Genomic DNA, 46,013 nt, shown 5'->3' on the forward strand with positions numbered 1-46,013 from the left:
GATTTATGCGGCTTATACTGTGCTACTGTATAGTTTGAAACTAGTCCAAGTCCTTTCATTAAACGTCCGATTCGGCGACGTGATACGTGTTTTGGATCTGGTAATTTACTTAGTTCTTTCTTAATTTTACGAGTACCATAATTGTTTCGGCATTCTTTGAAAATGAGTGCAATCTCTTTAGAAATCTCTTTATCTTCTGTTTTAAGCGCACGTTTACCACACAAATCTGCATGATAGTAATACGTACTTTTCGGAATATCGAGGACGTCACACATCGCTGATACAGGATATTTGTGAGTGTTATTTCGAATCACATCTATTTTCGTCCCATGATCAGCGCTGCTTGCTTTAAAATATCATTCTCCATCAGTAAACGTTGGTTTTCTTTGCGTAATTGAGCTAGTTCGTTATCTTCTTCAGAGCGATTATCTTTGGCAGCGAATGAACCGGTTTCTTGATGGTTTTTAATCCAGCGGTCTAAAGCCGAAGGCGTTATATCGTATTCTCGAGCAATATCTGCACGAGATTTTCCATTTTCATAAAGCTTCACTAATTGCAATTTGAATTCAGATGTAAAAGTTCGACGTTGACGTGACATAGTAGCACGCTCCTTTAAGTTGGTAGTCTAAGTGTACTAGCCCTTATTTTTTATGTCCAACTTAGTGTAGCCGATTCATGTTATCGCTCTTCATTCGCAGCTGGATCAATAAGGGACATGCCCGTTTCGTTCATATCATTAAGTACATCCATTTTAAACTCTGTTGAATAACTTATATAGGATTTCATGAAAGCTTCAGTGCCATGATGTTCATATAAACAAACCCAAGTCCTTAATTCTGGTTTATTAATCCCTGCTTCACGAGCAATATGATGGATACTTTGTTGTCCATTTATATAACGTATCACGATTCTTATTTTTCAGCTGAAGTAAATTTGGTCATAAAAAACACCCCGTAAAAGTTAGATTTTATGTCTAACTTTTACGGGGTAGTTCAAAATTTTTGGTGCATTATTTGAAGATATTATACTCAGTCTACCGGTGCTTTTAAAGGGTCAATGTATTTTTCAGGAGGGGGGTATGGTCCTTCAATATCTGGTGTTGCTGATATAAATGGCGTTTCTTTGACAAAAGGAGTTAGTTACCTTGCAAGATTTTCAGGAGAGGCAGTGGAATCCCCTTCTTTAAAAGTATACTATACAAGCCCTTTAGCATATAATAACGGAATAGCTTTTATATACTAGTAATAACTTTTGCTTGAACTATAAATAATAATATCATAATGTTAGGAAAGAAGAGTTCTTTAATATAATTACAATACTTTTGGTAAAATATTAACAATATAATCCAATAATTTTTTTTAAAAAAGAGTGAGGTGCGAATTCATGTTTGATTTAAATAATGCTAAAAATAATCAACTCCATTTAGAAACAATAGCTCCGTACTCTTTAAATTATCTAATATTTATACAAAACTTATTTTTAAATAATAATAGTAATAATAATCCACAGCCTTTATTTCCTGATTTTAACAGTTTGAGTTGGGGTATCTTGCCAAAGGGGAAATTTGACATTAAATTTAAAGAGATATGGAATGAAGTAATATATAAAAATGTGCAAAACCAATATTACGATAGTAATGGGGTTTTGGAAAATGATGGTTCATTCTACCGGCAACTGTTTGATAGAAATGTAAATGGAGAGTTTGGATTTTCAGAAAGTGTTAAATTATTTTTATCTTGGTGGAATGGATTCTATGGAAAAATAGCTATAGAAAGATTATTTGAAAGTGGAGGCGGACAAGAAATATATAATGAGTTATCAAAGTCTCTAAAATTATATAATCTAAATAATAGTCAATTTAAGATAAATATTATTTACGATAAACAACGATTATTTTCTACAACTTCTTCCTCATCTTATGCAGTTTTACCTATTCAAGAACTTTTTTTAAATAGAACAGAAATTGTGTCGAATTTATTAGAAGGGTTTAAAAACCCATAATAATACAAAAAAGGCATTGAGGAAAATTAATTCCCAATACCTTTTTTGTTTATTCCAATATGGAGTAGTTAATGGTAATAGTAAATTACGTACTTATCTAATGATAGAAGTTAATATAAATGTTTTCAACTATATCGTTATCATTATAAAACCAGTGTAAGTTGCTTAGTAATTCTTTAAAATACTCATTAACCTTTTGGTATTCTGTATTTTCCCTCAACCAAAGATAAAACTTATTAAATACTTCTTTAACTAATTCCGCTAAAATCGCTTGAAGCTCGGTTTCCGGAAGAAAGTTTTGAAGTAGCGTAAAAATCGTGTTATTCTTGGGCAAGAGAGATTCCTCATTTCGTAAACAGTTGTTGTGGTGACTACTATTTTACATGAGAATCTCTCTTTTTCTATGCGATTTTATTGGAAGAAACTAGATAATCAACAGGCGTAATTTTTTATATCACAATTTAATTACCTATTGGATTGGACATGGCTTTCCAGGAATACACTTAGGTGGAGGGGGACCACCACTACCTGCTCCTTCCACATTATAAGCACTTGCCACCGAACCAAATGACAAACTTAAAAGCAGAATAGCTGCTGTAGCAACTGAAAATATTGTTTTCTTCTTTTTCATAATTTATTTCCTCCTATATTCAAAATTAGCCTTACAATTGTTATATTCTGCATTATTTGTTAAATTCCTTTAATTTTAGGGATTCTTTTACGCAGTGAAATAGTTAAGACGAAACTTTCTCTAATCACATACTTTTCTTTTTCTTAATACGTTTATTCATATCTTCACCCCTGCACAATATCTTTCTAGTACGACGTATTATCTACGAACCGTTCATCAAAATGATATACTATTCAGAAAAGAATAATTTTAAGGAGATGAAAAGTGAATGTTTGATGCTAAAACCGTATTGTTAGATCAACTTCTAGCTAATGCTAATGATCGTAGTTGGTATATCTCATTCTATGAAGCAGTTGAAGGACTATCTGCAGAAGAAGCATTTTGGAAACCTGATGATTCAAGTCATAGTATTGCTGAAATTGTCCAGCATCTAATATATTGGAATGAAACTTGGCAATTATGGTACAAGGAAAATCAAGTTAATGCCGATTCACAAACCAATAATAAGGATACTTTTCTTGTTAAAGATGCGGATACTTTCGTTGAATTAAAAGAAAAGTTGTTAAAAATACTACTTCAATGGCAAGAACTCATTGAGGAAGAGCAACTTTTATCTATTGTAAATGGATATCCTGTGAAGGCTGAATGGTGGGCAATAATATCTAATGCCGCAACTCATAATGCATACCATATTGGACAACTAGCATATATTCGTAAAATGGAAAAATAGAAATTTATCTGTTATGCCTTTGGAAGCAAAAAATTTAATTCGTCCTAAATTAATAGCTGGCACTTCTATTTCATCAGTTAATAGCTTTTGCTTATTTACTACCTTAACTCGTTTTAGACCACCCATCATGAAGTGGGCTTTTTATGGATTATTTAACTTAATCCCCCTATGGCTTAATAAGCAACCCTTTATTTTCTATACTCGATTCTACAATTTAAAGGATTATTTCCAAAGAATGAAGAATATAAGATAAGAAAAGTCAGAAAAATTAAGGAGTGGCAACATGATTCATGATATAAAGGAATATGTAAATTATTTAGATGGTATTCATAAACGAACGATGCAATATGTGAAAGTAATACCTAATGAGCTCATAAGTTGGAAGCCTTCTGAAGATAAATTTTCTACAGGTGATTTATTGCGACATATTGCATCATCTCGATTGATGTTTCTTGGTATATTTGAACATGGTTCGTGGATATACACAGGACATGATACTAGTAAGGGTGCTTCTCTTGAGGATATTTCAAATTATTTAGAGGCATGTCAGATTAAACTAACAGAGGGTCTATTAAAAGTTGGCAACGATGTGTTGACAAAAAAGGTTTTAACCCTTCATGGTCATGAAGTTAGTGTGTGGAGAATACTTATGGCAATTCCAGAACATGAAATCCATCACCGCGGACAAATATCCACATATTTACAAATGAACAAAGTTGAACCACCTCAAATTTTCGGATTAAAAATTGAGCAAGTTAAAACATTATAATTTTATAAAAGAGCCTTGGACATCATCGTATATCCAAACATTACATTAACGAGTTAGAAAAAAGTAATAAACCTTGTACAGTCAGATTACTCCACAATTTATTTAAAATCGCTATCAATGCAGTACAAGAAGAAATTTTACTTCGAAATCATTTTACCAAAATCGCATTTGATGAAACAACTAACGTCTCCAATAAAGCAGATGAAAATTATTTAACCTGAAGAATTAGGGCTGTTTTTGAAAACTGCTAAGGACTAAATTTGGGGTACAATGTACTTTTTGTACCCCTAACCCTTGATATATCAACGTTTTAAAGACTATCTAAATATATTATGTTCATAAAGAAAATCATAGGAAAGATCGACAAACAGGTATTCATGTTCATTGATTGCAATCGAAAATGTGCGTGTAATTTCTCCTGTCTCAATATCTCGATACAGTTCAGAAATTTCTCCACTTTGATCATTTCGCATTTTAATAATCGTTTGGAGGAAATATGGACGCCAACTCCAGTTTTTATTAATAGCACTTGGTTGTAATTCCCACTGTCCTTCTACACGCATCACGTTGGGCGTTAGCTGAAACCCGTCTTCATTACAAATATATAATCGGAAAGAATAGCGATCTAACAGCTGTGCTAAATATTCTAAATGGGCAATGTCATCACTAGAAGGTTTGACACGGTGAACGATTGCCTCTAACTCTTCCTGTAACTTCTTAAGTTCAAAATACTGCGCCTCAAGCATTTTCTTTTCTGAGGTAATGAATCGTTGACATTCCTGTTTAAACCTTTCCTTCAGCACATCTTTTTCCACAAAATTTATGGCTGCATTAGCCAAGTAAGGTCCTTGATAGAAACGTCCCCCATTTTTCCAAGCAAATTGCAATTGATAGACAGTTCCGATACCTTCAAATAATAAGTTTGCGCCAATTTTATATGCTAAACTTCCAATTGCTGAAATCATGTCTGATTGGGCTGACCAGGAATCATAATTCAATTCACGAATATTCACTTTTAAAATCTGTGGAGAAAGTAGAGCAATATGCTCTAAATGACTTTCAGCTCCTACCTCTTGTACAGCAATTTTCACGCCGAAAGTTGTAAAATAACGCAGGGCATGATGTAATTTATTGATATCTCCTAAAAAGCGATGTTCAGATACAACCAACACTATGCGATGTAAATCTTCTTCACGTAAATATTGTTGTATAATATTAAAATGGCTTTCCCCAAAATCTTGCATCAATAAATTGGGGTTACTTGGAATATAGATGTCAATTTCATTTGCTACTTCCTCTATTTTTGCTAAAGCAGCATGCAAAATTTTATGTTCCATATCTATTCTATATTCTTCTGGAATATCCTCATTATTCACAAAATCTTTTAAGTTAATTTGTTGACCTTCAATTTGTAAATGTCCGGAAATTTCGTAGGCAATCACCGTATGCGCATCTGCGCTAAATATAGGTTGAAAATACCCATTTATTTGGTCTAAATTTGTTAACACTTCAATTGCATCCATTGTCGAAACCTCCATACTTGAATAACTCACCTACTGTTATTCAAAAATAACATCACATTCACAGTTCATTAAATGAAAAAGCTCTCTGACTGTATGATAATTTGTTTATCGGAAATTCGCAACTTCACATGCCTTTATTTAAGAAAATAAATGTTTCACTTATATTGTCACTAATTCTTTTTCCTGTTGCTTGTACGGAGCTAGCTCAGGTTGACATACCCAGCTCAAGCCAAGTGTGCCTTCCCCTGCATGAACACCAACACATGCACTCAATGGCAAAATATAAAAATTGATAAGAGGGTATGCTTTTTCAAGTAATGCCTTCCAACACACAGCACCTTCTTCATTGTTACAGTGAATGACAGCTACCTCAGGAATATTACTTGACTCTAAATCTATCATTAACAGCTTTTCTACATATGCTTTTGCTTTAGTTGCTGTTCGTATTTTTTCTTTCATCACAACTTTTCCATTATCAAAGGAAATAACGACTTTAATGTTTAAAAGGTTGCTTAAAAAGGCCTGTGTCCCTGTAACTCGCCCACTTTTGTGCAATTGCGATAAACTCGATGGGATAAAGGATAACTTACTATGGTCTGCAAGCTCATTAATTCTTTCAACGATAGCGTCTGGTTCAAAGCCCTCTCTTTCTAATTGCTGCCCAAGCTCAATCATTTTCATCATTGGGAAAGAGCCAATTTTTGAATCGACTGGATGCACTTCAAATTGTGCTTGCTCCGCTGCTGTGAAAGCGCTTAAATAAGTGCCCGATAAATGCTGCGATGTGTGAATAGCAATTGCACAAGCATAGCCTTGTTGCTTTAATGTTTGATATAATTCTACCACTTCACCAATGGCAGGTTGCGACGTCTTTGGGTGTGTTTTGGCATTGCGTAATTTATCGTAAAACTCGTCATGTGTCATATCAACAGTTTCACGTAATGCCCCTTCTTCAAATACAATATTCAGTGGTAGTACGTGAATTTGATTGTCCTGTATGAATTTTTCGTCTAACAATGCTGCTGTATCTGTAACCCATGCAATTTTCTTTTTCATTAAATGCTGTGCTCCTCATCTATCGTGAAATATTATTACCAGTATAGCTTATGCAACTATACATAGAGAGTACCGTGATGAATAGTGACATTTATCATACTCGCTTAATTTATTTACATCATTCGACATTATTTCGACAATTTTCTTCATAAAAAAAGCAATGTTCCCGCAGTATGTTAACCATACTGCAAGAATATTGCCATGACTATTCAGACATAAAGAAATACCAGATACATGCAATAACAATTAATGATAAGAGAACTGCAATGGTTACGCGTAGTGGTGAGATTGGTGCATCGCCGCCCACACGACCTGTTTGACCATTTACCATAAAGCGGTAAATTTTCTCTTTGTAGCGGAAGGAAGATAGCCAAATTGGTAACATTAAATATTTATATGTAATGTCATCATGGTTCGTAGAGAAACGCAAATTTGACACAACATCTGCGTGTTTTTCACGCCGAATTTTTGTTGTTATTTGCGCATGAAGGTGATCTTGAATATCATTCTTCGCTTGATGCCATCCATCCTGCAAACCGATGCTATATCGTTCTGACAGAAAACCGGTCACATATTCAGGCTTATAAGATTTATTATTCAGCAAATTAAATGGTTCGATTTTACGCATCATATCTCGATCATACCGTGTTGTAGCACTTACCAAATGATCGTCAATAAACTCTTGATAGAAGCCACTTGTCGAATACCAATCTGTCTCAGTACGCGTATTACCATCTTTATCTGTCACTGTTCGATGTTTACCATAGCTAGCCGAGTATCGTGAGCTTGTTTTTGTATCAAACGTCCAATAAGGTAGGTACACCCCCTTAAAGGAATCTGGCTTTGCACTTATTTTTGCAGCTTTTGGCGTAAACCATCTTCCTTTAATCCATTTTTGAAAATGATCGCCTGCTTGTTTGTCTGTCACCTCGAACGCACAAACCCCATTTGGCGCAAGTGTATTTTCTGCACTTGCCTCCATTACCTGATTAGAACCACAGTAAGGGCAACTGTCAGCGACTTGTAATGCATCGTAAATTGTCTCCGCCGCACAGGCTTTACAAATAACTGTTTTTTTCTCAACACCCCAATTAAAATTACCACGTTCCTCAGCTTGAGCAAAATCCATTTCCTGTGCTACTTTTTCTTCTTCTTTTTCTGGGGTTGCAATTTCTGTCTCGAAGCCACAATAAGGACAAGTTAACTTTCCTATGGCTGGGTTAAATTCAATGGATGCACTACATGATGGACATTCAGCGTCGAATTCAAGCTTTGCTTCTTTGACGTTTTCTACTTCTTGTGCCGTCATCATTAGTCATCCCCTTACTTCCTATCATTTTCATCGAAAACATCACCACATTCTGGACAGAATTTTGGTGGATTCTCCACATTTTCTGGCTCCCAACCGCATTTATCGCAAGCAATTTGCAATGCTCCAATCGGTTTTTTTGCACCACATTCACTACAAAACTTTCCCTTATTGACCCCACCGCATGTACATGCCCAGCCTTCTGCCTTTGGTTTTGATGCACCACAATTCGAACAGAATTTCCCTGTATTTTCATGCCCACACGCACATGTCCATGCATCTGGTGTTGCCGCCGATTGTGCCTGCGTGGATGCTTGTGCCATTTGCGTTTGTTTATTTTGCTCGTTCATTTGGAATAGCTGCCCTGCATTGACACCGCCTGCTTGCGTTGCCATGTTCAAACCCATAAAGCCAGCCATTGCGCCACCTTCATTTTTAGCAGCTGCAATCATTGCCTCAGCCTGTGCCCCTGTTAAATGAGCGGCTGCCATGCCAGGATCACGCATCACTGCGTTACGTTGCAATTGTTTCAACATTGCTTCATCTTCTTCAGACGCTTTTAAAGAACTTATTCCAAATGACACAACTGCCAGCCCACGTGTTGCTAGCCATTTTTCCGATAACACCTTGTTTAATGCATCGGCTAAGGCCATTGTATGTGCTGGTATTTCACTATAACGCACACCACTTGCTGAAATTTGGGCAAAGGCCGGTTGTAATGCTGTCATGAGTTCTGTTTTTAATTGACTATCAATCGCATCGCGTGTAAATTCACGTTCCACATTCCCACATACATTTGTATAGAATAATAATGGATCAACAATTTTATACGAATATTCCCCATGACAACGAATAGCAATATCAATATCCAAACCAATGTTTCTATCTATGACACGGAAAGGAATAGGTGCGGGTGTACCATACTTATTACCAATAATTTCTTTTTTATTGAAGTAATACACGCGTTGATCTTTCGCTGTTTCACCGCCAAAAGTAAATCGTTTTCCGATTTGTTTAAACGTTTCCATAATGTTCGAAGAAAGATCATTGCCATACATAATTGATGGTTCTGTTGAGGTATCATATACATATTCGCCAGACTCTGAAGAGAATTCTACTACTTTCCCTTGCTCAACAATCATCATACATTGGCCTTCATTAATCGCAAGAATGGAGCCATTGCTAATAATGTTATCATTCCCTTTATTCGTTCCACGTTTAGAAGTACGCTTTACACCCTTCGTTACAAGAACGTCTGCTGTTAGAGACTCACAATAGAAATACTCACGCCATTGATCTTCTAATACGCCTGCTAATGCACCAACGCCTGCTTTTAATAAACCCATATCTATTCCCACCTTCAAAAAATATCTTACGCTTATTTTATCATTAAAAATAACTTACTCACTACTGTATTACGCAAGAAAGGACATTTTGTTTCATTTTTTTCAATCAATCGATATAAATTTGGTTTTGCTTTCAACAGTTTCCCAATGAAATCAAAAAAAGATGCTGCACAAAGTGTACAGCACCTTCTGTTATGCAAGAGCTTTAATGGCTACAAGTATCCAAGCGACAATAAATAACATGCCACCGATTGGTGTAATAGCTCCTAGTTTTTTTACCCCTGTAACTGCAAGCGTATATAAACTGCCTGAGAAGAAAATAATGCCTGCGAACATGAAATAGCCTGCCCAAGAAAGCATACTAGATGTTCCTAAAAGTGCATCACTAGATAAAATACCAAGAACAAGTAGACCTAGGGAATGATACATATGATATTGTACGGCCGTTTCCCAAATGACCGCATATCGTGGCGTCGAAAATTTATCTTTTAATGCATGTGCTCCAAATGCTCCAAGTACCACCCCAAGACAAGCCATAACAGCGCCTAAACCTAGTAAAATTTCCATAAGTTGTTCACCTATTTTTGCTCAAGCGCAATTTCTTTATATTTTGCATCCCACACAGGATCAATTTTACTTAGCGAGACAGGTCTTAGCGTTTCTTTCTGAGCTAAAATATGTACTGACTGCGCCGTAGCAGCGACTGTTCCATCCTCATGTAAAATTTCATAGCCATATGTTGTACGTAAACGGTCGTGCTTTTCCACCCATGTGCGTACTGTTGCTACCTGTCCGTAATGCATAGCTGCCTTATATGAAATGGATAAATCCATCACTGGCGATACATAGCCTTCTTTTTCTAATGCCGCATACTCAAAACCAGCATCGCTCACTAGTTGTGTACGTCCAATCTCCATCCATATGATGTAGTTTGCGTGGTACACCACACCCATTTGATCTGTTTCGGCATAGCGAATCTCAATCTGTTTTTCACTTACTAACATTTTCTTCACCTCGTTTATCATTATAGCGTAAAAATGTTGATTTGGCGGGGTTTTTGCTCTAGGAATGATGAAACGTTGAAAAATGAAGGGGTGCTCTTTTTGGTATATAATTTAAAAATTGATTTACTTCACGTTCTCCTATAACGTTACTTGCTCGGTTTTGAATCTCTCTAACCTTCTACTCATAAGGTAATACACCATGTGGATAAAACTGCGCTGGTCGAGTAGCCTCATAGCTCACTGGATCACTGTTGCCCCCTCTAGCTTTTGGCAACTTAGCTTCGATACCCCAAATAGCGGTTTTAATACCACTGTATTCGACTTCTTTGACCTGTTCGTCTTTGTTTTTCGCTATTTTGTTGCAAGACCATCCAGGAATAATCCTTTAGCCATTGATCCAACATATATTTATTTGCCCATTAGGTTTGCACGCCTAAGTTGTGGTATAATGATGTTGATAAGCACCATCAAAAGGCATAATCAATTCTAGGCTGTAGCGTCTGATCACGTTGCGGCTTTTTTTATGTATTGGTAACCTTAATTTGCACACACTAATATTGAGTGTCTTCGCACACACTTATAGAGGCTGTGGCGTTGGTTGACCGCTGCGGCTTTTTTTTTATAGCAATAGGTAAGACTTTGAGGTTATCTCCATCTTTTCCCCTGCTCCACACCGTACGTGAACCTTTCAGCTCATACGGCGTTCCATCTTAATCTTTTAGACTAAAGCAACGAAATTGGTTTAATTTCTTCAATTGTTTACCATCCAATTGGAGAAGGCTCTTATATCGTTCAATCGTCTCTGTTCCTGTAGCGTGGATTAATTTGTGAACATTTCTATGCAAATGGGCATGTCTATTAGAGAAGATGTTGCCTTAATGTATGGTCAATTTCATACAAGCAAAACACAGCTTGGTGCCAAACTCTTACGTCTTAATAAAACTAAAGGTTGGTTAGTTCCACCACCATTACATGTAGATTATCCAGAAAAATAACTTTTATATAACCTGATAAACCGTTTTCCCCAGTATAAAACTGGGGATTTTTCAGTTTTTGTGTTTACAGATTCTCTTCTTTTTGTTCTTTTACTTCGTTTGAATTCTTAATTTGTTCCTTTGTAAGATCATTCTCTTCGCGTACATCTAAATCGTCAGGACTTAAATCATTCCCAAATTCTTCTCGATCTATGTCCTTATTTCTTTTTTCCCTCGTCATATTTATCACCTCCAGTAAATACACTTTCCCTTTTTGAGTGATTTATACTTGAAGGATTGTACAATAGGTAAGAGGTTGAAGTTATCTCCCTTTTTCCCCTGCTCCACACCCACCGGTGGCTTTTATATTTTCAATTTGAACATTTTTTAATCAATCAGCTACTAACAAAATGTCTGCAGGTAGGTTGTTCCATTGTCCTAAATAATCATTGTTTCTTCTTTGCTATTCTTAGGTAATCATAGGGCCTGCTCAAGAACTACCTCTGGGCGAAATCGTATTAGGGGCAGATTTGAAAATGATTCTTGCCATATCAACAATACAGTTCGTATGATTACTGTTGTTAAATCTCATTAGTTATATAGGTTACAGAAGCTAGGTACGGTCTGAGGTGCATCGAATACATATTAAAAGATTAAACATTGGTCAGGTGCGGCAAGAAGTCCTTCAAAGTAAAACTGAAGGGCTGCTCCGTACTCTTTAAGAGAAGTTTTTAATTACTCATAATCTTCTCGTTTTTTGTCCATGCTTAAAATGTATCAATTAAAGCCCTCAGTACATTAAGATTACAAAGGACTTCTAAAAAGTAGGGGAAAAAATGAAGAAAAAAATTATATTAATAATAAGTCTAACTGCAACACTTTTTCTTTCGGGATGTTGGGATGTATCGGAACCACAAAGAATGTATTATATTCTTGGAGTCGGTATTGATTTCAAGGATGACCAATATGAAATATTCATGCAAATTATCGACTTTGCAACTGTAGCTAAATCTGAGCAACCAAATCAAACTTCAACACAGGCTGAAATTGGACGTGCTAAAGGAAAAACGATGGAGGAGGCATTTTTTAAATTATATCGTTCCATCGATCAAAAAGTATTCTGGGGACATATGACCCACCTTATTTTGTCAGAAGAAGCAATGAAAAGTGAGCATGCTGTACCAATTATCGACAGTTTTCTACGTCATAGGGAAACAAGATATCAAATTTGGGCTTATTCCACACAAGATTCTATTGAAGAAATTCTTTTAATCACACCTATCATCAACAAATCTCTTACAGCTTCGAAACTGAGTAACCCACTCAATTCAGGTGCACAAGAATCATTTGTTGAACCCATTAATTTACGGAAGTTAATAGTTGGATTGAATGAACCAGGCCATGAAGTCAGTATTCCATTAGTGACTGTTAATAAAAAATGGCAGACAACAGACCAGTCATCCGTGGAAACTGCTTTAACAGGTGTAGGTGTACTTTCAAAAGATGGTTTTAAAGGTTTTATCAAGGATGATGCTGCGAGAGGTATGCAATGGATGCTGGGTGAAAAGAGCCGAGGTGAAGTAACCTTTAAATTAGAAGGTCGGGAAAATGATTACTTAACAGTAGATTTAGAAAAATTAAGTCTAGACGTAAAACCAATTGTAAAAAACAATCATGTTAAATTTGAAATAGCTATAACTTTTAATGCAATAGTTAATGGTTTCAAAGGAAAAGTAACCTCCGATGAAATAAGAGAGGGCATCGTTAAACAAATTAAAAAAGATATTAAAGCAACCTATGAAGAAGCATTAAAAATGGATATTGATATTTTTCGCTTATCAGAATATCTATATCGAAATAACGTAAAAACATGGAAAACATTAGAAGTAGACGGTAAGATACCATTGACTGGAGAGTCAATTAGCAAATTAGATATTCATGTAAATAAAGTTAGTCCTGGTAGAAAAACATTTGATGAAACAATTGAAGAATAACTTTGAACCACTCACGACTGAAGTCACGAGTGTTCTCGTCGAATCCATAAAAAGATCGATTTCCTAATTCATATGTAATCAGGCTTTTTGTTTATAGTGTTCGTTCCCCAACCGAAATCAGTAACCCTTAAAATGCCCAAATCATCTGGAAGAAAAATTTTAAAAATCCAGTATTATGGTGAATTAGCCCGATTGTATCTAGACTTGATCGGGCTAAACTTATTTTATTCTACTATCGTTACTATTGAATTGTCATATGTAAACCATCCAAATGGTCAATGGTCATCGTTTCATTCTATAAATTCTTTTACATGTTTATCACTAGCTATCGACAATATTGACGCAGCTATTTCTATCCACCTCACCTTTTTTTTGTTTTAACGTACAAAAAAGACATCACTTGGACGTCTTTAATGTTTTATCAATATCCTCAATTAACCGATCTACTTGTTCCTTCGTAATTTTAATGACATATAACTCTTTACGTTCTCCGATATGACGTCGTTTCTGGTGTTTGGGATACTGATAATCGAATGACGTATCTTTTTCCATAAACTCACCTCTTAAAGCTATATTCAATATAAAGTATAACAAACTTTCAATAAAAAGGAAATTAACTATATATATTATCACTCGGACCAACTTCTCATGCTCTATCTTTTTGCAACTCTTTGTTGATTACTACAAACTATTTTTGCGTAACTATCCAATCCAAGAGTCGAGCATCGATCAACATTTGATCTTGTATTTCTATAATAGTTACCATTAATTAAAAGGTGAATATGACCAAAAAGAACACAACGTTGAAAAACTTATCGCTGTTGTTCGATAAGTTTTGATTGACCATTTAAAAGCAATAGATGTTAATTGTTGTCAAATATTCAAGCAAACAAATGCCTTTTTGTATTGTTTTAAGTCATTACATTTATGTTTATTTTTTAAGAATATAGTTCCACTATTCGTTGATTAGTCAATGTATTATTATCAGTTAAATCGATGAAATATGGTAATTGCCATTTTTGAGTAGTCACTGCTTGCTTATTTTTTGGTTTATCCCAACTAGGATAGACTCTGATTGCCATCTTACCTTTTTTATCATCTGTTCTTAGAATACCTTTTTTCATCAGAAGTTCCTTTGGGAAAACAAACTGACCGACCTTATTATCTTTAAAGGTAGTGATAACTAATAAGTCTGGAAAATCTTTGGAATTATATGCCTGATTTTTATTGCCGTCATCTTTCTCCCAAAAAGTTACAAATTGTCCGATTTTAGTTGGAGTTATTTTAGCTACCCTAAAGCGAATAGGTTTCAAATTTAAAGTGAACTTCCCCGCTCCATATTCTGCGTTTTGTTGTTCCTCTTGAATGTTGCCAATGATTAGATTATTCGGTTCATATATCTTATTATTAATAAAAGTTACTGCATTATAAAAAGTGTTCATGATTTCTTTCTTCCTTGTTAAATGTATTTTGTATTTTCTTTGTCTAATATTATCATAGCCTTGTTATTTTTATTTTCAGACTGTTGTTACTGTGTATGTCTTTTTACATAACTTCCCTCTCATTAGCCAAACTTGAGTGTTAATGCTGTCTTTCGTTTCCCTCCTACGTTGTACTATAGTTCTTTTAATCGCATGATCAAATGGCATAAATCTATTCTCGCTGGATCGCCACACGCTACAGTCAGTTTACGGTACTCTTGCCTCTGGCTTCCTTAACAATACCTATCGATCACTATAATTAAATGATTTTAAAGATACAATGAGTGACAATGCAAAACATCCTATTAATACTAGTAGTGACTGTCCCCAAATACTAAAATTATTTAATAATGCCCCTTTAATACCGTTTAGAAACCATTCGAATGGATTTACTACACTGATATATTGTATAAGATTAGGTGCTTTTTCCATTGTGAAAAAGGCATTACTACAAAGTAGCATAGGTATCATTAGTAAATTCGCCGTCATACTTAGGTGCCCTTCATTCTTCACTAGACTTGACACAAAAAAACTTAAAAATACAAAGCTTAATGATGCTATCAGAATAATAGGTGCCATGAAAATTAGAGCCATTAATGACAAGTTCAATTGGTTAATGACTACAGAAAACAACAGCACTATATATGCAAGGGTAATGGCTATTAAAGACCATGAACTCGCAACACCCACGATATACTTCCATAAAGGCATGGGTGTTGCATGAAGTAAATTATAAACGCCCCTCTTTCTTTGGGACAACGACACAAAAGCTGTCGTCATGAATGAATAAAAGAATACGCTAACGGCAATAAGTCCATCTACATAGTTTTCTGAATAGCTTGGGACAAACATCCTTAAGGCTATAATCGCAGCAAATGGCATTAAAATCGACCAAAAAAGTAGATACATATCTTTCATACTTGATTTCAAATTTAACATAAAAACAGTCTTCATTCGCTCACTCCCTCAACTCGTTAATTCGAAAAATAGATCCTCTAGGTTTTGAGCATGATATTGCTCTAATAAATGATTCGGCGAACCATTTGCTATTATTTTCCCTTGGTTCATAATGATGATTCTGTCAGCAACTTTTGTTACTTCCAACATATCGTGAGAAGAAAATAGCACTGCAACCCCGTTGTCCTTCAGGCTTTTAATCATACGCTGTATGTCCTTTTGCCCCCTTGGATCTAATCCAGCAGAAGGTTCATCCAAAATTACTAGTTTGGGATTATGCAAAGTTGTTACAAGAATGGCTAAGCGTTTTTGTTGCCCTATAGATAACTTGATAGCAGGTGTCTTTTTAGCCTGTAACAAGTCAAAGGAGGCGAGCCTTTCATCAATTATCTTGTTTGTTAGCACAACATTATAAAATGCAGCGAATAACTTTAAATTATTTTCCACAGTATAGCCTTCGAAAAAAGGTGTTGATTGAAGTTGCGTTCCAATTTCCTTTTTGAAATCAGGTGTCCAATAAGCAATGGTCCCAGAGTCTTGCGGAAGTATACCAAGAAGCATACTGATAGTTGTAGTTTTCCCGGCTCCATTAGAACCAATAAGCGCAATAATTTCTCCTTCTTCGATTGCAAGGCTGATGTTATCAATGACACGTCTTTTCTTGTAACTTTTTGTTAAATGACAAGCATTAATTAATTTTTTCACCTTTTGCCCTCCTATTCAACATTGTATACTCAACTTTGAACATATAGATATTTTTTAACTCCCTCAATTGAGAGAGTTATTTTCATCTTTTCTTATTATTTGAATTGCTTGATTAACGAATTTTAACTGTACTTTCACTATTTCTAACATATTATCAAATGCTAATTGCGTTAACGTTGGAATCTCTCCTTGCATGGCATTCAATTTAGCTTGATAGCCTGCAGCTATTGCCTTTTCTTCACCTTCCAAGATTTTTTTCTGCTTTTCTAAGGCACAAACAGCTTTCTCATCTTGAAGTTTACATGCAAAAGCAACACCAGAATACAAGGTAGTAGGATAAACGACTGAAGATTTTTCAAGAGCTTCGATAATTAAATCTTGCTCATATGCTTTTCCCTTTTCAGTAATTTGGTAAATAACCTTTTGTCTATGTCCTGTGGATTCAATGCTTGCCACTTCTATATAACCTTCTCTTTCAAGCTTTTTCAATGCATTATATATAGAGCCGATTAGAACACCGCCCCATCTTTCAGCATCATTCATCTCAAGCATTACTTTAATTTCGTACCCTGTCATTGGTTTTAGTCCTAGCATAGCAAGTACTAATAATTTTGTCATTAGATCACCTTTTTATATTCAACGTTGAATAAATTGACTATAACTTTACTTTTATGGTTTGTCAATATGTAAAAAATTGGTTTATTGGACTTTGCTTGTCAGTGTATCCAATACGCTGGTACTTACTTTGTATTTGTCTGTTAGGCAAGGGATTACTTAGTAACACTTTCATCTGCTATTTTGCCCTTGAAAATATCCATCATTAATAATTTTAAAAAAGATCACTTCCTTATAGAAAGTGACCCAAAACAGGAGAGTTTTTTGTAAGGCTAGATTAGCTTTACACTTCTATTATTATGCGCTGAAAGCTATTTTTGACTAGTCATTTATCTGTGAAGTATTTAATTTACAAGAGATTAAAAAGGAAATTCCTTCGTATTAAATCTTTGTCGTTTATCGATAATATTGACTTTTATCTTTTTCTTTAACTGATACTCTTAGTTTCCAAAGCTCTTTAGCCAACTGAAATACTTCTTCATCCTCACTTTTTTCAATCGCTACTTTCCTAGCTTTTAATAAAGCATTAGCTGCTGGTGATAAATCAGGACAATCCACCACCCATTTTTTATAATCTTCTTTAAATGGATCAATATCACTCCATAGATAATTATGTTTTATAAAGGCAGCACTCACTGTATTTCTATTAAGCTCTTGCTTATATCGGAAAAGTTCTTTCTCATCGTTACCTAACACAACTATTTGTTTTCCATCCATAAATACAAGTGAGATATCTTCCTTTTTTAAGATAGTTTCATCCTCTCTAAGTTTAAAAATAACTTTCTCATCGTATAGAGTCATTTCTAAGCTTTCATGAAAAGACAATAAAGTCAATGCAATTCCCGCAATCAAACCAAGGACCAATGTTATCAAACCTACCCAAGCTCCATTATAGGATGCGATTAAGTTTAAAGGTCCCTGAAAGAAAGGCACCCACGGCAAAGTACTTGCCCATTTAGCAATACTCGGAAGAAACCAACCTAGAACTAAACCGATAAGTGGAAAACCAAGCCACAAGATAACTTTATCTGTTTTTGAAAAATTTAATACTGTGTGATTATTATTCATTGTTTCACCTTTCTTACTTAACGTTAGGTAAATAATAACCCCAACTAAGCTTATTGTCAAAATTCTATATAAATTTTTCTAAAGAATTTCTTAGAAATCTTTTTATACTATCTTTTTCCCTAGCCATTTCGGAACAAATTCTATTTTGAAAATCTGCTCTATCAAAGTTAATGAATATGATTTACATGGGGATTATGCGCTATAACTACCGCATTAACAAAGACCAATACTTTTAAATTGAAAACGTTGTACCAGCTATTATAGACAAAAAAGATTTTGAAGAAGCCCAGCGTTTACTATCCACTCGTTCAAAAAGTGTAATTAAATGTGCTCGATGTGGTTCTTCCATGTCAAGTAAACAATCATCTGGAAAAGCTCGTGCTTATAGCTAATAAATGATGAAATGAATTCCGATACCCCTCCTGCATGTCAGAAAAGAATAAGGAGAAAAACGAAATCGGTTTTCTCCTCATTTTTATTTAAAACTCGGCTATGCTTCACGATCATTTGTCATTAACCAATTCACGATTCCTATTATAGGGAGTGTAATGAATGCCATTAGAATGGCTATTATAGGTGCTATACTAATTGTTTTTGCCACATAGATCATATACATAATTGGCGCAAGTAATAAAATACTTGAAATTGTCCATCCTGCAACTGCTACATAATGATAACGAGCCTTCGCCCAATTTACTTTTAATATAATTGGAAAAATCAGCAGCAAACTAATTATCGCTGGAATCGTGAATGCGAAACTAATACCTTTGAAAGTAAGACTTGCAATCACAGCCAATACAATCCATAAAACTTGCGAGCTCATGGCGAAATTCGCATTACCGCATTTTTTCGAAATCCACTTCGCAAAAAAGATACAGAACACAATAGCGAGTAAGACCATCAACGTAAGAATCAACGGATCATAGGTGCCAAATATAACTATGTCATCTTCATCTATTTCAACATTAAATACAATTGTTAATAGACGAATTAGAAGGTAATAGAAAACAAAGATGGAAACAAGACTACCAATGATCGCTAATAAACTAAGAGCAAATCCTTTCATTTGTGTCACTTTCTTTTTAAAGCTAAAGAAGAATATGGCGCCTGTTAAGACAAGTAAAAAAATCATCAATGGAATTACTAACTTTTCAGAGTACACAACTAATGTTTTTTTCATTAATGGAAAGTAGATCGCATTACCTTTACTTTCTTCTAAAGCTTGAAACTCTTTTTCTTCCATCATCATAAACTTTTTCACTAAAGGAAGGGCATAATCACCAAAGTGACGAATCGTTTCCTCATCACTATTCTCTACACGATCTATCTCTGCATGATATGCCTCTAAACCACCCATATTTGCAAAGTTATACCCTAATTTTTTTGTTACTTTTAATTCGGTAAAATCTGTATCATTCGGCATCTTTTTATACATTTCAGAAGCAAAGGAGTATGCTACAGGGTATGGAACAGTCTCCTTATATAATTGCGCCAACTTTAAATCATTTGAACTCGTTTCAAACATAATCGGCACCCCTGTATTACCTCTTGCTTCGAAGTTTAGCATAACACGTACTTCGTCTAAAATATCCGTTCGATCTTGTAAAGCACTCGCTCCGAGTAAACCTTGCTCTTCACCGTCTGTTAGCACAAAATAAATTGTATTTTTAGGTGCCGGCATTTGTTTTAAAGCTCTTGCTGCCTCCATAATTGTGACAACGCCATAACCATCATCAGATGCTCCAGGAGTTTCTATTTCAGAATCATAATGAGCTGTTAATAAAATTGCATTATCATCACCGGATGTCCCTTGGATTTTTGCAATAATATTTTCAACGTTCTCTGCACCTATTTCTATAGCATATTCCCCACCACTTATATCCTTCACTGGCTTCGATTGAATTTCAACAGGAATATCTATATTTTGAAAGTGTTTGACAATATAATCTCTTACCTTTTTATTCGCAGAAGAGCCTATTGGATGCGGTTCCTTTGCTACTTCTTTTAAATAATTAAGAGCTCGATCCGATGAAAAATCCTGTTCTGTTTCCCCCACTTCTTCTTGAGAAGGACTTAAAAATTGACTAAAACTTATAAAAAAAGTTAACGATGCGAGTAATATCGCAAAAATAATTAATTTTCTTTTTTTCATCTATTTCTCTCCCTATTCTTTTCTACTTACTTAAAACTGAATTTCAGAGCTAGCTAGACATATCATATGTTTATATTTGAATTTCTTTCTCATCATCCAATTCCACTCTAAAAAATAATTGGCTTACCAAACAAATATAACCGAACGGTCAGTTAAATTGTACTTAAAACTAACCAATCGGTCAAGTATTTAATTTTATTATAATGAAAAAAATGTTACACCGTTCTGTTAGGAGGTACGTTAATGATAGATGGAAGGAAAAAAAAGGGAAATGAAACAAAAGAGGCATGACTAATTGCTACTATATCTTTAATAGTAGAATGATATAGAAGCGCTATGTCATGATGAAACAATGATTAAAGGTGGTTTCGGAAGAAAGTTGAATGCGGATTTGGTAATTAGATGTAGGAATGATTGGTTGGATATCGTTAAGAGTAAAAGACAATAAGTTCCAATCCCTACCACACCAATCTATGATGATTTAGAATTTTGAATTTGATGATAATAAAACATTTAATTATTACTCATAATGAGCAAATCACCAAACATTTATGTCCATCTAATAAAGTGGTAGTTGCTTTCCAATCCTGCACTCGCTTTCCACGGTGAGCGTCAAGCCTCCTCGTCGTTCATTCTTCACTCCTGCGGGGTCTTGACTGTCTCGCTTTCCCGTAGGAGTCTCGCGCTTGCGCTCCAAGCAACTACTAAGTTATTAAAGGAGACAGGATTCTAGCAATGGATGTACATTCGTAAGCCCGAATTATAAAAAAATAGGCGCACCTTTTCGGTACGCATCACGAATAGCCGTATATCATTGATTTTTTTATCAGATATACGGCTATTTTATTTTCCACATGCAGCTTGGATGTTTTTTGACCAAGGCATGTACTGATTTAAAATTTCTAGGTTTCGGTGGATATCCAGATTCGGTAAATCCGTCATTAACTTCATCAGGTATTGATAGAAGTCCACACCATTTGCTTTGGCCGTTTCTGCGATGCTCAAGCAGATGGCGTTTGCTTTTGCACCTGCTTCACTGACAGAGAAAAGCCAATTTTTTCTCCCTATGACGTTGGGACGAATGGCATTTTCAGCTGGATTATTATCGATTTCAATACGCCCATCATTCAAGAATGCTTTTAGACCATTCACTCGATTGAGTGTGTATTCCGCAGCCTTTGCAAGCGCATTTTTTCCGTAGAACGGCGATTTTTCAACCCAATCCAGAAATTTTTCAACGATTGGCTCCGAAAGCTTTTTACGTTGTTTTCGACGTTTCCCTGGAGGCAGGTGCTTAAACTTACGTTCAAGTCGATATAAATCATCGCAATATTTTACGCCGATTTGCCCGTTTTTACTATCCGCCTTCAACCAATAACGACGAACATGTGCCCAACAATTGGCGAAGGTTACACCTTCTAGTTTGCCGTAAGCAGAATAACCATCACAAACAATTGTGCCAGTATAACCTTTCGTAAAATCTTCAAGGACAGACCGAGCTCGTGATAACGAACTCTGAAATAGAATAATCGTGGGACCTTGGCTCGGCACACTTCGGTAAACCCAATTATAGGCATTCGATTGACCGGACTTTCCATCCGAACGCTTAAGTATTTGTGCATATGTTTCATCGACATGTAAAACAGATTTCGCCATCATGATTAATTTCATTTGTTCGTAAACAGGTAATAACCAATCCCCTGCTGCGCGAATGACCCAGTTTGAAAGGTTTTTATCATTCGTATGTAAGCCATGACGTTCCCATTCCTTTACCTGACGGTAAAGAGGTAAGTATTGGACAAATTTATCATAGATAAGTTTTGCCAGAACACTTGGACCTGCAATACTACGTTGAATGGCAGGTTGTGGCGCTTTCCCGCGTTTAATCTGCGCTTTTTGGTATGAACTGCTTTTGCAGCTTTTACATTCGTAAGCATGTTCAACGTGTTGAACTTTCATCATCGTTGCGGGAATGAATTCCGCTTCTTCACGTGCGATAGTTGAGCCAATTTCACTCATTTGTCCATGGCAACAGTCGCACTTCGTACTTTCTGGATGATGGTGAATCGTTTCTATTTCTAGGCCATCACGAAGTGAATCATTGCGCTTTTTCTTATGTATTTTACGTACAACTGTATAGTAAATTATGTGAGTGCTTTGTTCTTCTGTGTGCTCAGAATCACTAAAAGACGGATCATCATCAAATAATGATCCTTGCCCGTCTGGTGCAGTGTATTTTGATTTCTCGGTTTTCGATCCGTATAAAAGTTTTGTTAAATAGCGTACTTGTTCAGTTAGCGCTTCAATCTGTTTAGATAAGTCTTTGTTTTGTTGCTTCATATAATCAAGCTGTTCTTCAAGAAGTTTAATTACTTTCTCATTGTTAGAAGAAGAGTTCACTAAAACATTCACCACTTTCCGTTCGTATAAGATTTTCATATTATACCATTTAAGAAAGTGAATTTAGAATACACCTTTTGGTGTTTTTTGAATTGCCTTTGGCTGCTGTAGCGATAAACCTTCTAGAAGCCAGCGAAGCTCTTGTTGCGAAAGGTTCCGTACTTCATTTTCAGCTTTCGGCCATTGGAGTTTTCCGCCGTCTAAGCGTTTATAAAGTAGGGCGAACCCATCCCCATCAAAATACAAACATTTGTATCGATCTACTCAGACCACAAAACAGGAAAACCGAATCGCTGTAGGGATCAAGTTCGAAAGAATCTTGAATCAGTGTAGCTAAGCCATCAATGCCTTTTCGCATATCCGTCTTTCCACAAACGATGTAGATATTTTTTACGCTAGTAAAATCGTGTTTCACAGAAGTTTCAACTCCCTCATCACGCTTTGAATAATGTGCTCATCTACGCCATTATAGAAGGAAATTTCCACCGTTGCTGTTTTAATCGTACATGTATTAATGCGGGGATCTTCTGTTGAGTTGACTACAGAGGGATTTTTAAGTTCGGGATATAATGTGACGGGGATAATTGTTAATTTTTGCTGTGGCATATGAAAGGCACCTCCTTTAATTGATACCTTTATAGTACCGGGAGGTGCTGCGTGTTTATATGCGTTATTTGAATACGGGCTTACGTACATTCTATTAAAGAGTACATTAATTGGAGTTGGCTTTTTGATTAGATTGGAGTGGAGACTGGGCGACTCCTGGAGGATCACAATAAAGGAACGAAGGCTAAAAGCGTCACGTTCTGTGACAATTTATCTGTGCGAAAGCGAAGCGACAGCAGCACACGCCTTCGTGACCAACATCCTGTAGCTGACGCTTCGCTTTCGCTACATAAAACATCTGTTGCCCCGAAGCGGCTCATCAGACGCCCCCCGGAAAGCGCCCAGCCAGAACGGAAATCCCCCACTATATGATGATGAATCCCCTTTACAACAGATTGGGGATTTTTAGGTTGTGATTTTGCTCATATCGAGTTATTATCAAAAATTAGAAATTACTTGTAGTGATGATGTGTTTACAGAAGCTATTGAAAAGTTTTTTGATTTATCTGAACGTGAATAAAAAATTCTAACTAAAATATTAAAAGATTACGAGAAAAATTATGAGGCAAATGTATCGAAAATTATAAGAAAAGATTCGGAGTATATTAAGGAAATTCAAAATTTAACAGACGATGGATTTATATTATTTCATAGAGATTGAACAAATTAAGTATGGATTTGGAAGGATTTATTATTGACCCAAGTGATGATATTGCTCTTGCAGTAAACTATAAAGATGGATGGTCATTAACTTTAGATTCTGAAATCATAAAAAGTATTTTGATAGACATTAATTAAGATAAGCTACATGTATTTACCAGGGCTTTCAGGGATTTTACTAGCAATTACGCCCATTGTCTCCCAACTTGTTGATGCGAAAAGAGCCGTACAACAAGGCTTATATGTCGCCATTGTAATCGTAATTATTATTTTTATCTTATTAATAACTGGCATTGACAGGATTCTTGGCATTATGCAGCTTGAAGTGACATTCCCTTCTGTCCAAACAGGTATACCATCTTTTTCTGCCTTTTGCTCGGTAAATTGCAAATAACTACACCTTCCATAAATATTTTTAAAGGTATAAGAATTTAAATTCTTATACCTTTAAAAATATTATATAAATTATTATCTCTATAAACGCTAAATACTACTTTTTTAAAACGGTTTTTATATTTAGAATCATTTAAAACTTTTTCAAAATAATTTTTTACTTTATATCCACTATTACCAAATACACCACATCCAAAAGCTCCTAAAATTAATACTTCAATTTCATTTTTAATAGCAATTTCTACAATGTTTTCAATTCGTATAATCATTTCCATGTCTACTTTACTAAGTAAGTCATTTTGTTTCTTATCTTTTATATCACCTAAATTAACTGCCGCACAAGTAATTACATCAGCTGTAACCATTCCATTCATAAGATTACCTGAATTATCTAATACAAAGTTTACACCTTTACTATAGATTAAATCATTGTCATACAATCCATTTGTACGATGCTTTGGATTCTTATAGAACTCGTCTACATTTTTTAAATATAAATACAAGTCACTTGCTCTACATAAAGATTCTTCTTGAGCAGTTGCTCCAGTTAAAAAACCACCTCCGGGTTTTTTAGCACTTGCAAAGTTTAAAACTCCTACCTTACCTTCGTTTTTATTAATTTCTTTTATAACAGTTTCTACTACATCCTTATTACATACTTCTAATTTAGTTTTTAAATTTGTAATATTAACTTCTCTAGTTTCTTTTATTTTATTCAAAACGTCACTACTGTAATAATTTACAGAACGTTCTTTTTTGATTGTATCAGAAATTTTTAATATCTCTTCCGCAATTTTTATATTTCTTTGTTTACTCAAAGTAATTTCTCTTTTCTAAGGTTTTATTTTATTAAAAACATATTTAAATTCAAGTTAAAATTTCTTCGATAAGCATTTTATTTCCTTTAATTGATTGTAAAAGAAATTGCTTGTTATTTTTTTGTAGCAATTAATTGATGTACTAGTGCCTCATATAACTTTATGAAGATACAAAAACTATATTTATCTACTAAGATCATACATCAATATTCGAATAGCCCAAGTGTAACTTCAAAATAAGATTGATCAAAAACACCACGCCGACCCCATTTTACGTTAAATAAAATGAACCCGTTTTAAAAAAAGATTGATCAAAACGGGTTCATTCTTTGTGAAGCACTATACAATTTTTATAAAAAAGTTTGATTATTTTCTATTTATGTTGTTCAATTAAAGCGCCCCTTATTAACATCTCTTTTCCGGGGGAATGCTAAGACAGGCTTCTATAGAGTTTTTCATATGATTAACGAGTGCTGTCACCTCGGAGTCCATTCCTTCCCACTTATCAACGTACTCTCCTCTATAGGCTTTTCTGGCTAAATCGAGTAAAGTCGCATGTTCTTTAGATAACCGAGGTATAACCCATTCTGCAGCCACATCTTTTGGAGAGATTTCACCAACAACCACTGTCAGCCACATTCGAGCCAGCGTTAAAATTACATTGCGTTCATCACCTCGGATACCCTCAGCTAATCCTGACAAAGACTCCATAATCGCTCTTCGAATATCTGTCATCGGCACAGGATCAAGTATATTTGATGCATCAGGACCAAATAGAGAAACGCTATTCTTTCTTGCTTGTGCTAAAACAATAGCCAAATCTGGGTCATAGGTTGGTTTCTGGATTTGTCCTTCCTCAAACTCATTCCTGAGCCACTCACCATAGATAAATTCATTTTTTGGTGGATATCGCCAGGGTACAACATCGCTATGGTTTATAACTGTGACTTCAAGTGGTCGCACAGAATCTGTATTTCCTATCTTTCCAGATATAAGCATTAGTCTGTCTATTAGTTTTCTTCGAGTTACTTCAGGTAAACTATGGTTTACGACCACTAGGACATCTACATCACTGTTAATGCGTAAACCACCAATTACTGCAGAACCAAACAGATATACCCCGACTATCGAACTTCCAAGCAACTCCTCTACGATTTTCAATGCTTGCATCGCCTGCTTTGGTATTTTTTCGTTACTCAAATCGCTCATCAACTACAAACTCCTCTCCTCTGATTTTGTTTGCATAATGTACGTTTATATTGATTTCATTGGTATTCAATTAAATGACCTATTACTGAACAAAAAAACACTTAGATTTAGACTGAACGAATCTATTCCCTTAAATAAAAACCGATTTTTTATTGAAAGAGTGGACGTAGCAAATAACCCGCCACTCTTTTTAAATCAACTTTTTTAATTTGTATGTGTCCCAATCCTACTCGGTCTCTCCGACAGTGCAGTCAGGGGAAATCACATCCCACTTTCCAAACAGCGTCAAACCAGCTGCTTTAGCTAAGAATGTAGAAGCCTCGTTATCGAGCTGGCATCTATACTGTGGTTCGTATCCCTGCTCAAAGGCATACTTGCAGATTGAACGTACCACTTTGCGAGCATGACCTTTTCCTCTAAAAGATGACAAAGTCAGTACGCCGAGATCCGCAATTTGCGCATCTTCTTCCCAAGGATACATGCTAGCAGCGCAGACCAGGCGATTTTGCTCAAAAGAGCCGAATACAGCCCAATGATCCAACTCTACATAAGCGTCATCCAAGTCTTGTTCCGAGGCCGAGGATTCAAACTCTGAGAATACCGCATCATCCTGCTCTGTTAATGGGCGCCATGTCCCTTCCTGGTTTTCTTGTAGCAAGACGTTCTTTTCTGCTTCCGAAAAATAAAAAAGATAATCCGCGCCATGCAGTGTGACTCCTGCTTCATTTAATTTCTGGCGAAAGACCAGCTCAGACAGTTCTTGTCGTTGAGAAAGGTCTAACTTTTCTGCCATCTCAGGCGTCAGAACTGCCATTACCCGGCCATCAGAGGTTTCCAGCACCATGATCCGACTGTCCTCGTTCAGGTCAGGGTTGATGGTGACAGTAAAGTCTTTATCGCTGTAGATGATATCTCCGTTCAAAAATTGTGACTTCCAATAGTCAGTTATCATTTGTGAAAATAAAAGCATACTTCTTACCTCCTATAATTGAAATTCTAATTAAAAATACCATATTTTATCTATTAATCTCTAACATTTCATCTTCTTTCCGCAGTTTCCATCAACTTTTCGATATTACAGGCTTGGATTTCAATCTGAGGGCTAAAGTTACTAGTGGGACTACTGTCATCGCATACGCAGGAATAATTTTCCAACGCATACCTTCTATAACCGCATGCAGCTATATAATGATGACGAAAATTCCAAAACCAATAAGCAACTGACGCTGCGATTTGTTCTTAGCGAATATGCACCAAGCAAATAGAAAAATATTGAAAACAATCAGCAACATTTCAAAAAACCTCATAATTCTATGCTGCTCATGATTGACAAACTAAATCATACATACTTCTGTTGGGGCAGATTCAAGCCTTGGCTGACCAAAATTAAAATGACAAGACTCCTTTTTGGAATATAGCCGTAAGACGCATGAGTAACGGCATTTCTGGTTCGATTGTTGTCAATTATAGCCACGCTTCTTCTTGTCCAAGTATGAGGGCTGCATTCAACCCAAGCCAGTCCTCCACCAATAACGGCACATTCGTAAATCAAGATACTCAAACTAATCGAACGGTCAAATAAATTGTAATTAAAACTAACCAATTGGTCAAGTGTTTAAATTGTGATATACCGTATGCCAGATGTAGAAATGATGTATCAAGGAATCAAATTGTATTGACAACTTTTACAAAATTGACAACGAAATTACAAAATATATTCAAACACATCAAAATCTACCTCACTATGAAGTCATACAAAACCTACTGCATCTTTTCCCACATTATGCTTTAGGGGATTCTCAATATTTAGAATTAATTAAAGCAACGCCAAAAAAATAAAGAGTGAAAGTGACTTACTCCCCCTCCCCTTTATGTTTGAATAATAGTGGTGAAGAGTTACAACATAAATTTTCACCACTCACTTTTACGTACGAAAACATATACGTCAGCGTTTAGAATTTAATATTCTTTGTTTTCAAAAAGTATCATTGACAATACAATAGATTTTTTATAGTCAGTAACAATGTACAAAATTTGCTAAATAAACATCAAAGGATGGGGTGTATTGAATGATTATAAAAGTTGTAGATTATAATCAGAATTGGAGCAGCTACTATCAAAAAGAGGAACATTCTATTAAAACTATTCTTCAAGAAGAATTGGTGAAAAGCTTTCATATCGGAAGTACATCGGTTCAGGGTCTAAAAGCAAAACCAATTATTGATATTTTACTAGTAGTCAATAATATTGATAAATTGGCGTCATTTTCTAAGCAATTTCAAGATAACGGATACGAAGTTATGGGGGAATTCGGGATAACTGGAAAGGTATTTCCGTAAAGGTGGAGATCATCGCACACACCAAATTCACGCTTTTCAATATGACAACATTGAAGAAATTGAAAGACATTTAGCATTTAGAGATTACCTTCGAGAGCATCCTGAAGTATGTGGGAAGTATGGGGAAGTAAAGAGCCAGCTTGCCAAACAGTTTCCTAATGATATTGATGGATATGGTGACGGCAAGGACGAGTTTGTCAAAAATATTGAAAAAGACGCTATTAAATGGTATTGGACTGTCCGCTAATGTTAATGCTCTTTTAGTGACTGTCCTTGAAAGCCTTCTTTACTATAAAAAGTATATAGGTTTGAATGACAAAAAATTTGATATAATTCGTTTATCAGACAAATCATATAAAGGGTGTAATGAATGAAAAAAGCAGTGAAAATAGCCTCCTAAATAAAATTTAATAATACTTAGGAGGCATATAATAATGATTTTTAATAAAATTGATCGAAAGAACTGGCATCGACACGAATATTTTGAGCATTATATTACCCAACAAACAACATTTAGTATGACGTCAGAAATAGATATTAGCATTCTGTATAAAAACATAAAAAATAATAATTTTAAGTTTTATCCAACGTTCATCTATATGGTGACAAAAGCTGTCAACACAAATATTGCATTTAGAACGTGTTTTAATAGCCAAGGTGAATTAGGTTATTGGGAAAAATTAAATCCAAGTTACACGATTTTTAATGAGGAATCTGAAACATTTTCGAGCATTTGGACAGAAACATCAGATGACTTTCAACAGTTCCATCATGATTACGAAATTGATTTAAAGAATTATAACGGTCAGATAGGTTTATTTCCCAAATCCCCTATTCCTGAAAATACTTTTCCCATATCAATGATTCCATGGAGTTCATTTACTGGTTTTAATCTCAACATTAATAACGAAGATAACTTCCTTTTACCGATTATCACTGCAGGTAAATTTGTGCAGAAGGGAAATGCTATATTTCTTCCTGTTTCTTTACAAATTCACCACGCTGTTTGTGATGGTTATCATGCAGGGTTATTCATGAATTACCTTCAGCGTTTTGCCGATGAATCTAATGATTGGTTATTAGATTGAATATTTCCCACTAAAACCTGCTCTTTTTATAGAAACGCGTTCCTCCTTATTACAGGAACGCTTTTTAGATAAAAATTTTTATAATCTCCCCTTATGTAACAAAACTTCACTTCCACTACTAAAATATTAATTTGTTATTTTTCTCATAACCCATTCAATTGGCCCTCTTTTAAATTTTCTACTCCATAGAACGGAAAATAAAATACTCGCCACAAAAAACAGTATAGTGAATATTAGTGAAAATGCTAACGTTTGGTTTTCTAATCTATTTAATAACATCAATATACCAATACCGATGAATACATGACTTACATAGTGTGTTAATGTTAATTGACCTGTTTTAATAAGTGATTTTGTAAACCAATGTCCAGCGAACTTTTCAGCGATATAAATAGAAGCAATGATGACAATTATCGCTGAAGAGGAATTTGATAAAACATATAAAATGTTTGGTGGGATTGGCCCAGTTTGAAACAGGTATTCTGCACTTTCTACGTCTAATACCGACAGAGATAGTCGCATTAATACTTTTGAAAGTATCTCTATTGTTGCGAGTAAAAATAAAGAAATAAACAACATTTTGTTTCTTACAGCTTTCTTTGATAAATCAAGTCTACCAAGAATCATTCCAATTAAAAAGAAGCAGATCCAAGGAAGTGCCGGATGATACCCATTAAACAAAAGATTTCTCAGAAAACCTTCTATTGTCCAAAAATCAAGATATTCCATAAACGGTTGTGCAGGATCCCATCCTTTCAGATAATTCATTGTCACTAGTAAAATTTGCGAAATTATTAAAATAGTACTAGATAATATAATCATAAGCTTTGTAGAAGATACTATTAGAAATGATGCAATCAGCATATAAACACCATAATAATGTAGTATATCTCCTGTCCAACCTACCACATATAAAAGTAAACCTATAATAAATAGAAAGGCTGCACGTTTCCTTAAACTCGTTCTATTTTCTCTAATAATAGAATGAGTACCCCCATTTCTAGCTTTTCTTGTCATTAAAGCAACGCCGATACCCGCCAACATGACAAAAGTGGCTGACGCTCTTCCTTCAAAAAGGCCAGTAAACCAAATGATCCAATCCGGTCCATTTTCTGCTGCTCCCATAATAATTTTAAAGTTCACAATAAGCATTCCAAACATAGCCAAAGCTCTAGCGAAATCTAGCCCTTCAATACGTTTAGATTGTAACTGTTTGGTCATAATTCATCCTCCATAAGTACACTATTTATAGCTTCTTTCCATATTCCTCTATAATCTAATTGAAACCCAGTTAATATAAAGTTACTAATATTATCAATAACCATCACAACATATGTGCTTTCAATTCTATATTCTTATTTTCAACTACACCCATTTTTACTCCATAATTGACTAAGTCATAATTGTTTTTTAAAAATCTATTTTTCATTTAGTCGATTTAGATACTTTTCATTTCGAGTAGCTAATAATATATATTCATTAAAGATTTTATTAAAGTATTCATCATGCTCCCGCTCCTCTATTATTTGATAACATAAATTGTTTAAAGTCCTCAGCATTTATATTTTCCAGCGTAAAAGTAATTCTAGTTCAATTTTTTTACAAATTTCTTCAAAAATCACATCCATTAACTTTTGTTTAGAATAAATAGCCGGCTTCGTCATTCCTCCTTCTTTAGCAATCATGGATAAACTTGTTTTTTCAAAACCATTTTTAGAAAACCTTATACGCTGTCGCAACTCTAAAATTGTACATGTCTATTTTAGAGCTCATTTTTCCCACCACTCCTTTTTACCGACCGGTAAGTAAATAATAATTGATTCTTTTACCAAAATCAAGATTTTAGCACTCTTTTTGAAAGCTATAGAATATTATATAAATCAGATACTTTGTGCTTAACGTTTTCGTTGGATGATAAAAATGGGGTGAGGAAAGGATAAAAATTAAAAAATAGATCCAAGTAAACAGGCATCCATTTGTTAAGGTACGTGTTCACTTGGATAATTTGGTGTAGTAAGATGAATTGGAAAAAGTAATTTAGCGGCAACTGAGATCAAAATATAGTTGTTAACGGTTGATAATTTGTTGACCAGAATCAAATTGGGACACCTTTTTATAGACATTATAGATTTTTTATATCTATATAAAGTATTGATGAAACCATGATATGTCAGAAACCTATACGTTTTTTATTATTGCGCCCTTCATAATACATCACAACCATAAACTATAGGGTTAACCCAATGTCAAACCAAAACTTTATTTGTTTAAAATTTATCAAGTGTGTCTCCGAATTCCACAAATTTACCCATTTGTTCAGCAATAATAAATGTTTGTATCTTTCTTTCCATACAATACTTTCTTTGGATTTATAATGATGATTAATACTGCTACTACTAAATAAAATATTGCGTTATACATGATTAAATCGATTAAGTTTCCGTTTATTACACCAATAAAAAAATTAAAGAATTGGTGGATGATGATTGGGATGATTAAATTCTGATTTAAGTTATAAAATGCTGTCATGACAATCTTAGTGGACATGAGTGAAATCATAAAGAATAGTATATATTTGATTAAATCAATACCCACAAACCCTGTAGTAAACCATATGGGTAGATGCCACATGCCCCACCAAAATCCGATGATGATCGAAGCTTTTAATGGCGAATGCTTCTTTTGAAGCTCGATTTGAGCGAAGCCTCTCCACCCTATTTCTTCTCCTAGCGGCCCAGAAAGAAGGTTTTTAAAAAAGAAATAGATCAGCATTCCCCATGAAGAAATAGTAAAAATAGAGTCTACTTCACTATTTTTAGATACGAGAAACAAAATCATCAAAAATATGAAGGCTTGAATCATAGTCACAGTAAGAATCACAGAAAATTTAAGTTTATTCTTGAATTTATCTTTTACAAATTGGATAAAATTCTCCCCAGGATAGATTTTTTTAAATAGTATTGCAAAAGCAACGGTTGAGGACCAAGCTGATGCACAGAACATTACGTCAAAGACCCTTGCAGGAAATCCTAACATGCTTATGGCTCCTACAAGACAAAAAAGTGGCAAAAAAATGATATTGGTTAGTAAAATAAAACTTGCTACTGGTTTTTTTAATTTCTTTTCTCTATTCATGCACAATCCCCGCTTCAAACTAAGTATTTCGCAAATATAATAACGCTCATATTTACGAATACCTTCAGCTTAAACCTAGGGGTTACTCACAGGTCAATACATGCCTACATTATTGTATCTCGCATTAACGGGCAGTAAGACTCCCACCTAAAAATTTAGCGAAAGAAGGTAGGAGATCAACTGCCCCCGCTCACTTTATAGGTGCATAAATTTCTAAAAATACACGTTCAAGTCCTTCTTCATAAGTGGTAAGTAATAGATTTATGTAAACTAGCCCCAAAAGTTCATACCCTTTTTCTATTGCTACTTTTCTTAAACTAGCTTCCACGTTATGATCAATATTTTTTCCACCAGTGGACCATCTTCCATCTTCAATAACGGTATACATACATTTTGGATGAGATAGAATTTCACCTTCAATTTCTTTATGAAAGTCTGCTACTTTTCTTACAATGATAAACTTATCTTCCAGAATACCTGTGTCATTGAATCTTATGACTCTTCTTAAAGAGGTGAGAGTAACTGCTTTTTTCAAGCTGTCCGTGTTCTCTTTAAGCGTTTCATATTCATCATACGCAGTGAAATGTTCTATTTCTCCTTTTATTTCTAAAGGCTTCATTTCTTTTACTATGTATTTCCCTAAGAATTGTTTAATTTTTTTGCAATCTTCTTTTACGATCTGAAGCTTTTTTAAAAGAAGCTTTTTATATTCTATTTCCTCTAAAACCTCTTGTTCTTTCTCTTCTAATAATGATTTTATTCCCTCTATACTCTTACTTTTTCTTAATTCCTGGATTTTTTTAATTTCAATATCCATTTCTCTATAGAAATTTACTGTGGTTATATCATATATATCAAAATGATTATATTTTCTATACCCATTCTCAATGTTTTGTTTAGGTTTTACTAATTCTTTTTCTTCATAAAATTTTAAAGTATCTCTAGATACACCTAAAAATTTAGCTACTTGTCCAATTGTGTACATTATATTCTCCTTTATCATTGCTATATATATTCTTTATGACATCTGCTGAAAGAAGTTAAATCAACACTTGAAAAACAGCGTCCAAAGGTACAAAGCAAAATTGGGCGCTGTATACTTTAACTGCCTGCAGAAAACATCACAAAGATTAGGATTTTAAAGAAACATATTTATTTTATCTTCATCACCATATAATACCATTCCTTTTCATTGAATAGAAAATGCCAGACGATACTATTCTTTTGTAAATGAGTATAGAATGAAAATTTCTCGTATAAATCCTTTGCTCTTGAATTTTTACCTGAAACGTGCAAACTTAACCTATCAAGGTTTGGCTCTGCTTGTACAAAATCCTGCGCCCACTGCATTAGCAGCTTTCCTACTCCTTTGCTTCGATGTTCTGGATAGACAACAACGTCGGCAATATAGCATTCTCCGTTCTCTGGTTTATAGTCAAATGAAAAAAATGCCAATATAAAAACACCTTCAAAATTCTCTTGAAGGTGTTTTAAATTTGTCTTATTAAGATGGAGATTTTGCATCTAAGCTAATATAATTTAAAGCAACACTGTGAAGCTCATTATGTCCAAAAATTTCTTGCTTTAAATTAATGTCACTACTTGAATTTTCTTACAATTTGTTCTTAATCTCTGAAAATGTTTGCTCAATTATTCTCAGTTCATCCGCAAGCAGGGCATGTGTCTCTTTAGAAGAGAGGCCAAAAATCATTTTAGCGTACTTTGTCTGCTTAAAATCAGGCATCGTATTACATACGATATGTCCATTTAATTTTAAGTTTAAATCTAGTGTATAACTAACGCTAGCTTCAAACTGAACTGATTCCGTCCAATTAAGTCGAACAATCTCAGCCTTTCTTAACATCTTTTTGTTAATCAGATAAATGGCTTTGTTCGTAAACAGCGCCTTATTTTTACTTAAATAGAAAGGAACCTCATCTTCACTGAAATCAATACCTAATTTTTGTACTGCAGACTAAAAAGAGACCCCACCTGTTTGCATATCATATTGCGCTGTTTCAAAACTTTTGATTGGAGCATTCTCTAAATAAAGGCCCAAATCATGATCTATAACGTCATGCCGAGATCCGCAATTTGCGTATCTTCTTCCCAAGGATACATGCTGGCAGCACAGTCCAAGCGGTTTTGCTCAAAAGAGCTGAACACCGTCCAGTGATCCAACTCCACATGGTTTCCTTACTCCACAAAACGCGTCATTTTACCCTATTTATCTGATTTTTCGGATCAATAAAGTTTTTCATTTCCTCGATAACACGATAATATTCAATTATTTTTTCATACAATTCAGCAATCTTCTGTTCATATTTGTCTTTAATTGTTGCAGAATCCATATCCAGTACATTTTTTATCTCATCGATTGAGAAATGGTATTTACGCAATAATTTTATTTTATTAGCGATTGCAATATCATCGTCCGTATAATATCGATAGCCATTCGTTTCATCTTTTTTTGGCTTTAATAAAGCCTTCTCATCATAATACCTTAACATTCTTTGTGATATTTTATTAATACTCGAAAATTCCCCGATTTTATACAACCAAAGCGCCTCCTTTGATTGAACCGTTTAGCTCAATAAAGATGTTAATCCTTAACCTTATATACATTTGTATACAAGATTCCTCTATAAAGCATAAATTCTTCGTCCGTTAGAAGTTGGGGATAACTCATCATCTTAAGCGGTAAATTATCCTGCCCTTTCTGAAGAGGAGGCTGCACATAGTCGAAATGATTGAGGTGAAAACCCCGTCGCTCATAAAAGCCTATTCTCCGTTGCGCCATTTCTGTGTCAGGATGTTCAACCTCCAAAAGAATAGGCTTTCTTGACTCTTCGATATACGCTGCCATTATTTTTCCACCAATGCCACTTCCACGCGTGGATGGATCAACAGCAATATGCTCTACAAATCGGAAAAATGGAAATTCCCATGCAGCTAAAAAAGCAACGATTTGGTTATGGTTATCCGTTTCAGTAATGACACGGTAATACGGATCGGCCAGCAGCTCCTTCTGTCCAGCATAAGTTCTACGCTCACTTTCTGGAAATGAAGCTTGCATAAGTGCGAAAATTTTATCAAACTGTCTTTCGTTCATAATCACATTTCTCCTTTATCTAAGTTACTTATCATGATAAGTGAAACTTAAGGTTTCTTTCTCCCCACTGATTATTAGTCTCCACCAATCGGGCTTTTACGGGCATGTCCCATAAATATTTGCGAGAATCGTACTATATCTTCTGCCGTGGAATAAACCCCTTCAGCGGGAGTATCCAAATCGATTTTTCCTTCGTCTACCAATTTCATGACGGCCGTGGTCCCAAATACTTTGCTGACCGAACCGATACCGTACAATGTTTCCTTGGTCAGCAGCTTATCGTTCTTACCCGTCTGGCCGGATATAGTGATCTTTCCATTGTCAACCAACGCATACTGAACGCTAGTTGTACGGTGGATTTGAGTAGCAACGCTCTCGGCCGCGGTTTTCCCCAGTTGCGACTCTTGGCTGTCCACAAGGGCGGCGCCGACAGCCATTGCTTCGGTTGGTGCAATCATAGTCAATGCAATTGTAGCGGATAGCACCCAAGAAAGCTTTTTTTCATATAAATATCCATATATATTGTTATTGCCTTTAAGAACGTGTGAAAATCCTTTTCTGTTTTCCCTACTTCCTCTTTAGAAGGCTTAAAAATTGACTAAAGCTTATAAAAAACGTCAACAATGCGAGTACCCTCGCAAGAATAAGTAACTTCCCCTTTTTCTTTTATCCCTCTCCTTTCCTTTTATCAAAAGCTAAATTTCATAAAACTTAAAAACAGCTGGTACACTAACTCAAAACTAACCGGTCGGTCGATGATATATTACTAAAAACTAACTAATCGGTCAATAATTTTGTTTCATGCTATAATAACTGAAAGAAATGTGACAACCATACTAGGAGGAACGGTAATGATAGATAGTAGAGAAAAAAAGGGGAATAGAACAAAAGAAGCTTTATTACACGCTACAATCACTTTAATAGCAGAAAATGGTTTAGAAGCATTAAGTGCTAACAGCATAGCAAAGAAGGCAAATGTTAGTAAAGCAAGCGTGTTTCATCACTTTGGTTCTATGGAGACGATTCAACAAGAAGCTTTTATTTTTGCTGATGTGCTAATGAATGAAGCGCTGGAACAAATTTATCAGGAAGCGAATGAAACGGATTCTTTTGCGGATATTATGCTCAAATATTTTCTCTTTTTCATTGAAGAAAAAAATAAAGATTACTTAAATTTAATTAATACTCAAATGCAATTTGTAGTAAAGTCTTCATATGATACGGAGTTTGACGAGCTTATTTATGGTAAAGATAGCGAAAAAACACCGTTTGATTTCTTTGAGATTTTAGTGGGTGATTTTTATGGCGATACATTAGACGCGAATGACTTGGAGTTAGTAAATGATTTATTAATAATTTATATTAATGGTTTTGCAACATTTCTTATCTCTAACGCAGACATGGAATGGCTTGTTTCGTTATGGAAAGAAAATATTAAAATGATTGAAATCTATATCCAATCATTAATCGAATCAAATTCATGATACATCATCTAAAAAAGTAAAAATCCAACTTCGAATATCAGACTTAATCGGTGACGTTTGGTTTTTCATAGTCGTCATATGCTGTTTCATGTCCCGGATTATTATTGTTAGCGAAAAGCTGGACAGCTAGCAAGAGCGCCAGCAAGACCATAACGAACCCGGCGCAACCAAGATTGGCTATGAATATAAATTCTTGTCCATTTCGGCTAACGATATATATGTTTTTGGCCTTAGCTTTGGACAAGAGCTTATATCGTTAAAGAACAAAAACGCAAACGCGTCTTTAAACATGACCCAAGTATGATTTATTTACTTGGGTCTGTTTTCGCTTCAAACATTTGTCCCAAACAATAAGGATACTCCAGTGACACAGCTTCCCCTTCTTGTCCACCATAAATTCATCAATCACATAATTTTGATCGCCTGTATCCAAAAAGAGAGCCTCAAATAAGAGGCTCCTGAATGAAGGCAAAATTAAAAGGAGTAAGTCCAGATTTCGATTTCTTCTAATCAACCTGTCTGCTTAACTTCATCAAGGGCTAGTAGCAAGGCTTTACGCCCGATACCTTTATTTTGATAGTTTTGATCCACCATAAATCACCAATTTGATATTCTTCTTTTTGTTTCAGGTACCCACATAAAAAATCCGACAGGCTTGCCGTCTAAACAAATTGCGGGTGTTTGATAGGAGGGGTTGAATTTGGACTCAACGAGTGACCACGTATTTTCTGCTACATAATCATACTGGTTTTCAGCTACTGATAGGTCACAAACATCCTCATAATTATTTTTATCTACATTGGTAAGCGTTATATTCATTTAATAGGAGTAAGTCCAGAAAGAAAAGTTGAAAAATAAAACTAAAGAAATAAGAGAATTTTTTACTAAATTCCTCTTTGGTGTATTTGCCGCTCTTGACATTAGGTCTGACCTAAGCTGTATCGTTAAGATATTCCAAGTCTCATCCCTAGAAGTGGAAATGATGCGAGTATGCTGTTAATCGGTGTTATGTCATAACAGGACTTTTAATCTTCTTAAAAATTCTATTTAGTCCAATCAAGCTACACTATGAACCGTTATCCTTCATTAAACCTATTTTAAATTCTGAAAGGGGACATCGAATATGTCGGTAGCACCAATAACAATTGAACCTATGCTAGCTAAGTATAATTTGCAGGTCAGCCAATTGCTAGTTCATGGGTTTCGCGGGAAATTCCAATCCCTTACAAATATGAATGATGATGATTTATCACTTTTGTTCAAACAGCTTTTTGAACATTTTCCCTCTGAACCAGCAAGTCAAAGAATGGTCGCCCTACAAAATGGTGAAGTTATCGGTACGATATCTATCAAATGGAAGTCCGAAGCTGACATGAAACAAAAGCGAAGGATTCCTTCGTTGAAGAGTTTCAAGAAGTTTGGAAAGTGGAAACTGTTTAAAATGCTAATCGGGTTAAATTTATTAGAATATAAACCACATGCTAGAGAATGTTATATTACAGACGTTTCTGTTCATCCAGACCATAGAAGCAAGGGGGTTGGAAAGCTGTTATTGCAGTGGGCAAAGAATTTTGCTCGAACTAATCTACAGTCAGATGAGTTGAGTTTGCACGTCGTAGGTAGTAACCCCCGTGCTAAACATCTTTACGAGCTCATATCATTCAAGACTCAATCAGAAAAGAAAAGCTTCGTGCGGCAACTTTTATTCAATGAATCAAAATGGTATTATATGGCCTCAAAATTATCATGATATGTAATTTTTAAAGGAGCTAACCGCGAAATAATCACCTAAAATCATTGTAAATAGTTTGCCCCTTATTACAATAGCTCGCATTTCGAACAGAATCGATTAAAATGCGAGCTGTATTTTTTACTGAATCATACGTTCAAGTCTGTAATGGCAGGAATATTTATTTCCTTTACACATGAAACAGGCGATAAATTAATCACACATTGACAATGGGCACAATGTCTTGCACAGGAATACGTGCTTTTCTGCCCCTCCTTCATAAGGTACTTCAGCAGCTAGCTCTCCTGGATTAATACACGTTACAGTAATCTTATCTTTTCTTACATGCTCACGTAGGGCATTTGTTATGCCACGTAAGCTAAATTTAGATGTAATAAATGAAACTTGTGCATTATTCGTATAACCTAAACCAGCTGTTGAACCAATTAATATAAATTATTGGTTTTGATAATCATTTCGCTCCAACTTGTGCACGGGAATATTCTTATCGATATGACAGTTATGATGCTAAACATGAGACGCTAAAGTATACACGTCCTCATGAATGTAACGATTGTCCATTGGCTCACGATAGCTTATGTCAAAAGGTATATAAAATGAAAATAACAAAAGATCTTAGACGATATACGGCTCCAGCAAGAGGCTCGAAAAAATGGACCCAACTCTATAAGGCGCGAAGTGCTGTTGAACGTGTAAATGCCTATCTAAAAGGCTACTTTCTATTGAATCAGATTTACCATTGTACCGGGAAGAAAGCTAAAGTTCATTTCGATTTAGTACACATTGCATACAATGCATCCAGACTAGCGATGGATAGACTTAGATATACTAGTCTTCAAGAATCTACAGCATCATAAGGTATTTCATTCGTTTTTTAAGAAATCATTCAATATTCTGCACGTCTATGATTTTTTAAAAATACGCATTATGAAATTGATTCAATTGTAAAAAAATATTTTCTACTATTATTAATATATACGGACTTTTGGTCAAAAACAAAGGGATAGCGAGTATTTTAGACCCTCGATTATATTATACAATTACAAAAAAACGCCTTTAATTCACTTCAAGATCTTCAGAACTGCTGAATTTACTCAGGAAGTAAAAGTTTAGTAAATTAAATAAATCTAAAAAACTGGTTAGGTATTCTAACCAGTTTTTTAAAAAATTAAGTCTCAAAATCTAACTTTTAATTGGCACCCACAGTTCAACTTCGGCATTCATTGGATTTCCATTCAAAAGAACTTCAAGAATTTCTTTTCCGTTATATTTTGAAACATGGTCTTCATTTGTAAAAAACTCATTTTCAAGTTTATCAAATAAGAGCCTTGAAATCCCATCATTTGTAGTAAGTACCACATAAGACTGTGAAGATATTTCTAAGTTTTCATATCCGTCTTTATAATCATCTGATACTACACCTGCAAAGTATTTTATTCCTTTTTCAATTGGAATGATAACTGCATAACCTTTTTTATCTGTTGAGATAGGCATAAGTTCTTTCATCATGCCTTGATTAAACAATTCCTTAAAGAACTCTGTTTTTTCTTTCGAGTAATTTTCATCATTTACTCCTTGCCCTTGTATCTCAGTACTCCTACCAATTAATTTAAATGTTTCTCTGCTTTCAATTTTCATGGTTATTAACCTCCCTTTGTATTATGCTATAATCTTATCAAAGATAATATGGCAACTGTATGTCATATTAAAGAAGGGAATTTATGAGGGAGATTTTATGAAAATAGATAGGCATATGGGAATAATTTCTTTCCTAATAGACAATAAAAAAACAACAGCTAAAGAATTATCTGAAAAATTCAATGTAAACATACGAACAATTATGAGAGATATAGATGACATTACGTTGTCTGGAATACCACTGTATTGTGTAAAAGGTAAAAATGGTGGTATATATTTGATGGATTCAGTTGAGTTAAATAAACCTCCGTTGTCGAAAACGGAATTAATGTCAATTGAAACAAGTTTAAAAAGCAGGCTACAAGTACTGGATGATAACGCAACGTTTAATGCAATACTAAAGTTAAATAAAATTGGAAAAACTCCAGATTTTGAAATAGACTTGTCTCTTTCAAAAGGAAATACAGAGTTAAGAAAACTTGTTTTAGATTTACTTTCAGCTATACGAAAAAATGAATTGATTAGTTTTAACTATATAAATTCACAAGGTGAAGAATCAAAAAAGACTACTGAACCATATAGAGTTGTATATAAAGACAGAAGCTGGTACATGGACGCTTATTGTTATTCCACAGAACGATTCAAAATCTATAAACTTGCAAGAATATCAAATCTTAGTATCATAGGCACTTTCTCAAAAAGAGAATATCGACCACTCTCCTATAATGGCGGCGAATGGATGGAGAAAGGTAAAATTCCAGTTACTCTATTAGTAAATAAATTAGTTATTGATAAATTCTTAGAATTACTAGGAAGAGAAAACATTAAGAATGTAGATGATACATGGTATTCTGTAATATATCCTCTAAATGATAATGTATTCGGATATAATACTCTCCTTAGTTATGGTAAATTCGTCAAAGTTGTGTCACCAGCTTCATTTTTCAATAATTTTACGAAATATATCGATGAAGTAAGAAATTTATATATTGAATAGTTTTTAGTTAATTAACTTCAAATAAAAGAGAGCATTAAGAATAAATTAATAAAGAGACTAGGTTTGAAAGGAGAGGAACGAGCCGTTCTGAGGAGGCTCATCCGGAACGGGCGGCTGGCGCAAATGCTTTTTTGAAAATTTAATCCAATATATATAACAAAAATTTTTCTTCTATACAACATCCTTTATTACCCTGCCTCTTAAAAAGCAAAATACCCTTAGATAAAAATTATCTAAGATAGACAGCATCGCATCTTTTTTACAAATTGTAATATTACACTATCAACCTATGATTTACGAAATACTTGATAAATTTTTATACTCATTTTATAATAGAAGTACTATTTTATTTAAAGGGTGAACTTTTTGTTAATTGCAGAATTCTAATCTGAATCAACGTTATAGCTTAATTTTGTCGAACAAACCATCCATCTGGGGTGTTATTTGTTGTGCAAAAAAGCAAGATTAGAATTAGTTCGCTTCGTATAAACATTTGGCGCGACTAATTTTAGTCGCGCTTTTTCTATTCGTTGATTTAGACAATTTTAATTTTTTACTTTTTAAAATTGAGAGGACGAATCTGCAATGCAAAAACAATTACAACAAATCACGGCTGATATGCAACTTGAAGAACATTATCACACATTAGAAAAAGCTCTACTTGCTTTATATTTCCATAAAAATTGTACAACCAAGTCTTTAGCTCATACGACAGACTTACCAATACCTATCGTCTCAGCAATGAAGAAAGAATTTGCCAAGCAAGGTTGGGGTAAACATAGCTTAACGAAAAAGGGCCAGCTCGCTATCTCGCAATATTTTCAACTCTCAGGTACTGATGCTAAACTCTACCTTCAATTAACGACAGATGATGCATTTCGTACAGAATGGATTACACAAAATATAAGCGAATTAAGCACTATTTATGATGATAGACCCACAGCTGACGTGGCCATTGATCAAGCAAAATGTACAGTTGAAACAGCCTTAAAACGTGCATTGCTTGCACTAGACTATACGATGCTACTCAATAAGCGTATTTTGTGTTTAGGTGATGATGATTTCATCAGTATTGCATTAGCGTTTTTACTAAAGAAAATCGCTCCAAATTCCACAACTAAAATTGTTGTGTTAGATATCGATAGACGAATTTTATGTACGATTAACAAAATAGCTAAGGACTATGAGCTTCCGATTAAAACAGATTATTATAACGTTCAGGAGCCTTTGCCTAAAACATACGCCCACCAGTTTGATTGTGTATACACAGATACACCGTATACCTTGATTGGCGCACAGCTTTTTTTATCACGTGCGATTAACGCATTAAAGCCAGAAGCAATGCGACATGTGTTTTTTTCCTATGCTAAGCGTAGCTATCAAAAGCAGTGGCAACTACAGCAAAGCTTACATGCTATGGGCTTCGTCATTGACAGTATTCAATACGGCATAAACACCTATGAAGGTGCACAGATTTTAGGCTCCACAAGCCAGTTATTCGTATTACAAACAACAGAGCAAATGACTTCCTATATTCCTAATCAGCGTAAATTTATGCGACCAGTTTACACAGGAGAAATTGAACGTAAATCCGTGGTTTATCAGTGTATCCATTGTCAGCACGCACTTACAGTCGGCGCTGGCTATCAATACAACACGATTACTCAACTTCAAGCCAGTGGTTGCCCGAATTGCAAAAATAAAAAGTTTTCACAAATGAAGAGAACCGTACAAAAGATGCAACCCCAGCATGGATTAGGGCATCATATTTTATTAGAGTTGCACGATTGCAATGATGCATTGCTCAATGACGTGCAACAAATTAAAAAGATTATGTGTCAAGCTGCCCATAAAGCAAAGGCAACGATTGTGACCGAACATTTCCATCATTTTTCACCTTACGGGGTTAGCGGTGTAGTCATTATTCAAGAATCACATTTAACGATTCATACTTGGCCAGAGTACGGTTATGCGGCAATAGATGTTTTCACTTGTAACAGTAAATTAGCTCTACAAGACGCTGTTCAAACTATTACTGAGCAATTTAATGCAGGAAATGCCACACAGCATTACCTGTATCGGGGTAAATAAAAAAATGGAGGGGCTGTTCCATAAACCCTTAAAATGAAACGAGGCTGGGACAAAAGAGAAAAAGTGTTAGATTGACTGATGTCGATCTAACACTGTTTTGCTGTAAGCGTTGATGTCCGCTACGGCGGACGCTTTCCGGGGGCGTGGCCTGAGCCTGTAGTCTCAGGCGTCACGCTAATCCCCCAGGAGTCGCCGCCTCATAGCCGTGTACTTAAGAAGGATAGTAAGGTTCAAATTTTATATTCTTACTATTTTTACGAATATTTAGTGTTGCAAATGAGTGTTTTGTGGTTAGAATAAGATATGTTCAAAAAAAGAGCATAACAAACAAACCCAAAATAAAGTAGCTCTTAGCTACCCTTAATTTGGATTTTTTATAAGTTTATTCAAACAAATAAAGTGTGTCGTTCTGGCTTTGTGGATTTTAAGTTGAATTTTTCTGTGGTAGGAATAAGACACTTAAAGAACAAACTCCAGCTTCGTGCACTTTTTTTGCTTTCTAAAACGAGTCGGTTTATCATTCTAGAAATCATACGGATTGTTAAATCCTCACTAATAAATTTATTTAATGTTTTCCAAACAACTTTTCGAAGATAACCTGTGGTTATCATGCTTAACAGCATGACAATACATTGGCAATATACGTGGCATAACCAACGTTCAATTTTCATGTCTTTTATCTGCTGAATTTTCAAATGGGATTTCCACGTTTTGAAACGAAGTTCAATCTGCCATCGAACGCGATATAACTGAGTTATTTTTTCAACTGAAATAATACATGGTAAATTAGTTATGTAAATAGTTAGTCCCGAAAGTGAAGCCACATTTTCTTTTGGAATAGAGCGGCATTTTTTCTGATAACTTCTAATTCTTTTTTTTATATTTTTTTCTTCTTGTTCTTCATCATGACGATAAATAATGCAACGTGTGAGCATTTTTTTATGTCTTCCCACATAAATCTTATTCCACTCTCGATACTGTCCCCTAGGTAATGTTTTCAATTCTTCTTCCATGTATAAACGCTGATAGCGTTGTTTTTCAATGAAGGAACCATCTGGATGACGAGGTGGATTATCAACCTCTATAAAGAACTGCGAATCCATTCTAGCTCTTGAAAGATAAAAGGCTTCAGATAGATGAATTTGTTCAAATAAATCCAAATGATAGTAGCCTAAATCCTGCAAGAATAAATCCCCTTTTTCTAAATTAGCTAGTCGTTCGAATCCTGCGGGAGTGTCTGCAGATTTCCCTTCATCTAAATTAAACCAAAGTAATTTTTCACTTAAGTAATCAAATTCAAATTGTATTTTAGCACCAGCATCTCTCGTTCCTTTATAATTATTTTCATATGATTTTGGGAGTTTAAAGCTGGTACTATCTATAATTCGAATCCGTTTATATGGGGATTTTTTTTCTAACTTCATTTTCGCCAAGGGCGCCTGAAATTGATATTGAAATAGACGATCAAATAGAGCCTTAAAAAAATCGACTGCTTCAGTAGTGAATCTTTTATTTAAACTTGATTTGGTGATATTTATATTATGGTTCTCTAAATCGCGGCATAAAGTATTTAATGTGGGCTGAACAAGATTAGCATTTTGTCGAAATACAAGTGATAAAAAGTCGGAAGCGGAAAATTGACGCTCCCGTTTAATAAATCCAGTTTCCTTCGCTAGCTGTTCAAGATTTTTAGGTAGAAAAAGTTGAAAACATTCTTTCAAATATAAATTATGTTGATTGTCCATAAAAAGCCTCCTCTAAGTTGTCGTTTTAATACTAACTTAAAAGAGGCACTTTTTATTAAAAATCATTGAATTAGCTTAAGTACACGGCTATGGTCGCCGCCTTCGCTACCATCAACTAGTACTCTCTTCTGAATTTAGTTTATTCCAAAAGGAAGAACGTCTAAATTTTTCTTCATTTTTAGATAGCAAAAATTTAATAACGCCTTTGCTCCTCTTTCTTAAAATTTAAAGTT

41 protein-coding genes and 8 pseudogenes are annotated in these 46,013 nt (G+C 34.8%); 13 read left to right on the plus strand and 36 right to left on the minus strand.

Translation table 11 applies throughout. The features are described from left to right. Positions 1-598: pseudogene (locus ACQKII_RS22550) on the minus strand (transposase); the annotation flags it as partial. Positions 599-678: 80 nt separating this feature from the next. Further along, complete coding sequence (locus ACQKII_RS22555; RefSeq protein ID WP_427462690.1) at positions 679-906, minus strand: helix-turn-helix domain-containing protein; 228 nt, start codon at positions 904-906, stop codon at positions 679-681. A 477-nt stretch (positions 907-1,383) separates the two neighbouring features. Between ACQKII_RS22555 and ACQKII_RS22560 the strand changes: the two genes are divergently transcribed. Further along, positions 1,384-2,001, plus strand: coding sequence for a group-specific protein (locus ACQKII_RS22560; RefSeq protein ID WP_427462691.1), 618 nt, complete (start codon positions 1,384-1,386; stop codon positions 1,999-2,001). Positions 2,002-2,470: 469 nt separating this feature from the next. On the opposite strand, the gene ACQKII_RS22565 is transcribed toward ACQKII_RS22560, so the two are convergent. Continuing rightward, a complete protein-coding gene (locus ACQKII_RS22565) occupies positions 2,471-2,632 on the minus strand; it encodes a hypothetical protein (RefSeq protein WP_427462692.1) in 162 nt (53 codons plus the stop codon). Positions 2,633-2,900: 268 nt separating this feature from the next. On the opposite strand from ACQKII_RS22565, the gene ACQKII_RS22570 reads away from it, so the two are divergent. After that, entirely contained in the window at positions 2,901-3,362 is a 462-nt protein-coding gene (locus ACQKII_RS22570) for a DinB family protein (RefSeq protein WP_427462693.1), read from the plus strand. Positions 3,363-3,645: 283 nt separating this feature from the next. After that, the gene (locus ACQKII_RS22575) at positions 3,646-4,131 is read left to right on the plus strand and encodes a DinB family protein (RefSeq protein WP_427462694.1); all 486 of its coding nucleotides are present in this window, start codon (positions 3,646-3,648) and stop codon (positions 4,129-4,131) included. Between the two features lie 317 nt (positions 4,132-4,448). Here ACQKII_RS22575 and ACQKII_RS22580 read toward each other — a convergent pair whose 3' ends face one another. The 6 genes from ACQKII_RS22580 to ACQKII_RS22605 form a co-directional block, all read right to left on the minus strand. Further along, entirely contained in the window at positions 4,449-5,654 is a 1,206-nt protein-coding gene (locus tag ACQKII_RS22580) for an EAL-associated domain-containing protein (protein WP_427462695.1), read from the minus strand. 159 nt (positions 5,655-5,813) lie between these two features. Next, positions 5,814-6,710 (minus strand): DegV family protein, encoded by an 897-nt coding sequence (locus ACQKII_RS22585; RefSeq protein ID WP_427462696.1) that lies wholly within the window; start codon positions 6,708-6,710, stop codon positions 5,814-5,816. A 205-nt stretch (positions 6,711-6,915) separates the two neighbouring features. Continuing rightward, positions 6,916-8,019: a hypothetical protein gene (locus ACQKII_RS22590; RefSeq protein WP_427462728.1), complete on the minus strand. Its 1,104-nt coding sequence runs from the start codon at positions 8,017-8,019 to the stop codon at positions 6,916-6,918. A 14-nt stretch (positions 8,020-8,033) separates the two neighbouring features. Beyond that, positions 8,034-9,365: an SPFH domain-containing protein gene (locus tag ACQKII_RS22595; protein WP_427462697.1), complete on the minus strand. Its 1,332-nt coding sequence runs from the start codon at positions 9,363-9,365 to the stop codon at positions 8,034-8,036. Between the two features lie 192 nt (positions 9,366-9,557). Next, positions 9,558-9,932, minus strand: coding sequence for a DUF423 domain-containing protein (locus ACQKII_RS22600; RefSeq protein WP_427462698.1), 375 nt, complete (start codon positions 9,930-9,932; stop codon positions 9,558-9,560). Positions 9,933-9,943: 11 nt separating this feature from the next. Beyond that, positions 9,944-10,369, minus strand: a complete 426-nt coding sequence (locus ACQKII_RS22605) for an acyl-CoA thioesterase (protein WP_427462699.1) — start codon at positions 10,367-10,369, stop codon at positions 9,944-9,946. An 827-nt stretch (positions 10,370-11,196) separates the two neighbouring features. Between ACQKII_RS22605 and ACQKII_RS22610 the strand changes: the two are divergent. Further along, positions 11,197-11,364: pseudogene (locus ACQKII_RS22610) on the plus strand (DUF3231 family protein); the annotation flags it as partial. Between the two features lie 64 nt (positions 11,365-11,428). On the opposite strand, the gene ACQKII_RS22615 reads toward ACQKII_RS22610, so the two are convergent. Next, positions 11,429-11,584: a hypothetical protein gene (locus tag ACQKII_RS22615; RefSeq protein ID WP_427462700.1), complete on the minus strand. Its 156-nt coding sequence runs from the start codon at positions 11,582-11,584 to the stop codon at positions 11,429-11,431. Between the two features lie 595 nt (positions 11,585-12,179). Between ACQKII_RS22615 and ACQKII_RS22620 the strand changes: the two genes are divergently transcribed. Continuing rightward, a complete protein-coding gene (locus ACQKII_RS22620) occupies positions 12,180-13,337 on the plus strand; it encodes a Ger(x)C family spore germination protein (protein WP_427462701.1) in 1,158 nt (385 codons plus the stop codon). 396 nt (positions 13,338-13,733) lie between these two features. On the opposite strand, the gene ACQKII_RS22625 is transcribed toward ACQKII_RS22620, so the two are convergent. The 10 genes and pseudogenes from ACQKII_RS22625 to ACQKII_RS22670 form a co-directional block, all read right to left on the minus strand. Next, the gene (locus ACQKII_RS22625; protein WP_369436083.1) at positions 13,734-13,889 is read right to left on the minus strand and encodes a hypothetical protein; all 156 of its coding nucleotides are present in this window, start codon (positions 13,887-13,889) and stop codon (positions 13,734-13,736) included. A gap of 386 nt (positions 13,890-14,275) precedes the next feature. Beyond that, the gene (locus ACQKII_RS22630; RefSeq protein WP_427462702.1) at positions 14,276-14,779 is read right to left on the minus strand and encodes a MepB family protein; all 504 of its coding nucleotides are present in this window, start codon (positions 14,777-14,779) and stop codon (positions 14,276-14,278) included. Between the two features lie 282 nt (positions 14,780-15,061). After that, positions 15,062-15,772, minus strand: a complete 711-nt coding sequence (locus ACQKII_RS22635; protein ID WP_427462703.1) for an ABC transporter permease — start codon at positions 15,770-15,772, stop codon at positions 15,062-15,064. A 12-nt stretch (positions 15,773-15,784) separates the two neighbouring features. Continuing rightward, a complete protein-coding gene (locus ACQKII_RS22640; RefSeq protein ID WP_427462704.1) occupies positions 15,785-16,480 on the minus strand; it encodes an ABC transporter ATP-binding protein in 696 nt (231 codons plus the stop codon). A gap of 63 nt (positions 16,481-16,543) precedes the next feature. Continuing rightward, positions 16,544-17,098: a PadR family transcriptional regulator gene (locus tag ACQKII_RS22645; protein ID WP_427462705.1), complete on the minus strand. Its 555-nt coding sequence runs from the start codon at positions 17,096-17,098 to the stop codon at positions 16,544-16,546. Between the two features lie 393 nt (positions 17,099-17,491). Beyond that, entirely contained in the window at positions 17,492-18,163 is a 672-nt protein-coding gene (locus ACQKII_RS22650; protein WP_427462706.1) for a YqeB family protein, read from the minus strand. 490 nt (positions 18,164-18,653) lie between these two features. Then, positions 18,654-20,315: a M28 family peptidase gene (locus tag ACQKII_RS22655; protein ID WP_427462707.1), complete on the minus strand. Its 1,662-nt coding sequence runs from the start codon at positions 20,313-20,315 to the stop codon at positions 18,654-18,656. 843 nt (positions 20,316-21,158) lie between these two features. Next, on the minus strand, positions 21,159-22,754 hold the full coding sequence (gene tnpC, locus ACQKII_RS22660; RefSeq protein ID WP_427462708.1) for an IS66 family transposase: 1,596 nt from the start codon (positions 22,752-22,754) through the stop codon (positions 21,159-21,161). Positions 22,755-22,778: 24 nt separating this feature from the next. Then, positions 22,779-23,073: pseudogene (tnpB, locus tag ACQKII_RS22665) on the minus strand (IS66 family insertion sequence element accessory protein TnpB). Positions 23,074-23,126: 53 nt separating this feature from the next. After that, positions 23,127-23,321 carry a hypothetical protein gene (locus tag ACQKII_RS22670; protein ID WP_427462709.1) on the minus strand — a complete coding sequence of 65 codons (195 nt, stop codon included), beginning with the start codon at positions 23,319-23,321 and terminating at the stop codon, positions 23,127-23,129. Between the two features lie 808 nt (positions 23,322-24,129). Here ACQKII_RS22670 and ACQKII_RS22675 point away from each other — a divergent pair. After that, entirely contained in the window at positions 24,130-24,375 is a 246-nt protein-coding gene (locus tag ACQKII_RS22675) for a hypothetical protein (RefSeq protein WP_427462710.1), read from the plus strand. Between the two features lie 37 nt (positions 24,376-24,412). On the opposite strand, the gene ACQKII_RS22680 is transcribed toward ACQKII_RS22675, so the two are convergent. From ACQKII_RS22680 to ACQKII_RS22695, 4 genes and pseudogenes are all read right to left on the minus strand, one after another. Beyond that, positions 24,413-25,192, minus strand: a complete 780-nt coding sequence (locus ACQKII_RS22680; RefSeq protein ID WP_427462711.1) for a TIGR02452 family protein — start codon at positions 25,190-25,192, stop codon at positions 24,413-24,415. Positions 25,193-25,597: 405 nt separating this feature from the next. After that, the gene (ant(9), locus tag ACQKII_RS22685; RefSeq protein WP_427462712.1) at positions 25,598-26,401 is read right to left on the minus strand and encodes an aminoglycoside nucleotidyltransferase ANT(9); all 804 of its coding nucleotides are present in this window, start codon (positions 26,399-26,401) and stop codon (positions 25,598-25,600) included. Between the two features lie 226 nt (positions 26,402-26,627). Next, positions 26,628-27,371: a GNAT family N-acetyltransferase gene (locus ACQKII_RS22690; protein ID WP_427462713.1), complete on the minus strand. Its 744-nt coding sequence runs from the start codon at positions 27,369-27,371 to the stop codon at positions 26,628-26,630. Positions 27,372-27,806: 435 nt separating this feature from the next. Then, positions 27,807-27,953: pseudogene (locus tag ACQKII_RS22695) on the minus strand (FAD-binding protein); the annotation flags it as partial. 517 nt (positions 27,954-28,470) lie between these two features. Here ACQKII_RS22695 and ACQKII_RS22700 point away from each other — a divergent pair. Continuing rightward, positions 28,471-28,987, plus strand: a pseudogene (locus tag ACQKII_RS22700) (GrpB family protein). Between the two features lie 187 nt (positions 28,988-29,174). Beyond that, the gene (catA, locus tag ACQKII_RS22705) at positions 29,175-29,828 is read left to right on the plus strand and encodes a type A chloramphenicol O-acetyltransferase (RefSeq protein WP_427462714.1); all 654 of its coding nucleotides are present in this window, start codon (positions 29,175-29,177) and stop codon (positions 29,826-29,828) included. A gap of 126 nt (positions 29,829-29,954) precedes the next feature. On the opposite strand, the gene ACQKII_RS22710 is transcribed toward catA, so the two are convergent. The 7 genes and pseudogenes from ACQKII_RS22710 to ACQKII_RS22740 all read right to left on the minus strand — a co-directional run. Then, entirely contained in the window at positions 29,955-31,049 is a 1,095-nt protein-coding gene (locus ACQKII_RS22710) for a DUF418 domain-containing protein (protein WP_427462715.1), read from the minus strand. Between the two features lie 1,095 nt (positions 31,050-32,144). Continuing rightward, a complete protein-coding gene (locus ACQKII_RS22715) occupies positions 32,145-32,963 on the minus strand; it encodes a CPBP family intramembrane glutamic endopeptidase (RefSeq protein ID WP_427462716.1) in 819 nt (272 codons plus the stop codon). A gap of 190 nt (positions 32,964-33,153) precedes the next feature. Next, positions 33,154-33,948 carry a MerR family transcriptional regulator gene (locus ACQKII_RS22720; RefSeq protein WP_427462717.1) on the minus strand — a complete coding sequence of 265 codons (795 nt, stop codon included), beginning with the start codon at positions 33,946-33,948 and terminating at the stop codon, positions 33,154-33,156. A 167-nt stretch (positions 33,949-34,115) separates the two neighbouring features. Continuing rightward, a complete protein-coding gene (locus tag ACQKII_RS22725; RefSeq protein WP_427462718.1) occupies positions 34,116-34,418 on the minus strand; it encodes a GNAT family N-acetyltransferase in 303 nt (100 codons plus the stop codon). A 758-nt stretch (positions 34,419-35,176) separates the two neighbouring features. Beyond that, a complete protein-coding gene (locus tag ACQKII_RS22730) occupies positions 35,177-35,521 on the minus strand; it encodes a MerR family transcriptional regulator (protein WP_427462719.1) in 345 nt (114 codons plus the stop codon). Between the two features lie 44 nt (positions 35,522-35,565). Beyond that, on the minus strand, positions 35,566-36,075 hold the full coding sequence (locus tag ACQKII_RS22735) for a GNAT family N-acetyltransferase (RefSeq protein ID WP_427462720.1): 510 nt from the start codon (positions 36,073-36,075) through the stop codon (positions 35,566-35,568). A gap of 167 nt (positions 36,076-36,242) precedes the next feature. Beyond that, a pseudogene (locus ACQKII_RS22740) lies at positions 36,243-36,533 on the minus strand (serine hydrolase); the annotation flags it as partial. Between the two features lie 393 nt (positions 36,534-36,926). Between ACQKII_RS22740 and ACQKII_RS22745 the strand changes: the two are divergent. Next, a complete protein-coding gene (locus tag ACQKII_RS22745; protein WP_427462721.1) occupies positions 36,927-37,559 on the plus strand; it encodes a TetR/AcrR family transcriptional regulator in 633 nt (210 codons plus the stop codon). A gap of 510 nt (positions 37,560-38,069) precedes the next feature. Here ACQKII_RS22745 and ACQKII_RS22750 read toward each other — a convergent pair. Beyond that, complete coding sequence (locus tag ACQKII_RS22750; RefSeq protein WP_427462729.1) at positions 38,070-38,153, minus strand: hypothetical protein; 84 nt, start codon at positions 38,151-38,153, stop codon at positions 38,070-38,072. A gap of 3 nt (positions 38,154-38,156) precedes the next feature. Continuing rightward, complete coding sequence (locus ACQKII_RS22755; RefSeq protein ID WP_427462722.1) at positions 38,157-38,378, minus strand: hypothetical protein; 222 nt, start codon at positions 38,376-38,378, stop codon at positions 38,157-38,159. A gap of 304 nt (positions 38,379-38,682) precedes the next feature. Here ACQKII_RS22755 and ACQKII_RS22760 point away from each other — a divergent pair, with 304 nt between their 5' ends. Continuing rightward, positions 38,683-39,309, plus strand: a complete 627-nt coding sequence (locus tag ACQKII_RS22760; RefSeq protein ID WP_427462723.1) for a GNAT family N-acetyltransferase — start codon at positions 38,683-38,685, stop codon at positions 39,307-39,309. Between the two features lie 128 nt (positions 39,310-39,437). Here ACQKII_RS22760 and ACQKII_RS22765 read toward each other — a convergent pair. Further along, positions 39,438-39,741 (minus strand): annotated as a pseudogene (locus tag ACQKII_RS22765) (SDR family NAD(P)-dependent oxidoreductase); the annotation flags it as partial. A gap of 8 nt (positions 39,742-39,749) precedes the next feature. On the opposite strand from ACQKII_RS22765, the pseudogene ACQKII_RS22770 reads away from it, so the two are divergent. Continuing rightward, positions 39,750-40,166, plus strand: a pseudogene (locus ACQKII_RS22770) (transposase); the annotation flags it as partial. Positions 40,167-40,491: 325 nt separating this feature from the next. Here ACQKII_RS22770 and ACQKII_RS22775 read toward each other — a convergent pair. Beyond that, positions 40,492-40,947: an effector binding domain-containing protein gene (locus tag ACQKII_RS22775; protein ID WP_427462724.1), complete on the minus strand. Its 456-nt coding sequence runs from the start codon at positions 40,945-40,947 to the stop codon at positions 40,492-40,494. A gap of 97 nt (positions 40,948-41,044) precedes the next feature. Between ACQKII_RS22775 and ACQKII_RS22780 the strand changes: the two genes are divergently transcribed. Further along, positions 41,045-41,944, plus strand: a complete 900-nt coding sequence (locus ACQKII_RS22780) for a helix-turn-helix transcriptional regulator (protein WP_427462725.1) — start codon at positions 41,045-41,047, stop codon at positions 41,942-41,944. 585 nt (positions 41,945-42,529) lie between these two features. Further along, complete coding sequence (gene speD / locus ACQKII_RS22785) at positions 42,530-44,035, plus strand: adenosylmethionine decarboxylase (RefSeq protein ID WP_427462726.1); 1,506 nt, start codon at positions 42,530-42,532, stop codon at positions 44,033-44,035. A gap of 386 nt (positions 44,036-44,421) precedes the next feature. On the opposite strand, the gene ACQKII_RS22790 is transcribed toward speD, so the two are convergent. Next, positions 44,422-45,780 (minus strand): IS4 family transposase, encoded by a 1,359-nt coding sequence (locus ACQKII_RS22790; protein WP_427462727.1) that lies wholly within the window; start codon positions 45,778-45,780, stop codon positions 44,422-44,424. Between the last annotated feature and the right edge of the window lie 233 nt (positions 45,781-46,013).

It is taken from the genome of Lysinibacillus sp. NPDC048646 (assembly GCF_050272295.1).
Lineage (GTDB): Bacteria > Bacillota > Bacilli > Bacillales_A > Planococcaceae > Lysinibacillus.

What these genes read in the sequence shown, in the direction of transcription:
- ACQKII_RS22560 (WP_427462691.1), top strand. Translation starts at nt 1,384, where the DNA reads ATGTTTGATTTAAATAATGCTAAAAATAATCAACTCCATTTAGAAACA.
- ACQKII_RS22565 (WP_427462692.1), bottom strand. Translation starts at nt 2,632, where the DNA reads ATGAAAAAGAAGAAAACAATATTTTCAGTTGCTACAGCAGCTATTCTG.
- ACQKII_RS22570 (WP_427462693.1), top strand. Translation starts at nt 2,901, where the DNA reads ATGTTTGATGCTAAAACCGTATTGTTAGATCAACTTCTAGCTAATGCT.
- ACQKII_RS22575 (WP_427462694.1), top strand. Translation starts at nt 3,646, where the DNA reads ATGATTCATGATATAAAGGAATATGTAAATTATTTAGATGGTATTCAT.
- ACQKII_RS22580 (WP_427462695.1), bottom strand. Translation starts at nt 5,654, where the DNA reads ATGGATGCAATTGAAGTGTTAACAAATTTAGACCAAATAAATGGGTAT.
- ACQKII_RS22585 (WP_427462696.1), bottom strand. Translation starts at nt 6,710, where the DNA reads ATGAAAAAGAAAATTGCATGGGTTACAGATACAGCAGCATTGTTAGAC.
- ACQKII_RS22590 (WP_427462728.1), bottom strand. Translation starts at nt 8,019, where the DNA reads ATGACGGCACAAGAAGTAGAAAACGTCAAAGAAGCAAAGCTTGAATTC.
- ACQKII_RS22595 (WP_427462697.1), bottom strand. Translation starts at nt 9,365, where the DNA reads ATGGGTTTATTAAAAGCAGGCGTTGGTGCATTAGCAGGCGTATTAGAA.
- ACQKII_RS22600 (WP_427462698.1), bottom strand. Translation starts at nt 9,932, where the DNA reads ATGGAAATTTTACTAGGTTTAGGCGCTGTTATGGCTTGTCTTGGGGTG.
- ACQKII_RS22605 (WP_427462699.1), bottom strand. Translation starts at nt 10,369, where the DNA reads ATGTTAGTAAGTGAAAAACAGATTGAGATTCGCTATGCCGAAACAGAT.
- ACQKII_RS22615 (WP_427462700.1), bottom strand. Translation starts at nt 11,584, where the DNA reads ATGACGAGGGAAAAAAGAAATAAGGACATAGATCGAGAAGAATTTGGG.
- ACQKII_RS22620 (WP_427462701.1), top strand. Translation starts at nt 12,180, where the DNA reads ATGAAGAAAAAAATTATATTAATAATAAGTCTAACTGCAACACTTTTT.
- ACQKII_RS22625 (WP_369436083.1), bottom strand. Translation starts at nt 13,889, where the DNA reads ATGGAAAAAGATACGTCATTCGATTATCAGTATCCCAAACACCAGAAA.
- ACQKII_RS22630 (WP_427462702.1), bottom strand. Translation starts at nt 14,779, where the DNA reads ATGAACACTTTTTATAATGCAGTAACTTTTATTAATAATAAGATATAT.
- ACQKII_RS22635 (WP_427462703.1), bottom strand. Translation starts at nt 15,772, where the DNA reads ATGAAGACTGTTTTTATGTTAAATTTGAAATCAAGTATGAAAGATATG.
- ACQKII_RS22645 (WP_427462705.1), bottom strand. Translation starts at nt 17,098, where the DNA reads ATGACAAAATTATTAGTACTTGCTATGCTAGGACTAAAACCAATGACA.
- ACQKII_RS22650 (WP_427462706.1), bottom strand. Translation starts at nt 18,163, where the DNA reads ATGAATAATAATCACACAGTATTAAATTTTTCAAAAACAGATAAAGTT.
- ACQKII_RS22655 (WP_427462707.1), bottom strand. Translation starts at nt 20,315, where the DNA reads ATGAAAAAAAGAAAATTAATTATTTTTGCGATATTACTCGCATCGTTA.
- tnpC (WP_427462708.1), bottom strand. Translation starts at nt 22,754, where the DNA reads ATGAAAATCTTATACGAACGGAAAGTGGTGAATGTTTTAGTGAACTCT.
- ACQKII_RS22670 (WP_427462709.1), bottom strand. Translation starts at nt 23,321, where the DNA reads ATGCCACAGCAAAAATTAACAATTATCCCCGTCACATTATATCCCGAA.
- ACQKII_RS22675 (WP_427462710.1), top strand. Translation starts at nt 24,130, where the DNA reads ATGTATTTACCAGGGCTTTCAGGGATTTTACTAGCAATTACGCCCATT.
- ACQKII_RS22690 (WP_427462713.1), bottom strand. Translation starts at nt 27,371, where the DNA reads ATGCTTTTATTTTCACAAATGATAACTGACTATTGGAAGTCACAATTT.
- catA (WP_427462714.1), top strand. Translation starts at nt 29,175, where the DNA reads ATGATTTTTAATAAAATTGATCGAAAGAACTGGCATCGACACGAATAT.
- ACQKII_RS22710 (WP_427462715.1), bottom strand. Translation starts at nt 31,049, where the DNA reads ATGACCAAACAGTTACAATCTAAACGTATTGAAGGGCTAGATTTCGCT.
- ACQKII_RS22715 (WP_427462716.1), bottom strand. Translation starts at nt 32,963, where the DNA reads ATGAATAGAGAAAAGAAATTAAAAAAACCAGTAGCAAGTTTTATTTTA.
- ACQKII_RS22720 (WP_427462717.1), bottom strand. Translation starts at nt 33,948, where the DNA reads ATGTACACAATTGGACAAGTAGCTAAATTTTTAGGTGTATCTAGAGAT.
- ACQKII_RS22735 (WP_427462720.1), bottom strand. Translation starts at nt 36,075, where the DNA reads ATGAACGAAAGACAGTTTGATAAAATTTTCGCACTTATGCAAGCTTCA.
- ACQKII_RS22745 (WP_427462721.1), top strand. Translation starts at nt 36,927, where the DNA reads ATGATAGATAGTAGAGAAAAAAAGGGGAATAGAACAAAAGAAGCTTTA.
- ACQKII_RS22750 (WP_427462729.1), bottom strand. Translation starts at nt 38,153, where the DNA reads ATGGTGGATCAAAACTATCAAAATAAAGGTATCGGGCGTAAAGCCTTG.
- ACQKII_RS22755 (WP_427462722.1), bottom strand. Translation starts at nt 38,378, where the DNA reads ATGAATATAACGCTTACCAATGTAGATAAAAATAATTATGAGGATGTT.
- ACQKII_RS22760 (WP_427462723.1), top strand. Translation starts at nt 38,683, where the DNA reads ATGTCGGTAGCACCAATAACAATTGAACCTATGCTAGCTAAGTATAAT.
- ACQKII_RS22775 (WP_427462724.1), bottom strand. Translation starts at nt 40,947, where the DNA reads ATGAAAATTGAAAGCAGAGAAACATTTAAATTAATTGGTAGGAGTACT.
- ACQKII_RS22780 (WP_427462725.1), top strand. Translation starts at nt 41,045, where the DNA reads ATGAAAATAGATAGGCATATGGGAATAATTTCTTTCCTAATAGACAAT.
- speD (WP_427462726.1), top strand. Translation starts at nt 42,530, where the DNA reads ATGCAAAAACAATTACAACAAATCACGGCTGATATGCAACTTGAAGAA.
- ACQKII_RS22790 (WP_427462727.1), bottom strand. Translation starts at nt 45,780, where the DNA reads ATGGACAATCAACATAATTTATATTTGAAAGAATGTTTTCAACTTTTT.